We start from the raw sequence: 57,671 nt of genomic DNA, 5'->3' as shown, positions 1-57,671 counted from the left end.
GGGCTTGAAATGATCGGGATCAACGGGCAGAGCGCTATCCAGCGATTCTTCGAATTGAAATTTCGAATGGACGCTGCATAGATGGTCAATAAGGTGAGAATTGCGAAAATCAGGCCTGTATACGAATTGACAGAAATGACGTTGAACCGGGTGAGCTTCGCAAGCAGGGTGACAAGCGTCAACCACGCCACGCCCGTGGTTCCCTGTACCGGGCCGGAGTTCCTGTTCCATTCATAAAGGAAGCCATCCACGCCGTTTTGGGCGTAACGGTGCATGATGTAGCTGTCTTCAAAATCCGCCGGAAACGGCATGAAAAAACAGGCCATCCAGATGAAGGTTACCAACGCCATCAAGAGCATTAAATATCTGTAATGTATGGCTTTCATTTGGCTTTTCACTTTCTGGTCGGATCTACTAAATCCAGCTCGCGTCTCGGACGGCGGCTGCCGGGGCGGGAATACGTTTTAAGTCATCTCCATGCCATGACAGGAATATGACGGGAAGCGGAAACGTCGCTGCGCTCACTTTTAGATGGAATAGCTGCCAATGCACTATGATGGTGTACAGACGAATACCGGATACGCCCGGCCTGGATAAGGCAGCATTCCATTTTCTGTTCCTCGCCACGTAGTGACATGAATCCGGAGCGCGCCTGTTTCTTCGCGTGATACACACTTAACAATCTAGCAGCATAAAATCTCCAGCAATGTGCGCTGGGTAACGCGTTTTAAAGCACAGCCATTCAGAAGGGTGGCATCATAATCAATTCGAAAGCTTTCTTGAAGAAAGATGTTTGGTTGGCGTCGATGTGGCGGGGGCAGACGTCCTGGTTATGCACTGCTTGCATCAGTGAAGTTTAAAAAGTAATTTGCCTCATGGTGCGGTGCGCAATATTATCTTGAACACCGATCCCCCTGCTTTCTGCCCACGTCATGTCAACCAGCTCCATTCCGAACGGGGAAGCGCCCCGCCAGCAAAGCCCGCTTATCGTATTCGTCAGCGTGACTCTTCTGACGGGCATCGGCGCGGGTCTCGGCGGGATGTTGCTGGCCTTGCTACTCCACTGGATTCAACACGTGGCCTTCGGCTACAGCCTGACCCACGTCGTCAGCAGCGAGAGTTTTCTGGAGGGTGTGACAACCGCTGCGCCCGGGCGCCGGGTACTGGTGCTGGTGGCGTGCGGCCTCGTCGCAGGGCTCGGCTGGTGGACGCTGTACCGGTTCGGGCGGCCGCTAGTCAGTATCAAGAAAGCGGTGAAGTCGGACGATCCACGCATGCCTGTCGTCAGCACGGTAGTGCACGCGCTGCTGCAGATCGTGACGGTCGCGTTGGGCTCACCGCTCGGACGCGAGGTGGCCCCGCGCGAGATCGGCTCGGTTTGGGCCGGCTGGCTGTCGCATCGGGCGGGCTTGTCGGTTGCCGAGAGGCGGATCATGGTCGCATGCGGCGCGGGCGCAGGTCTTGCCGCGGTCTACAACGTGCCGCTCGGCGGCGCGGTATTCGTGCTCGAAGTGCTGTTGGGCACCTTTGGCTGGGCGGCGCTCGTGCCGGCCGTCGCCACCTCGGCGATTGCCGCCGTGGTGGCGTGGATTGGTCTCGGCAATGAACATCAGTATCAGGTGCAGCAACTCGCGCTCGGCACGCCGCTTGTCGTATGGTCGGCAGTGTGCGGGCCGGTTTTCGGGTTGGCGGCGTGGGGCTTCGTCTGGCTGACAACCCGGGCCCGCGCTCACGCACCGAAGGACTGGCAATTGCCGGTACTTGCGCTGGTCAACTTTGCGATCATCGGCGCGCTGGCGGTGTACTTTCCACAGTTGCTGGGCAACGGTAAAGGGCCCGCGGGTCTGTCATTCAATAGCGAGTTGACGATTGGACTCGCGGCGATACTGCTAATCCTCAAGGTCGCCATCACAGCGGGCACCCTGCGCGCGGGTGCCGAAGGCGGCCTGCTCACACCGGGCCTCGCGAATGGGGCGCTGCTTGCCATTGTGCTCGGCGGTGTGTGGAACCTGATATGGCCGGGTACGTCCACAGGGGCGTTCGCGATTGTGGGCGCTGCCGCCTTCCTCGCGGCGTCGATGCAGATGCCGCTGACCGCGATCGTACTCATCCTCGAGTTCACGCGGGTCAGTCATGACTTCCTGATTCCCATTCTGCTCGCTGTGGCGGGATCGGTCTCGACCTTCAAACTGCTGGCGAGCGGCAAGCTCGCTTTCTCGAACAAACCTGCGCAGCCTGCGGTGCTAGTGAAGGCGCGTGCGGCGGCGATGATGGAAAGCGCGGGCGATTGAGCGGGATCGATGTGGGTCGCAGCGAGTGCGGTCAGTGCCACAACGGCGCCAGTTTGGCGCGCCACGCCAGCACGGTCAGCTCGAGCCAGTTGCGCTGTCTGACGGTGACGGTCCATTGACCGGGCGGCAGAGCGAAATCGATAAACAGACTGTCTGTCCGTGGAGGGATCGTGGTCGTCCCGTTCGTCGCATAGCTTTCCAGCATTGATGTCGAGAACTGGTTGATCCGTAGGGTCCCGCCAGCCGCGCACGTCACGGGTAGTTGCAGAAGGTGCAGCGTGGATGGATGAGCCATGGCCGGGTAGCGGCAGCCGTCAGCTTCGATGAATGGACGCGGCGCCGGCAGGATCGTCGAGATGGGAGTTTTGAACACATCGGTGCGGGCCAGAACCGGGTGAAGTGCCGCCGGCAGGTATTCGCCCCCGGCATCTGGACCGATCACCTGGTGGGGAGGAACTTCGCGATTCAACTCCGCATGCGACATTGCGAGCTCTGCGGGCCAATAAGGCGACTTTATGTGAAGTCCGATGCTGGCGAGACGTGCAGCATTCGCCAGCGCAAACAGCAGGATTGCAAACTGCACATAACGTTTGGTACGGGGCTGGAGTTGTCCCAGCAGTCCGGCAACGGCGGCCAGGCAAAGCGGGGTAGCGACCGACAGCAGGCGAAAGGGGAACTGGATGAATTCGAGCGGCCCACCGAGTAGCCAGAATGGCCGCGTGATTTTCATCGTCATGAATACGATGGCAAGACTGATGCAACCCAGCACAAACGCGGCGCGCATGCGCGGATCGGTGACCCGGCGCGCACGGAATGCGTACAACGCCACGCCGGCCATCAACGCAAAGTAAGGCCAGCCGAAACTCGAAAGCGGTGAGGGTGACAGCAAGTCCGAGAGACCAAGCAGATGGTTCTCAACCCCCCCCCCAATGAAGGCCTGGGCGGGAGAGAATTCGGCGCTCCAGAAATTAAATGGGACGTAGAAGAAACCGATGAACACAACCAGCGCGAGCATGGTCGCGATCAGCGCGAGGTACGCCTTGCGTGTCGAGATACACAGATAGACGACCACCGGAAGCAGCACGCCGAACGCCATCGCGGCCACCAGCACGTGCGCAAGTTCGAGTAGGAGCAGGGTCGCCAGCAGCGCCGCGGCTTTCGTCATGCCGAAGCGGCCTTCGCGCGCATCGAGCACCAGCGCGACAACGAACGGGATCAGCGCGGCGGCGCTGTAATCCGCAACAGTGCCGAAGTAGATCTTGAGCATATAGTACGGCGCGAGGACCGACGCCGTGGCCATTGCCGAACTCGAGATCCGGTCCCCTCCTAGCCGTCGCGCGCACAGGTAGATACCGGCGAACAGCGTCGCCGAAAACGTGAGGATCGTCAGCCGGTAGCCGATAACGATGTCTCCGCTGGCGATGCTCAGTGCCGCGCCTATCACGTTTAACAGCTTGTGATAAAAGAACGGCAACGGCGACCCGTAGCCATTCGCATCGAGCGGCGTCCATGTCGATAGCACGTTGAACGACCTGAGTTCGGCGGTCCATACGTAAAGGTGGGAGAACGACAGATAGGTGTCCCATTCGCGCCGGATCGGGGCAAACAGGATGGCGAATACATACGCCGCCAGCGCGATGCCCATCATGCCGACGTACAGCCTGACACCCGGCAAGCGGACGCGTATGGCATCCCCGTACGGCAGGTGCCGTTTGAGGTCCAGCGAACTGGCTTCGGGCGATTGGGACATGGTCAGCGGGTGGCGTTGGTTCGTGTCAATTCGGACGGGCGCTGTGGGACGACCACGGGCGCAGCGCGGAGATGGCGACGCTGGCATAGTGGGGCGCGAGCCGCTGACAGTCTGTTCCCTGCCGCACAAATTCGGAAGGCTGTACTTCAGACCGCCAGCGCTTTTAGCTATCCGAATGGATTTACGTTCTGCTTACCGCGCTACACGGTTCGCCAGAACACAGAACAGCTCCAGAAAACCGGGAATCATTGATGCGCGGAAGATCTGCTTCGGCGATCTGACGTATGTGCTCGCATACATCCCACCGAAATGGAGCTACGATGGACCAGGACAAGCGCTATGGGCAACTCGATGCGCTGCGCGGGGTAGCCGCGTTGACGGTCGTACTCTCGCACTTCGCGCTGCTGGCTCCTTCGGAACTCTTGAGCCGCTTGCCGTGGCGTCTGTTCGGCGGCGGCCGTGAGGCGGTGATCCTGTTCTTCACCTTGAGCGGATTCGTTCTTACCCTGCAGATCTATGGAAGGCGCAGACTGACCTTCAGTGAGTTCGTGATCCGACGCATTTGCCGAATTTATCTGCCTTATCTGGGCGCGGTGGCCTTCGCCTTTGTGTGTTACACCCTCTGCTATCGCGGCACGGTCCCCTGGGCGGGCAAGTGGTTCAACGACGTCTGGCCGTCGACGCTCGCCAACGTCAGTCTGGCGCAACACGTGCTGTTCGTCCTGCCGTTCGAAACCTATCGTCTGGACCCCATCATCTGGTCCCTCGTGTATGAGATGCGTATTTCCTTACTATTCATGCCGGTCGTATTCATCGTGTTCAGCGTACCGGCCTGGCAGGCCATTGGCGGCGCAGCAGCGTTGTCGGTTGCCGTCTGCATTTACGCCGCACAGACAAATCATCCCCTTTTGCAGGCAAGCGGGAACGCCGAATGGCTTCCCACGTTGCACTATCTTCTGATGTTCGTGACGGGCGCGGTGCTGGCCCGGCATCGCGACAGCATCGCCCAGTGGCTGCGCAAAACGCGCGGCGTCGGCGTGATCCTGCTTGCCGGCTCGCTCGTGCTGTATGAAGTGGCGGGGCGGCTCGCCGTTCTCCCGTGGGCCGAGGCCCGGGTGTATCTGTTTGACTGGCTGGTGATGCTTGCCGTCTGCGGCATCATCGCTTGCGCCATTGCGCTGCCGTGGTTTTCCCGGCTCCTCCAGATTCCGCCACTGTCGTTTCTGGGCAAGATCTCATACAGCTTGTACCTGTATCACGCCATTGTGCTGTTCGCGCTCATTCATCTGGTCGGCAATCGCCTGGGTGTGGTGCCGTCCCTGGCGCTCGTCGCAGCGCTGATCGTTCCGGTTAGTCATTTGGGTTACGTTCTCGTCGAACGCCCGGGGATGCGCCTTGGCAGTCGCTTGTCCCGCAGGTTCATTGCAAGAGCCATGCCGCGTAATGTCGCCGCGTCGGATTGACTCTCCGGGGACAGGCGCACTGAGCCAGGCTAAGTGCGCCTTCGTCTGTACTGCTTTCCTACGTCCGCAAGGCTACTCATGAGCGTCGTATCCAATGCCGCCCCCAAGGGCATCAACTGGATTTCCAGTGAACGGCTGGACCGTGTCCTCTTGATGTGCACCGTTGCCATCGCCGGGATGCTGTTCTGGATTGCGCCTCGGCCCGGCATGGTCGATCTGCCCCAGCACGCGGCTCAGGTCGCGATCTGGCGTGATCTTGCAACAGGTACTTCGCGCTGGAGCGATCTCGTCAGGATCAACTATTTCACACCGTACCTTTTGGGTTACGGACTGGCATTGATATTTTCGTTCATCATGCCGATCGTGGCGGCCCTGAAGCTCGTGATGATGCTCGCGTTCTATGGCTACGTGGCAGCGGGCGTCAAGTTGCGCGAAGAATTCAAGGCCGACCGGCGTCTAGACTGGCTTTTAGTGCCTGGCTTTTTTGGTTTCGCGTACCAATGGGGCTTCTATAGTTATCTGGTTGCGACGCCGCTGGCCCTTCTGTTTCTGATTCTGGCGCGCCGCTTTGCGCAAACGCGCAGTGTGTCCGGCGGACTTCTTCTTTGTCTCGCAGGCATCGGTTTGTTTTTCTCCCACGGACTCGTATTCCTGTTTGCATGCGCGACCGGTGCCGCATTTATTCCGTTTATCTGCAGAACCCCCCTACGGGTACTAGCGGCGCTCGCTCCGTACGCCGTGCTTGGGCTGTTGGCGCTCGGATACAACTTTGCGCTTCACCATAACGATCTGCTGGTGCCAAGCGGGGTCGAACTTTCATGGAGCTGGGCCATCTTTGAAGGTTGGCACCGAAGCTTCACGTTCCTGCTCTATACAGTCGCGACGACAAAGCAGGACTGGTACCTTCTGCTGGGAGTGGTTTTTCTACTGGCAGCACCCTGGCTAATGGGAGCCAAACTGAACAGGAAGGATCCCACAGCCTTCGTCATGATTGCTGCCGTCCTGGGCATCTGGTTCGTAGTCCCTTCAGACGCTCTCGGTGTGTCGGCCCTCTACCAACGTTTCGCAATATTTCTCCTGCCTGCGTACGTGTTGGTGTTTCGCGAGGTTGCGCCGGGTGACGTGCCTGTTTCGTCGAAAGGGCGTCAATGGCTCGACAGTTCATGGTTTGTGCGGACCGCAGTTGTGTTGTTCTGCTGGTGCTTTTTGTGCGTTATCGGCATACGGCAACATCGGTTCGCGCTAGCGAGCGCTCCCTTTGAGGAAGTGCTCGCGGCCGCTGAACCGGGCCAGCGCGCACTCAATGTCGTCTTCGCGCCCGAGAGCGCCGACATCCACAACGCGTTTACCTACCTTCACTATCCGCTCTGGTATCAGGTGGACAAGGGCGGTTTCGTAGATTTCAATTTTGCAACCGCTCTGCCGCAAATTGTGCGGTTCAGGCCCGACCGCGTGCCGGCCGCGGTGAATCAGGTACTAATAGAGGGTCCACGGAAGTTCGACTGGCATGCGGTGCAGGGACGTATCTATCGATATTTCTTTGTCCACCATACTGCGCCGCTTCCCGTCGGCATGTTCAATAACGACGAGTGTGAGGTCGTGCTTGTGAAAGACGCGGGGGATTGGTCTCTTTTCGAACGCCGTACTTGCCGGTGAAGCAGCTTGCAGAAAGCGGGCGTGAGAAACTAAGGCCTTACAAGCGATGCTTGTAAGGCCTTTTGGTTTATGAGAGTTTGCCATCACACGATGGACAGTTTGCGGGGATAGAGTGGCTTATCGCTAACATTTAAACCAGCGCAAAACGTTCGCGATCCTGATTAATAAGAAGTGGGATGCAGAGTGTTTGGCGAGCCATGCTACATACTGCAAGTGAGCGAGAAAGTGTGACGATATCGGCGCGAAAAGTTCGTTGCACACTAAACTGTCTGGATAGAGCGAGACGAGCAATGACGAAGACCATCAACATAAAGATTGTGCGGAAGCGAAGCGCAAACATCTCGAGTCCCTGAATGCGAAAGGACTCAAGCAGTTTATAAAAACGGTTCCGATACCGACGGTGCTTGCAAAACACGACCGACACTTTGTCATCGACCATCATCATCTTGCGCGTGCGTTGTCGGATAGTGCCATCCGGGACGCATTCGCCGAAGTCGTCGCAGACCTGTCGGGACTTTCGGACGGCAAGTTTTGGGATGCGGTTATTGAACGAAGATGGGCTCACCCCTACGACGAACACGGCATTCTCCAGGCAAATGATTTAAAGGCGTGGCAAAGGTAGCTCTCAGAGGTGCTGTTGCCCCACAGCATTTCTACTCAGACGCTCGACCCATAGCAGGAACGGCGTTTGCTCGTGTGCGATACCAGTCGCTCGCCTTGCGTGCAAAGGCGAGAGAAATTCAACCTAGGAGGAACGAACAATGGACCCGGTCTCGCATGGAATCATATTTTGGCTCATCATCGGTGGCATCGCTGGCGCCTTGGCCGGTCGGGTTGTCGATGGCGGTGGCTTCGGCATTATTATTGACATCATAGTGGGCATCGTCGGGGCGTTTATCGGAGGTTGGCTTGGTGGAGTGCTCGGCCTGCACCTGGGTGCCGGCATCATTGGGTCACTCATTACCGCCTTTATTGGAGCAGTCATTCTGCTCTTCATCGTGCGGCTCTTTAGTGGTGGCCGCGCTCGTCAGCTCTGACAATCTCGACTAGCTTTCCAACCTGACGTTGGGTACGTCTCGGTGGTTACAAGACGTACCCAACAGTCCTCGCTCGGTTCAATTCGGGCCCGCATCAAATACAACGCCAAAGGGCTTTGTGGCTCGCGGCAGACGTCGTCCGAAACGCTCACCATAACCTCGGCTTGCCAGGAGGCAAGCGTGGCGACAAGCAGGGCCTTGTGCTTCACCTGAATGCCTATCGTCGACTGAGCACGTGACGGGTCGCTATTGTTGCGACGACTGCTGCGCGGATCCATGCTTCTCCTGAGCGTTGGCAGCAGCCTCCTTTTTGTCCTTCTTCGCCGCCTCATGATGCCCAACGGCACATCCTCCTGCCGCACCTGCCGTTGCGTGACCATTGCCCACAAAGTGTCCGGCAGTCCCACCGACCGCGGCGCCCTTCAGGCAGCCCTCGCCGTACGCCAAGCTTGTAATGCCGAATAGCACAGCGGCAACTGCGCCCATGGTTCGTTTCGTATTCATTCTGCTACTCCCTAATGTTGATTAACTCGTCTGGCAATGATGAGGTCGACATTCTGCGGTCACACAGACAGCATTAAAAACGTCTCTCTGGTTTCGGCCGACCCAAGCGCTGCGTGTGATATCCCGCGCATCGTTCGTGCCTGGGCATACGACAACGCTGTCGAGATTGTCAGATCGCAGTTTTGTGCCGCACTTGTTTGCTTACGCAGATGAAGCGCGCGAGATCACGTTTCAATGACCTCGTAAGATTCGCCGCGCTGCGGAAAAATAAAGCGGTAAACCGCACATTTACCTCCATCGAATCCGCGTTCAATAGCCGCTCCGTGGGTCTCATGTGTCGTCGTGCATGCGACGGCGAGTGGACATGGGGACACATTTCTGGGGGAGATTCACATGCTCCTTAACCATCGTGGTGCCACCGCGACACAACTCAATCGTGCCCGCTTTTTTCACGCTTCTTTTCCTGCTTCATCACGCATCCCCGCTTTTCCGCCTTTCCGTCTGAACGCGCGAAGTACACTGCTCTGTACGCTGCTGTTTGCAGAAGTCGTGTGGCTTCCGTGCTCGAATGCTGCTCCGCCGCTGCCGCAAAGCGGGCAGTTCGTCGCAGGCTCGGGAAACATCGCACGCAACGGCGCGAATCTGAACATCACGCAGTCGAGCACGAACGGCGTCATCGATTGGTGCAGTTTTTCGATCGGCGCGCGAAATACCGTCTCTTTCAGCAACGGTACTGGCGCAACACTCAATCGCGTGACAGGCAACGAAATGTCCTTGCTCGACGGCAAGCTGACTGCGACAGGCAGCGTGTATCTGATCAACCCACAAGGCGTGCTCGTCGGGCCGAATGGGCTCGTGACTACGGGCGGCCGTTTCGTGGCGTCGACGCTCGATGTCGACGACAACTCGTTCATGGCAGGCGGCCCATTGACGTTGAATGGCACATCTAACGGTGTTGTTGTCAACCTTGGCCGAATCAGTTCGAGCGGCGGCGACGTGTTCCTCGTTGCAAGCAAGGCAGTGGCCAATCTCGGCACCATTAGCGCCCCGAACGGCACGGCAGAACTCGCCGCCGGCACTCAGGTGTTGCTACAGGATTCATCCACGGGGCAGCAGGTGTTTGTGCAGACCGGCAACGGCAGCAACGCACTCAATGCAGGCACGATCCGCGCAGCGCAGATAGATCTGCAAGCCACGGACGGCAACGTCTACGCGCTCGCCGGAAATCACAGCGTGTTGCGCGCAACCGGCACCACCACGCGCGACGGTCACGTATGGCTCGTAGCGGATGGCGGCACCGTCAACGCGCAGAATGCCGACATCAGTGCGACGAATGCAGATGGCAGCGGCGGAACGTTGGACACCAGCGGCAACACGCTGAACATCAATGGCGCAAACGTCCATGCCGCTCAATGGAATCTCACGGCACCGGTCTTCACGATCGGAGGTGCGACTGCGATTACGCTCGCGGGCAATCTGTCGCGTGGCACCTCGGTCACGGTGAACGCCACGGGCGCGAACGGGGCCACCGGTGATATCAACGTGCAGGACGGCATGACGTGGAACGGTGCATCGACGCTCGCACTCAATGCGTACCACTCCATCTCGCTGGCGCCCGGCATGACGATTGCCAACAAAGGCGCTGGCAATCTGACGCTGCGCGCCGATTCAACCGCCATCGACAACGGTGGCAGCGTGACAAACCTGGGGACGATTGACTGGTCCGGGAGCACCGGCATCGTGTCCGCACTGTACGACATGAACGGTACGTACACGGCTGGCGCAATAGACAGCAACAGCGCCTGGAGCGCCGCGCCGTTTAGCGGTCTTGTCACGCAGGTCACTGCCTATCAACTTGTCAACTCCATTGCCGATCTGGAGGCGGTAAACAACAACCTTGCGGGTGACTACGCGCTAGGGACCAATGTGATTGCGCCGGCAATGACCAGCGTACCCGCGCTCGGCAGCGTGAGCGGCACGCCCTTCACCGGTCAATTCGACGGCATGGGGTACTCGCTCACCATTCCGGCTCTGTTTGGCCAACCCGATGTGAGTACCGTCGGTACAGGCCTGTTCTCTGTGATCGGCACAACAGGCGTGGTGCGCAACCTCAATCTGAGCGCCCTTGCCATTTCCGATGGACCCGACGGTTTGCTTGCGGGAGAGAACGACGGGCTTGTCACGCACGTCAACATAAGCGGCAGGGTGTCGGGCCAAAATGACGCCAACGTCACGCCCGGTCCAGCGGCAGGAGGCATTGTTGCGATCAATCGCGGCACAATCGAGCAATCGTCAGAGAGCGCGTTCGTATCCGGCGTAGGCATCGCTACGGGTGGCGCAGTCGGTGAGAACTTCGGCACCATAATCCAGGTCGCTGCAACCGGGACCATTTTTTCCGGGATTACCGGCCCGACCGGCGGGCTCGTCGGGCTCAATGCGGGTACCGTCAACGAATCGTATTCAACGGGGACGGTTGGCTCGGAGGCGGTCCGCGGGGGCCTCGTCGGCGAAAACACTGGCACTATCCAGCAGTCCTACACGGCGTCGCCGCAAGTGGTGGTCGTAGGCATAGTCGGCGGCCTTGCTGGCTCGAACCAGGGCACCATTGCAAACGATGTGTATTGGAACATTTCCGTAGAGCCGGGCCTTGAGCCGGGCGTTGGTTTTCCGGCCGGTGGTGTCGGATCGGGCACCCCTGTGCCAGCGTCTAGCACTTTGACGACCGCGCAGATGAGCACGGCGGCGAGCTTCGGGCCAACCTGGAACTTTGGAGCCGGCGGCGTGTGGGCGTTGCCCGCGGGCGCTGCGTCGCCGGTGCTGCAGTGGCAGCTAGCACAGCCTTGAGCTTTAGCGCAGCGCGCTAGTGCGTTAGCGGGGAAAGGGAATGCGAGCGGTCACTAGCTAGCTTCATTCCCGTTTTCCCGCCGCCATCACCTCAAGCCAATGTTCAAAATCATTCGCTGCGGCTCCGGCAGCTTTGCGGCGTCGTAGCTTTGTGAGTGCAACCGGCCAGTATCAGCCACAGCTCCTCTCCGGGTACATCGTTGACACCCGGAGAGGAGCTGTGGCTAAGTGCTAATGTCGCAACACTCCGGGAGATGTTTCTTATTGATACCCGTTAGCGCGGGCTGAATCGTGGTGATTGCGACAAAGCGGGGATCCAGCGGCCAGACTGTGCCGGTCACTTCACGGGAACTGTGCCGGGCGGGTGTAGGCCCGAAATAGAAGGGGGAGCGCTGAGGGACAGTCGTTGCGCTCCCCGAGGCGATTACATCTTGCTGGACGTCGTCACGCTCGTCTGCGGACCCACCACGACGGTCGGAGCCGCATCGCCGACGTACTTAAGCGTCTGAATTTCCGACTGCGCGGTTTCCGGGTAGTCGAGCGTCGGCGTGATGTGTCCAACCAGCACGCCCATGCTGACTGCCGTGCGCACGTACTTCGTCTCGCCGGCCTTCAGGTTGAACGTGATCGTCTTTGTCACCTCTGTCGCGGTAGCGACGGTATAGCTGCCCGCCGGTTCGTCGACGTAGAAGAAGCCGCCAGCCTTCGAATGGCCGACCACCTTGTCATTGAGCTTGATCTCGGGTTGGAGCATTGCGCCTGCAAACGAATCCGAGCGGAAGAAGTAGATTCGGCCATCGTCAGGCGCGAGCGTCGGGATCGACGACGCCACGTCTTTGTATTGCGGCCCGGACGCGCAACCGGCCGCGAGCAGCGCAGCGCCGCCGGCGAGCAGCAGGGTTCGATAGAAGCTTTTCATGCGAGGTCTCTCACGGGGATGAATGTCGACGGACAGCCGAAAGGCATAGCCTCCCGTCGCCTATTCCAGCCGGCGAATAGCCGGACGGACTTTCTGAAGATCTTTTGAATTGGCATGGACGCCATTGCTTGCCTTTCCTTAGGCAATAACGTCAGCGTTTATGAAATCTTTAGAAAGTATTTAAGGCGACATTCGGGTTGTGCTGAAAAGATGCAAAAAAAGGCTTTACTTGAATTTCGCCGCATTGGTTGGAGGAGCGGGGCACGCCGCTCCGGGCCGGCGATTTCCGTCGCGGTGAATCTCTCGCCAATCCAGTTTGACTTGCCGGACCTGGTAGCTCGTGTCGACGCGCTGGTCGACGCTGCCGGGGTCGATCCGTCTCGCCTGATGTTCGAGATCACCGAAACGGCAGCGATGCAGAACATCGAGAAGACGAGCCGCACAATTGAACGATTGCAGTCGCGCGGCTATAGCGTCGCCATTGACGATTTCGGTACCGGATATTCGAGTCTCGGCTATCTGCAGCGCTTCAGATTCGATCAGATCAAGATTGACGGCTCGTTCATGCGTGATCTTGACACCGGTGGCCAGCGCGGCAGTGCATTACTATCCGCCGTCGTGACACTCGCGCGCGCCTTGCAAATCGAGGTTGTGGCGGAATGTGTGGAGACGGAGTCGCAGTTACGAACGCTCAGCGAACTTGCCTGCGATCAGATGCAGGGCTTCCTGATGAGCCGGCCGTTGCCCGCTGCCGAGTTCCTTGCGTTCCTGCGTTGCGCCGCGGACCGGATCGTCGTCACAGGCAGCGCCTGCGCCACGCTAGCGGGGTGAGGACGTGCGCCGGCCCCAGTCCTGGTTCGATGCCTGCCCCGATATCCTCAGCTCCGCCAAATCGTCTAAACCAGACAATGGTGCCCCGGACGGGATAAGCACCCGCACGCCTCTCGGCGCTACAAGCTCAAGATAGCGGGTCTACCAATTCCGCTACCTGGGCAAAGGGGGCTACCGGGTAGCCCGACTTCCAGCACGACGTTTCTTGACTTGCACGCCATTGGCGGACTCGCCAGGCAAGCCCTCACGTAAGGCTTTCTTCAACGCCGCCAGAAAGTGCTGCACCGACGTCGGCAAACGACGCTCCTTCATAGCAGTGACCTGGAGATGCCGCTCATTCAATAATGGTTCGTCAATTCGCTTTGCGAGCCACGAGCAATCCCCCTGCATGCCTCGAAGAGAGATAGCACTGCCAAGCGTAATTGTGTCTGTCAGCGCGGCAAAATGATGCATCGCACTGGAGTTGTTGCTCGTGAGTAACGGTTCAAGGAGTTTCTCCCGAGCTGAGCAGCACCAATCTAGCAATTGGCGAACCGTTGTTCCGCGCTCAAGGATCGCAACGGGATAAGCAAGCAGATCATCGAGCGAGAGGACGTCCTTCTGCGCCAGGGGATGCGACGAGCGCAGCAGCGCGCACACGGGCGCGTTTGTGCTGTATTCAACGTTTAAGGCTGTCGACGTAGAAGTAGAGAAAGCGACGCCCAGGTCGACTTCGCCTAACGTGACCCAGTTCTCGACCTGAGCGGGCGTGCCAGACTTCAAAACAAACCGTGTTCGAGGATGTTCGGCATAGTAGGCGGCCAACACGCCTGGGAGAAAGTAACGTGTGAACCCCTCGGTGCAACCAACGCGGACGATTCCCTTCCCGAGAGCGTGTGCTTCCGATATTTCGTTGATAACTGCGTCACCGTCCATGAGTGCGCGCCGTGCATGCTGAGCCAGGAGTTCACCTGACTCGGTCAGGACCATGCCGCGCGCCGTTCGCTCGAAAAGGGCGGTTCCTACTTCCTGTTCCAGCTTGGTAATCTGCCGACTGATGGCGGAGATCGCAACGTGCAGGTTCTCAGACGCTGCTGCGAGCGAACCGGCGCGTGCGACTTCAACGAAATACCTCAACCCAATCCCATGTAGCAATTTCACCTCTTGGAGCATTGCCATTTCGGCAATGCTATCCGCAAATTTTGAAATTGTGGCGAATTTTTGGCGTTTCTAAAATCTGGCTAACCCTCACCAGACAGGAGATGTTGTGAAGGAAGCTGCGAACACCCGTGCCGCTGCAATTTCGACGGCTGTCCGAACGCTGGATTCCGGCGCCTTTCTCGCAGACCTTCGGAGAAGAGTCGCGTTTCGCACCGAAAGCCAGAATCCGGCTCAGTCCCATTCACTGCATGCCTACCTTTCGGATGAAATTGCTCCGCTCCTGGCGGCGATGGGTTTCGCAAGCCGTATCGTCCTAAACCCTGCTTCCGGAACCGCGCCGTTTCTCATCGCCGAACGTATTGAGGGGCGGGAACTGCCGACAGTGTTGACCTATGGACATGGCGACGTGGTGCGCGGTTACGACGAACAATGGCGTAGCGGACTAAAGCCTTGGGAAATCGTCGTCGAGGGTGACCGATGGTACGGGCGAGGCACGGCTGACAACAAGGGTCAGCATTCAGTCAATTTCGCCGCCCTCGCCGCGGTACTCGACGCGCGCAATGGAAAACTCGGCTACAACGTCAAGGTCATCTTTGAAACAGGCGAAGAAATCAGCTCGCCGGGCCTCAACGAAGTATGCGCAGCCGAAAGTGAAGCGCTTTCCTCAGATGTCTTCCTCGCGTCCGACGGGCCACGAGTATCAGCAGAGCGGCCGACCCTCTTTCTGGGGTCACGGGGGGCGGTGCCGTTCGACCTGATCGTCGACCTGCGGGAAGGGGGCCACCATTCGGGCAACTGGGGTGGAGTACTGCGCAATCCAGCGGTCGTTCTATCGCATGCAATCGCGAGTCTGGTCGACCGCAACGGCCGCATCGTGGTCGACGGCTTGCGCCCGCCCGCAATCACGGATGCGGTGCGCGAAGCGCTCGCCGATATCGAACTTGGACGAGATGAAAGTTCTCCTGAAATTGACCCCACCTGGGGCGAACCAGGATTGACGCCGACCGAGCGGGTCATTGGATGGAATGCGCTCGAAGTTCTCGCCTTCAAATCCGGCAACGCCGACGCACCCGTGAACGCAATTCCACCGGTCGCGAAAGCGGTCTGCCAGTTGAGGTTTGTCGTCGGCACGGACTGGGAACATCTACGCGAGCATCTCGAGACGCATTTTGCTGAACTGGGGTTCAAAGAGGTTCAGGTGAAGGTATCGCCCGGGACGCCGGCCACTCGACTCGAGCTCGACAATCCGTGGGTTAGCTGGGCACTTGATTCGATGTGCAAAACGACGGACAAAAAGCCGGCGCTCTTACCGAATCTGGGTGGCACCGTCCCGAACGACGTATTCGCCAGAACGCTCGGTTTGCCAACGCTGTGGATACCGCACTCATTCCCCGCCTGCAATCAGCATGCACCCAACGAGCACCTTTTGGGTTCCGTTGCCCGTGAGGCGCTCGCAGTCATGGCCGGAATCTGGTGGGACCTCGGCGAGAGCGCACCCGGATCGCCGTAACTGCCTGACCCTTCTTTTCAGATTACGTGGGTCTGCGGAGGAGCACGGGCATACCCGGGCTCCCTGGGCGATTGCGCCTAAATCCTTCATGTCGGTAAGTAATGTTGAAATTAAGAAGGGGTAGCTCAGACACGTCTTTCTGCGCCACCACGTAAGAAAAACCTTCGGACTTCTGGTTTTTACACGCGCTTTTCGGTCAGGTGCTGAAACGGGCTCGCCACGTTGGACAGGTTGGCACGCCCCCGGAGACGCCATCCGCCGTCATCGGCCGGGATATCAACTTCCTCGCCGTGGTCTTGGCCGTTCGAAGGTCCGCGAATTGCTTTGTCGGCAAGTTGGGGCTGGTAGCGATTAGCCCACTCAAGTTTTAGTTTTTCGGCGGCAACCCGAATTTAATGGGAGTAATCATGCATTTCCTCATTAACGGCAACGAAGTCGAACTGGACTTTGACCCCAGGACATCGCTCCTCGATATGCTCCGCGAACAACGCCACCTTTTCGGTACCAAAAAGGGCTGTAACCAGGGCGCATGTGGCGCTTGCACCGTGTTGGTCGACGGAACACGCATCAATAGTTGCCTCGCTCTCGCCGTGCAGTATCAGGATCGCGAGATCACTACCATCGAAGGGTTGGGCGCGCCAGGCAATCTTCACCCGCTACAGGAGGCCTTTGTCGAACACGACGGTTTCCAGTGCGGCTACTGTACCCCCGGCCAGATCTGTTCGGCCGTCGGCATGGTCGAGGAGTTAAAGTGCGGCGTGCCAAGCTACGTCAGCGAAGACATAGCGGCGGAGGCTTTTGCACTCACAGACGCAGAACTGCGTGAACGAATGAGTGGCAACCTGTGCCGCTGCGGCGCCTATAACGGCATTGTCGAGGCGATCCAGGATACGTTCGGTAAGGTCGGGACCGAGCCCAGCAACCGCGAGGCAGCCTGATGAACCCCTTTACCTATGAACGCGCTTCGGACCGGCAAACGGCGTTGACACTCGGTGCCCGACCGGGAGCCAAATACCTGGGCGGGGGCACCAACCTCGTCGACCTTATGCGGGAAACCATTGAGCATCCGGCGGTACTGGTCGACGTCACAGGCCTGGCGTGCGCAATAGAGGAGACAGGCGAAGGCGGCCTGCGGATCGGCGCCGGCGTCAAGAACACAGCGTTGGCGGCGCACCGGCGCGTGCGCGAGCGCTATCCGCTGCTGTCCGAGGCGATTCTCGCAGGTGCTTCGGCTCAGATCCGCAACATGGCGACCGTGGGTGGCAACCTCCTGCAGCGCACCCGCTGTGGCTACTTCTATGACGATGCCGCGCACTGCAACAAGCGCGCACCCGGAACCGGCTGCGATGCAATCGAGGGCTTCAACCGCATGCACGCCATCCTTGGCGCGTCCTCTGCGTGCGTCGCGACTCACCCCTCCGACATGGCCGTGGCGCTAGCCGCCCTCGATGCGGTGGTAACAGTGGACGGACCTAAAGGCACCCGCGACATCCCGCTGACCGATTTTCACGTCCTGCCCGGCGAAACGCCACACATCGAAACGGTACTGGAGACAGGCGAACTGGTCACCGCGGTGACGCTGCCACCCGCCCTGGCAGGCCGTTCCGTCTATCGCAAGGTGCGCGACCGCGCCTCCTATGCCTTCGCACTGTTTTCGGTGGCCGCGGCTCTGGAAGTGCAGGACGGCGCCGTGAAGGAAGTGCGGATCGCCCTCGGTGGCGTCGCTCACAAACCGTGGCGCGCCAACGCGGCCGAGGCGGCCCTTAAGGGCGGCCCGGCGACCGAGGCTGCGTTCCGGGCAGCGGCGCTGGCGGAACTCGCTTCCGCTCAAGGTCTTCGCGACAACGCTTTCAAGATCGAATTGGGTCAGCGTGTGATCACTGACACGCTGGTCAAGCTGACTGCTCTTCAGGAGATACGCTGATGGCTATCCTCAAGGACGCCGTGCAGGCGGTGATGAAAAAGGCAATTGCCCTTGCCCCCGACAGCTTTATACCTGGCGGGGAACCAGATCCATTGATTCGCCAAAGGCACGGCCTGATCGGTGCGTCGATAAGTCGGATCGACGGGCCGTTGAAGGTCTCCGGTCGCGCGGCTTTCGCCGCAGAGTTTCCAAAAGAGGGAATGACCTACGCGGCGCTCAAGTATTCATCGATCTCACGCGGGCGTATCGTCGACATGGACACCACGTCGGCCGAGGCCGCGCCTGGTGTCGTACTGGTGATGACTTACCGGAATGCGCCTCGCCTCAAGCCTATGCCCGCGTTCATGACTCAGCCCAAGGCCGCAGGCGGCGATGACCTGCCGATCATGCAGGACGACCAGGTTCACTGGAACGGCCAGCCGGTCGCGCTGGTGCTGGCCGAGACGCAGGAGCAGGCGGACCACGCCCAATCCCTGATCCAGGTCACCTATGAAGCGGGAAGCGACGGTGTGACATCCCTGAACGCGGCCAAAGCAAAAGGCTCGGAGCCTGGCGTCTTCCAGGGCGAGCCGCTGAAGCTTGAGATCAACGATGCCGAGGCCATGCTGGCCGCCGCGCCCCACAAGATTGACGTTCGCTACACAACCCCTCGCCACAACCACAATCCTATTGAACTGCACGCAGCGACGCTCGCCTGGGAGGGGGATACGCTGCGGATCCACGACACCGTTCAGGCGGTAGCCCACGACGCGTGGACCATCGCACAGGTGTTCGGTATTGACGAGAAAAAGGTGCACGTCACTTCGCCGTACGTCGGCGGTGGGTTTGGCTCAAAAACGCTATGGCAACATCAGGTGCTTGGAGCCGCGGCGGCGAAGCTGGTACAACGCCCTGTGCGGATCACGCTGTCACGCGAAGGCGTCTTCCGCATCGTCGGCGGCCGTACCCTGACTGAACAGCGCGTTGCGCTGGGTGCGCAAGCCGATGGGACCCTGGACGCCCTGATCCACACGGGCACAGTCGCAATGACGCCTCACAACAATATGCCGGAGCCATTCATTCTGCCGGCGAAAAGCGCGTATGCCTCTCGAAGCTTCCTGCTCGACGTTGAGACCGTCAAAATGAATATGACGGCCAATACCTTCATGCGAGCTCCCGGTGAGGCGGTCGGAACCTTTGGGCTGGAATGCGCCATTGATGAACTCGCTCAAGCCATGGGCATGGACCCCATCGAATTGCGGATCAGGAATGAGCCAGAGAAGGATCCAACAACCGGGCTGCCTTTCTCTCAGCGCGGCATTGTTGAGGCCTGGAAGGCTGGTTGCGAACGATTCGGCTGGGCAGCGCGTGGCGCGCCGGGCGCACGCCGAGACGGCGATTGGCTCGTCGGCGTGGGCTGTGCGACGGGCACTTATCCTTATTATCGGATGCCGGGCGGCGCGGCACGGATCACCTTGACCAACCAGGGGCGCGCCACAGTCAGTATCGCCGCGCACGAAATGGGAATGGGCACATCGACCGCCCAGACCCAGATCGCTGCCGAGCGCCTCGGGCTGACCATGGATGATGTCGATTTCGATTACGCCGACTCCAGGTTGCCGGGCGTAGTGCTCGCGGGTGGTTCGCAGCAGACGGCAGCCATCGGCGCCTCGGTGATTGCGGCCCATCAGAAGCTCGTCAAGGAACTGCTCAGCCTCGCCGGCAGCAACTCGCCGCTCTCCGGCCTGTCGCCGGACGAGGTCGGTGGCCGCGACGGCGGTCTCTGCGGTCTCGAGGATGAGCGCCGATTCGAGAGCTACGTCTCGATACTCGAGCGCGCCGGTCAGAAGGAAGTGACTGTCGAGGCCGATGCTTCGATGCCGTTTGAGTTGCAACACTGGTCAATGCACAGCCACAGCGCGCTCTTCTGCGAGGTGCGGGTCAATGCCGTCACCGGTGAGACTCGCGTAAGCCGCTTTCTTGGTTCATTCGACTGCGGTCGGATCATCAACGCCAAGACCGCCGCTAGCCAGTTTCGCGGCGGCATCATCATGGGCCTTGGTCTTGCACTGATGGAGGAAACCCAGTTCGACGAGAGAACCGGCCGCGTCATGAACCCATCGCTTGCTGACTATCACGTGCCGGTGCATCTCGACGTGCCGGAGATCGACATAATCTGGAACGAAGAAGCTGATCCGCACACACCGATGGGGGCCCGCGGGGTTGGAGAGATCGGAATCACGGGGGTCGGCGCGGCTGTCGCAAACGCGGTGTTCAACGCAACGGGAAAGCGGATTCGCGATCTCCCCATCACGTTGGACAAAATGATTCGTTCGTTTGAAGATTGACGCGACGTGGACTAAGCAACGGAAGTCTCACGAGCGCCACCTTTACCGGCGGTCCCGCAAGACAGCCGAGTGATCGGTTGGGCCGAAAGGGCTGTCGAACGCAGGATACTAAGCGTTCAGATATGACTGCCCTTTGTGACCAGGTGAATTGGACGCGCAATACCTGTCTCAACGTCGACGCCGCTGGAAAGCCATTTGATGGCATCTGAGGTTCGGTGGATCGAAGGCGGCTAGTACGAAACACAAACCAGCATCAGCGCACGTCCTGGAAAAGACGCGACGATGAATTTTTTCTGTCGCCCAAGACAATTTTGTGGATATTAGCCGGATACACCCAGTCGCGAGCCTGGCGCTCGACGAGATCCATAAATGCCGGGGGACCACTGCAGTAGATCTCAGTGTTCGCATGTGCTGGGCTCATCGCGTGCGAAATTTTCTGCTCCAATCGGTCAACATCCGAGCCAAAATGGTGATAGACCCCACCTTCGCCTTTAAGCGCGTCAAGTTCTTCCCGGAAGACTGCACGTGCAGGTGATCGAGCGAAGTTGTGCAGTTCGAATATTTGACCTGCCGAGGCAAGCCGATTCGCGATTCCCGCGATCGATGCAGCGCCAACGCCTCCAGAAAAAAGTATCGATCGTGTTCGACCGCCTAAAATAACTGTAGGACTCTGTGGCGTTGCGATAAAAGCCTTGTCTCCTTGGCTCAACGAGATGCCAGCTGTTTCTGTGTCCGAGGCGCCATCATCCTGTCTCACAGCGATTACATATGCACGCGGCCAAGACGTAAAACAGCACAGAGGATATATTCGCTCCTTGTTGATGACGCTATCGAGAACAAGTGTGACGCAAGCTCCATGGTCAAACGACGGAAGCTCCGACCGGGACTTGGTTTGAAGTTCAACGGCATGGTAACTCTCGGCAAGTTGCCATTTCCGTGTAATGATGACTGAGAGGAGTTTGTCGTGCATGTGTTCTCCAATAGGACCTTTGTCTTCCGAAATCGGGCGTTCCTCGATGCATGGATTGCGCGATATGGCCGGCCCAGGAAAAGTGGGAAGGACCGCTGAATGTCAGATTCAGGTTAGGGCGGAAGAGATCCACCAGCAAGGCGTTCAACGCGAATACCGCGTATATAACCAAGCTGATAGAGGGTGGCCGTAGGCTCGGTGCCGCAAGTGGTCTAAACCGCGGGCTTAAAGTCTCCGCCGGACTGTCGTCAACCAAGCCCGCTACAATGACTGCCAGCTAAAGGACGAATACGACCAACCATGCATCTTCCCTCAATTCCTCGAGCGCGGAAACGAACAGTCCGGCCAGTCTGGATTGCTGTGTGCATCACGCTCCTTCTGTCGCCGCCAGCCCTCCTTGCCCAGGACGAAAAGCCGGGTATTGCCTTTTCCACGCTCGAGCCCGACGCACCCCTGCCGGCGGGCTGGAAGAACCTGCCGGTCGTGCACGGCAAGCCCATGACACAATACACGCTTGTTCACGACGGCCACACCACCGTCCTGCAGGCGGACGCGAACCACTCTGCTTCTGCGCTGATGCACGAGGGTAATATCGACCTCGCCCGCACGCCCGTCGTGGCATGGCGCTGGAAAGCAGAGGGGCCGATTGAGGGCGCCGACAACCGCGTTGGATCGAAGGAAGACGCGCCAGCGCGACTGGTGTTCGCCTTTGACGGCGACAAAAGCAAGCTGTCGCTTTTCGAGCGGGCCAAGATGGACCTGGCAAAGCGCCTGGGTGGCGAAGAGTTGCCCTATGCCACGCTGATGTATATCTGGTCGACCAACGCTGCGCCAGGTACCGTCATTGCCAATCCTCACACGGGCCGCGTACAGATGATTGTGGTCTCAGGTCTGCCCGGAGATGCCGGTCAGTGGCAAAGCCTGCGCCGCAACATCGTGCAAGACTATGAGCGCGTCTTTCACGAACCGCCAGGGCGAATCACCGGTTACGGGTTGCTGACCGATACCGACAATACGAGCACCGTGACACGCGCCTGGTACGGAGATATCCAGTTCCTGCCCGGGCCTTGATAACGCAATGCCGCCAACGTTTCGGCAAGCTCGTGGAACGCACCAGACCCACCGGAGCGAGGCCCGGCATGGCAGCCACTTCGGCGATTCCCGGCGCGGCTCACGCCTCAGTCGAGCAGCAGCTTGACGGCCTCTGCTGCCTCGTGCCGCAACGCAAGGAGGTCGAGCCCCGGAATGACGCCGTCCTCAACCACTACGCGCCCATTCACGACGTTGTAGCGTACCCGCGCAGGTTCACCCGCCGCCACGGGCGCCACGGCCAGATCGTGAAAGCCGTTAAAGCGCAGATCGCCAACGTCATACAACACCAGATCGGCCGCCTTGCCCGCTTCGAGCGTGCCGACTGCATCCAGCCCTAGTACACGCGCGCCGCCAGCGGTGCCCCAATGAATCGTTTCTTCGATGGTCGTCGCGGACGCGCCTTGCGCGGCGCGATGGACGAGCCATGCGAAATGTGCTTCGTTGGTCATGCTGCCAGACTCGTTGGATGCCACCCCATCCACGGCAAGTGAGATTGGCACGCCCGCAGCGGCCAGTTGTGGTGCGGGCGCTATGCCGCTGCCGAGTCGTGCGTTGCTCACAGGACAATGCGAAACGCCGCTGCCGCTTTGCGCCAGCAGCGTTATTTCGCTGGCTTGCAAATGCACCATATGCGCAAACCAGACATCTGGGCCAAGCCATTCGTGATCGGCGACGAACTCGACCGGCAACTGGTTGAAGCGCTCTCGGCAAAAGTCGACATAACGGGTCGTCTCCGATAGATGAGTATGCAAACGCAGCCCCATTCCGCGCGCGGCGCGAGCGACCTCGGGCAAAAGCTCGGGTGGCAGCGAAAAGGTTGGCGTGGTGGGAGCGACCACCACGCGTCGCATCGAATCCGCGCTGGCGTCGTGATAACGTGCTTTGAGCCGTTCTATATCGGCGAGCATCTGATCGAGCGTTTCCGGCTTCAGCGCCACCTTGGAAAAACCCGGATGATCGCCTGCTGCTTGCAATGCTCCGCCGCGACACAGCACGAAGCGCATGCCGAACGCCGCAGCTTCTTCGAATAGCAGATCGCCGGTTTCGGTCGTGCCGTCTGCGTGATACAGGTAGTGGTGGTCCGCACAGGTTGTAACACCAGACAGCAGCAGCTCGGCGAGACCCAGCCGCGCGGCGATGCGCGTGAGCGCTGGCGTAAAGCGCGCAAGACGCGGATAGGGCACGGCGGCGAGCCATTCCTGCAGATCCGCGTTGATGCCGGATGGCACAGCCTTCAGCAGATTCTGAAACAGATGATGGTGGGTATTGACCCATCCTGGATAGACGACGCACGAACGCGCATCGATGACGCGCTCATCCGCGCGCGGCATCAAGCCGGGCGCGATGGTTTCGATGCGGCCGTTGCGAATGCGCAGGTCGACCTTGCCGAGCCGCGCATTCGCGCCAGGCAGCCCGCTCATCACCGCGACCGGGTTCTTGATCAGCAGCGCCTCAGTTTGCATGCTCACGATTTCATATCCTCTCTGGTTCCAACCGGGCAGTCACGGACGGCTCGAAACCGTGCGTGACCGTAGGTGTTGTCAACGGACGTGTTACACCGCTTTCGTCTTCTCGCTCACCATGGGGTGCTCGGTGACGGTCTCAACTTCGGGTGCGCCGTTTAGCGCGGCGTTCAGCAGTACCGAGACGAGGCATGCCAGCACCACACCGCTATGCAGGAACGGCTGGGTCCAGTCGGGCATGCGTTTGAATACCTCGGGTGCCATCACCGGAATCAACGCGGTTGCCATCGTGAAGCCGACGATCAGCACGTTGTAGCGGTTCTTTTCAAAATCCACTTTGGCGAGCGTCTGGACACCGGCGGCCACCACCACCCCGAACATTGCAATGCCCGCGCCGCCCAGGGCTGCTGCGGGCGTCGACGCGACCACTGCGCCGATCTTCGGCACTAGCGCCACCGCGCACATCAGCACGCCGCTGGTCGCCACGACCCAGCGACTGCGCACGCCGGTCAAAATAACCAGACCCACGTTTTCCATGAAGGCGATAAACGGAAACGCAGCGAACATGCCCGCTATGGCGCTGGCGAGACCGTTGGCGCGCAATCCGCGTATGACGTCTTCCTCGGTGACGTCCTTATCGACGATGCCGCCGATCGCAACGAACAGGCCCATCGATTCAACCATCTGCACCACCATCACGACGATCATCGTGAGTACCGGCACGAGCGAGAACACCGGCGTACCAAAGTGAAACGGATAGGGCACGGTGAACCAGGGCGCATCTGCGACGCTGTGGAAGTTGCCCATGCCGAGCGCACAGGCCAGTACGCCGCCCGCAATCAGACCGATCAGCACGGAGAGATTGCGCACGAAGGCATTGGCGAAGCGATTGATCGCGAGAATAACGAGCGCGACGAACAGCGTGACGCAGAGATACGGTAGCGCGCCGAACCCTTCTTGTGCGGCACTCCCGCCGCCCGTCCACTGATAAGCCACGGGAAAGAGTTGCAGGCCGATCACTGTCACGATGCAGCCGGTCACTACAGGTGGAAAGAATCGTCGTAAGCGACCCACCAAAGGGGCCGCGACCATCGTAAAGAGACCTGCTCCGATCACTGCGCCGCACACACCGGCGAACCCGACAGATGGACTCGTACCGATAGCGATCACAGGTCCGACACTACTGAACGCGACGCCCTGCAAGATCGGCAGGCGCACGCCGAATTTCCAGGCGCCGACCGTTTGCAGGATCGTGGAGATGCCGGAGCAAAACAGAGCCGTGCTGATGAGTACGGTCGTGTCGGCGGACGACATCTTCAGCGCCGATGCGACGATCAACGGCACGGCAATCGCGCCGATGTAAGCCACCAGCATGTGTTGCAAACCGAGCGTGATCATCTGACGCTTCGGCAAAATCCTGTCGACGGGGTGTGTGGCGGTATTCATCGAGTGTCTCCAGATTATCGTTTCGATCGGAGCGCGCCGCGGGACGTTGCCCGCAGCGTCACATCGCGCGCCGAGCATTGCACCCGTCAGGCCGCAACCGGCACGGCAAGACAGGCGTGGAAGCGGTCGGTCAACGCGGCGCGATCGAGATCGCGGCCGATGAAAACGATGCGGCAGGTGCGCGGTTCGCTGTCCCATGCCTGCGCCGCACGCAACTCAATGACGGCATGCACGCCCTGCAGCACGTAGCGGTATGGCTGGCCTCGCACGGCAAGGATTCCCTTCATGCGGAACAGATTCGCGGCATCGCTGGTGCGCAGTTCGGCCAACCATTTTTGCAACGCATGAATATCTATGTCGGCGTCGACCTCGATTCCGACTGAGGACACGCTCGCGTCGTGCACGTGGTCGTCATGGTCCGCGTGCGCGTGATCATCGTGATCGTCGTGTTCGTCATGGCTGGCATGCGGTTCGTGTGTGTCGTGATGAGCGTGGCCATCGTCGTTGTGCTCATGATGATCAGCGCCGTGCAGCCCGTCCGTCTCCACCAGGATTTGTGAAAACTCCGAGGCGCCCACACCGAGGATCCGGTCCAGATCGATCTGCGCGTAGCTTGACCTGACGATCTCCGCGGTTGCGTTGAGCCCACGGATTCGCTGCGTCAAGGACACGATGTCGGCCTCGGTCACCAGATCCACCTTGTTGATCACAATCCGGTCCGCGCAGACAAGCTGATCGACGGCCTGGTTGTCCGTCCCGTCGAGCACCAGGTCATCGAGGTGCGCCGCGATATGCTTTGCGTCGACCATCGTCACGACCGCATCGAGCGAGACTTGCTGTGCGATTGGATCGTCGATGAAGAAGGTCTGCGCGACCGGATACGGGTCGGCGAGACCACTGGTTTCCACAATGATGTGATCGAGCCGCTCGGGACGGTCGAGCAGCGTCCGGACGATGCGCACGAGGTCCTCGCGCACCGCACCGACACAACAGATACAACCATTTGTCATCTCGTAGATCTCTTCGGTCGACTCCAGCACGAGGCCGCCATCGATGCCGATTTCACCGAACTCGTTCTCGATCACGGCAATCTTGCGGCCGTGCTTCTCGCGCAGGATGTAGTTCAGGAGAGTGGTCTTGCCGGCGCCGAGAAAACCCGTCAATACCGTGACGGGAATCTTCGGGACATCGTGGTGGGTGGTGTGAATATGCGTCATGTCTGTCTCCTGTGTCGACCAGACTTAGCGCTTTAGCGCTTACTCCGGTCCCATGTGTGGTTGCCGCTCATGTTCGAACTACGTGCCTGCATTCATACGACGGCCTGTTCGTGCTTGCCCCAACGCCGAACCACCCCTGCCTCCAATCCGAACAGGTCGAGCACCCGGCCAAGGGTGTGGTCGATCATGTGATCGAGCGAAAGGGGGCGGGCATAGAAGGCTGGCACCGGCGGCGCGACAATACCGCCCATCTCGGTGACAGCGCTCATGTTGCGCAAATGCGCCAGCGTATAAGGGGCTTCACGCGCCAGTAACACGAGTGGGCGGCGCTCTTTCAATGTCACATCCGCCGCGCGCGAAATGAGGCTCGACGACATGCCGGTCGCGATTTCGGCCAGCGTTTTCATCGAGCACGGTGCGACGATCATGCCGAGCGTGCGAAACGATCCGCTCGAAACGGCCGCGGCCATGTCGTCGCAACGATAGGTGAAATCCGCGAGCGAGGTGACGTCGGTTAGCTTGTAATCCGTCTCGTGGACCATCGTCAGCATGGCGCTGCGCGAGATCGTCAGATGCGTTTCGATGTCGAGTTCAGCCAGCAATTGCAACAGGCGTACGCCATAGATGAAGCCGGATGCGCCGCTGATGCCCACCACCATCCGGCGCGTGCCGTGATAAGAGCGGGCGTTCATCGCTGGGCTCCGCTTGCGTTGGTGTTTGTATTCGTGTTTGCAATGTGCGCCAGAATTTCCTTAGCCTGATGCATCGCACGCTCACTGATCCTTGCGCGGAGACCTTCGAATTGTGCCCCGCGTGTGGCATCGATACCCATGCGCGAGGTCGTGCCGGTTGCGGATGAAGACGGGTCGAGCGGACTGCCCGGCAGCCCATCGATCATCAACACGTCCTGGTGTGGCTGGAAATGCGTGGCGATGGCCCACAGCACTTGCGCGTCATCGGTGATGTCGATATCGCCATCCACCGCCACCACGTTCTTCAGGTAAGGATCCCAGCCAAGTAGCGCCAGCATGATCTGGCGTGCTTCGCCGTCGCGCGTCTGATTCAGCGCAACATAGCAATGAAAGTGTGTGCCGGAGTTCGGATAATGCAGCGCAACCACCGCAGGAAAGCGCGCTTTCAGTTTCTCGCTCATTTCCGCTTCGCGCGGCAGACGGGCGAGTGTCAGGTGCTCGGCGTAAGGACCGCCGACCACGTCGACGAGCCACGCATCGTTGCGCCGCATCATGGTGTCGACGCGCAGCACGTTGTTGGTGGAGCGGTCCGACGAGTAACCGGTGAATTCGCCGAAGGGGCCTTCTTCAGCATGTGCGTCGGGATCGATGCTGCCTTCCAGCACGAACTCGGCCGCAGCGGGTACGCCGATGCCGTAGCGCGGCGTACGCACCACGTCGAGCGGCGCGCCGAACAAACCACCTGCAATGGCCCGCTCGTCGGTGCCAAACGGTACACGAGCCGACGCGGCCAGCATAAACAAAGGATGCGCACCCACGACCATCGCCACCTTCAAGGTGTCGCCGCGCGCTTGCGCTGTTTGCAGCATACGCCACAGGTGTCCGCGTGAATGCAGGCTCGTCGCGAGGGCATTGCGCGCGTGTCGCATCGAGCGGTGATAGCTGAGGTTGGCGATGCCCGTCACCGGGTCTTCGGCGACAATCACTGCGTTGGTGATGTAAGGACCGCGGTCGCTATCGAAGTGACGGATCATGGGCAGTTGCGTCAGATCGACTGCATCGCCTTCGATCACCTGATCGAGGACCGGGCCGCTTGCGACAATGCGCGGTGCCAGCGGCGCATTGGCACACTGCTGGTACGCCTCGAACAGACTGGATGCCGGGACGCCAAACAAGCGGGCAATCCGTGTCCGTGAGGCAAAGAAGTTTGTCACAAGCGGCGTATCGATACCGTTCACGCGCTCGCACATCAGCATCTCATGACGACCGCGGGCCGCGAGTTCAGCCACCACGGCGGTCACGTCCTGATCGGCGGACAGTGATCCCTTCAGCGTCAGGACGTCATCGGGAAACTGCTCGCGATACGCGTGCGCGAAACGATGAAAGTCCTGCGTTTCGCGGAAAAGGCTATTGGCCATAAGAGGCTCCATCTAAAGCCGCACTGCGTAGGCGCAGGCCAAGGGAAGAGGCGCAGCATGGGCCGCGCCTGCCGGACGACGTCAAGCGGGCTGGGTCGCTTCGCTCACGTACGTTGCCTTCAAACGCTTCTCCGCTTCCGCGAGATCTTTGGGCGGCCTGGTCGGCTCGATGCCTACCAGACGGGCAATGTTGTTGCCCATGTAGTCTTCGAGGCCGTCTTCGTCGAGATCCATCCCTTGCGGTGCGGGGCCGCACAGCATCTCGAGTTCGCGCAACCACATGCCAGGCTCGTTCGGCGGCGAGTCGGTGCCGAACACAATCTTGTTGCGCGGCAGTTCACGGGCAAACTCGACAATGCGCGACTGAAAGCACCATCCTGATTCGCAATACACGTTAGGCGTGTCCATTGCCATCCAGAACGCTTCGAACGAGTAGTTGCCGCCCGTCTGGATGCCGAAGTGACCGATAATGAAATTCACCATCGGGAACTCGCGAATGATCGGGTAGAACTGCGTCGGTATCGTGTACGGCCCGTCGCCAGTGTGAATCAGCACGACTACACCCAGTTCCGCGCATTTCTTCATCGCCGGACGCAACCAGTCGAGCGCGCGGTCAGGACGGTAACCGTGCATGTTTGCGTGCAGCTTGAGCATCTTGAAGCCGTACTCCTTCACATGGAATTCGAGTTCGGCCGCGCCGTTTTCCGGGCCCCAACGCGGGTTGTAGGTGAAGTTGCCGATGAAACGATCGGGGTACTTCTGCGTCAGTTCGGCGATATACGACATATAGTCGCGAATGCCTTCGCGGCCGCGGCGATTGCCGTCGCGATACCCCGTGTTACCAGGCGGCGGCTGGATAAAGCCCATGTCGATACGGCGCGGCTTGCCGTTGATGATGTACGGACCGTCCATCATCTTCAGAAGGCGTTCGCCGGTGAACGGTTCGCCGGTATGGCGCCACGCTTCGTCGACGAGGTTGGTCGGATGCAGGTGAGTGTCGATGATCATTAGCGGGCTCCCGCGTAGGCTGCCTGGGCCTGCTGTGTCGCGAGGCCGGCATGTTGTTTCAGATAGGCTTGGGCTTCTTCAACGCTCCGCGGCGGCGCGCTTGTTTCTAGACCGATCATTCGCGCCAGGTTGTTGCCGAGGTAATCCTCCAGCGTGTCTTCGTCCAGGTTCAGACCCTGCGGCGGCTCGTGGCAAAGCACTTCGAGCAGACGCAGCCACATGCCGGGTTCGTTCGGCGGTGTGTCGGAGCCGTAGAGAATCTTGTGCGTCGGCAAGACCTTCGCAAACTCGACGATGCGTGATTGCAGGCACCAGCTCGATTCGCAGAACACGTTCGGGGTATCGAGCGCCATCTGATACGGCTCGAAACAATAGACACCACCCGTCTGTACTCCGAAGTGCGCCATGATGAAATTCACGGACGGAAATTCGCGGATCAGCGGATACCATTCGGAAGGAATGCTGTACGGGCCGTCGCCGGTATGCAGCTTGACCAGTAGACCGAGGTCCGCGCATTTGCGCAGCGCAGGGCGCAGCCAGTCGAGTGCGCGGTCTGGACGGTATGCATGCATGTTGGCCTGCAGTTGCACCATCTGGAAACCGTGCTCTTTCGCATAGAACTCAATCGCTTCGGCGCCGTTCTCAGGACCGCAACGTGGGTTGTAGACGAAGCAGCCAAGCAGGCGGTCGGGATATTTCTGCGTCATTTCCACCGTGTAGGCCATGTAGTCGTCAATCGACTCGCGCCCCGAACGTTCGCCATCGGTCCACGTATAGATCGTATTGCCTTGCGGCGGTTGAATGAATGCCTTGTCGATGCGGCGCGGCTTGCCGTTGATGATGTATGGGCCGTCCATCACTTTGATCAGACGCTCGCCGGAAAATGGCTCGCCGTCGTGGCGCCAGGCGAGGTCGACCAGATTGGTCGGATAACAGCTGGTGTCGATGATCATGTACTCGATCTCCTTGAGAGGAACTGGCGTATCCAGTTACCGGATCGCGGGCAGGCGCATCGATGGAACGGAGCCCTGACGGGCTTGCCCATGCGGCCCTTTGCAAGGCGCAGTGTTGGTGCGCCTTCCCCTCGCCGGCATCGAGTGTCACACTGATGTGCACTGCTGCTTGAGATGCAGTCTCACAAGATAAAAACGCTCTGTACAATATTTTTTAACCACGATCTTGATACGTTCCCGATATGGACATCCGGCTGTTGCGTTATTTCGCGGTGCTTGCCGACGAACTGCATTTCGGCCGCGCAGCCGCACGGCTGCACATTTCCCAGCCGCCTCTCAGCCAGCAGATTCGCATTCTGGAAGAGGAGATGGGCACGGCACTGTTTGTCCGCTCGCAACACCGGGTCGACCTCACGGAAGCAGGGAAAACACTTAAGGAGCAGGTGCCGCTCATCTTCGCCCAGTTCGAACGTGCGATCGATCTCACTCGTTGCGCGGGGCGCGGCGAAGTGGGGAGTCTGGAGATCGGCATCATCAGCTCCGTGATGGTCGAGCCGATTCCGCGGGCGCTGCGCGTATTTGCAGAGAAGCATCCGCAGGTGCGATGGCGCCTGCATGAGATGACTCCCGCCGCGCAGATTCTGGCGCTGAAAGAGCACCGGCTCGACGTGTGTTTCTTTCGGGTCTCGCATGAGGATCCGGAGATTCGCAGCGAAGTGGTGATGCGAGAACAGGCCGTGGTGGCGCTGCCTGCCGATCACCCGCTCGCGGGGCGCAAGGAGATTGCGTTACGCGAACTGGAGGCGGAGCGTTTTGTTTCGTTTGGCTTGCAGCAGTCGCAACTCGCGCGTTTTCTGCAGGACTGCTGTGTAGAGGCAGGGTTTACACCTCGGATCGAACAGGAGGTCGTCGAGGTACATACGCTGCTGTGTCTGGTGCGGGAAAACATGGGCGTGGCACTGCTGCCGTCCTCGGCGCGGCAGTTGTCCACCGGGGGCGTGGTGTTTGTGCGTCTCGCTGAACCTGCACCGCAAGTGGCGTTGCATGCGCGGTATCGCGCGGATGACCGCTCGCCGGTGTTAGGGATTTTCCTTGAGACGGTGCGCGAAGCGGCGGCCGCGCTGCCCGCGGTCCACCCGGCTCCTTAGGTTCTTTACGCTCATCAGGTTCAGTGGGCTCATTCAGTGCCCGTCGTTTGCTGGACCAGTTGCCGGACCGCTTCGATAAGCGGTGCGACGCGATCGGTCCTGTCACGCGGCCATACCGCGTATAGGTTGTAATGCGTGGGGATGGCAATGGAAGTCAATGCGATCAGCTTGCCGTCGCGTTGTGCATCTGCAGCAAGCAGGCCGCGGGCGAGGCCGGCTCCCACGCCTGCCGTGGCCGCGGCGATTAAACTCGCGGCATTGTCGAATACGGCGACCGCATGCGGCTCAACTTCCGGCATATCGGCGGCAGCCAGCCAGGGAATCCACGAGCGCTTCGTATAGCCCAGCAGCGGCAAAGCAAGAATCTGCTCCGGTGTGAGCGGCGCGCTCATGCCGCGCTGACGCAGCAACTCCGGCGAGCCCATCACGGTTAAGCGATCGCCGCAGATCAGCGCGTTTTCGAAACCGTCCCATTCGCCGTAGCCATAACGCAGCGCAATATCGACTCGTTCGAAGGCGCCGCGCTCATGGCGTGGTGTGGACAGCAACGTGACCGGAACCCCCGCGAGCGCGTCAAGCAAAGCCGGCAAGCGCGCCACCAGCCAGTTTTGCGCGAGTTCGGGGTCCACGTCTACGGTGACAGGCTGCGCGACTTTGCGTTCTTTGACGGAAGAAAGCGCGCGGTCGATCTGTTCGAAGCTATCCGCCAGTTGATTCGCCAACAGCACGCCGGCGTCGGTTAGCACGACGCGGCCGCTTTCGCGCGCGAACAACGGCTGGCCAACGAATTCTTCGAGCGTGCGAATCTGCTGACTGATCGCACTGTGCGTAAGCGAGAGCTGTCGTGCCGCGCTCGAAAAGCTGCCGACCTTTGCTGCATGCAGGAAGGCTTGCATCGACTGGATCGACGGGTAGCGTTTGAACATGTCTGTTAGCCGGACTTACGGGTGAGTGAAGAAATCGTCGCTGGCGTGTCGTCGCCTGACTTTCAATAATGGACGCAGCCGCACGGCCGTCCCTAGGGCACAAGGTGCAACGTTAAGTCCTACGGAGTGTGATGCACAACGATACCTTAGGAGACAGCACATGATCGAAATCGTGGTCAACGACACGCGACACTCGCTCGACAATGTACCGGAAGACATGCCCCTGCTGTGGGTGCTGCGCGACCGGCTGCACCTGACCGGTACAAAGTTCGGTTGCGGGGGCGGCTTCTGCGGCGCCTGTACAGTGCATCTCGAAGGCGAAGCGGTCCGGTCGTGCCTGTTGCCGATCGCGGCAGTGGCGGCCCGGCATATCACCACCATCGAAGGGCTGTCGCCGGATGGCACGCATCCGTTGCAGCTTGCCTGGGTAGCCGAGGACGTCCCGCAGTGCGGCTACTGTCAGTCGGGGCAGTTGATGTCGGCGGCGGCGTTTCTCAACGGCAAGCCGAGCGTCAATGACGACACCATCGCCGCCGCGATGTCGGGCAACATATGCCGCTGCGGTACGTATTCGCGGATTCGTCGCGCGATCAAACGCGCCGCGTCGAGTGAAACCAAAGATACGACAATGAGTGGGGAGGCTTGAATGCGCAACGCCTCTCTGAAGCTGGACCGTAATCCCGATGCCGCGCGTCGCCGCTTTCTGAAGCAGGGTTCCGCGCTGCTGGCCGCCGGCATTGCCGTGGGCTTTCATTTGCCCGATGCGCAAGCGAACATTGCATCGACGAGTGGCGATCCCGCGCCGCAACCCGGTGAGTTCGAACCGAACGCATGGGTCCGCGTGCTGCCCGACGATACGATCAAGCTGGTGGTCCACAAGCACGATTCAGGCACCGGCACGCGCACGGCCCTTGCGGCGCTCGTTGCGGAAGAACTCGATGTCGATCCGTTTCGCGTCGACGTGATCACGCCGGAGAATCCGTTTTACGCGGCGTACATTCATCCATTGTGGAAAGTTTTTTCGACCGGCGGCAGTACGAGCGTGGCGCTCGAATACGATCGTCTGCGACACGCAGGGGCCACCGCTCGTGCAATGCTGATATCGGCCGCGGCGAAGCAATGGAACGTGTCGCCCGCCGATTGCTCGACTGATAACGGCTACGTCGTCAATCAGATCACGGGCAGGCGCGCGAATTACGGTTCCTTCGCACAGCTTGCAGCCAGTCTGCCTGCGCCGGCGAACGTGGTGCTGAAAGACCAGGCACAATTTAAATACATCGGCAAGATACAGAAGAAGCGCGGCGCAGCCGAGAAAGCGCGCGGTGCGTTTCCATACAGCATCGATGTCGCGTTGCCTGACATGCTGGTCGCTGTGGTCACGCGCGCACCGGTGATTGATGCGCGTGTGCGCAGCTTCGATCCGAAGGCTACGCTCGCCGTGCCCGGTGTGCGTCAAGTGCTGGAGATTCCCGGAAGACCGGACCTGCTGGGCGGCAATCAGGCTGGCGTCGCCGTGCTTGCCGACGACTACTGGTCCGCTCATCAGGGCCGGGCCGCATTGCACGTTGAATGGGAAGATAGCCCGTTCGAAACCTTCGACAGCGGCACGCTTGCCGAGCGTCAGGCTGCATGGCTCGACGACCCCACCGCGCATGTCGTGCCGACGATTTGCAATGGCGATGCGCAAGACGCGTGGCCGCCTATGGCGCATCTGGTTGAAGCGTCATACTCGATGCCCTATATGGCGCAGAATCCGCTTGAGCCGATCAACGTCACCGCATGGGTGAAGGATGGCGGCATTGCATACTGGGGCGGCATACAGGTGCCGTCGACCGCGCAGGAGGCCGCTGACGTCATCGGTGGCATTCCGGTCGAGCGCGTCACGATTCACGAGTTGGTATCGGGTGGCAGCTTTGGTTCGCGCGAATCGAAGTACTGGTTGTTCGAAGTCACGTGGCTGGCGTTGAAGACCGGCAGACCGGTCAAGCTGATGAATAGCCGTGAAGATGAAATGTGCGCGATGTTTTATCACTCTGCGAGCTATCACCGCGTGAAGGGCGCACTGGATGACCACGGGAATCTGATCACACTGCAACTGCGCGCCGTGATGCCCGCTTCGCCGGAACAGTGGGAGCCCGGCTATTTCGATCGACCCGACCGGATGGACTACAGCACCACCGAGGCGATCAACCGGGATGAGTTTTCGTACCGAGCGCCGCATCTGGATATCGGCTGGGTTCGGCATGAGACTGGCGTGCCGACCGGCTGGTATCGCGCGGTTAGCTATATTCCGAACGTGTTTGCAGTCGAATCGTTTATGGATGAAGCCGCGTATGCGGGCAAGCGTGACCCGCTCGAGTTCCGGCTTGCGCACATGCACGACCGCCCGCGTCACGCTGCCGTGTTGCGTGAAGCAGCCGCCCGTGCGGGTTGGGGCAAGACGTTGCCGGCTGGCGTCGCGCTCGGCCTTTCGACCAATCAGGCCTACGACAGTTACGTTGCCGTCGTGGCGCAGGTGGCGCGCAAGGGCAATGCGCTTGTCGTGGAGAAACTGACCTGCGTGGCCGACTGCGGGCTCGCGGTATCCCCTGGCGGCGTTGAAGAACAATTGTATGGCGGGTTGATGTGGGGGCTCGGGCATGCGAGCGCGGATCGTATCGACATCCGCCACGGTCAGGTCGTGCAGAAGAACTTCGACACGTATCGAGTGATGCGGATGAGCGATATGCCAGAGATCGAAATACAGATCGTGCAGGGCGATTTGAGCAAACCGGGTGGCGTGGGAGAACTGTCGAGTCCCTCAGTTGCGCCCGCGGTGGCGAATGCGATCTTTAGACTGACCGGCAAGCGCTTGAGGTCGACGCCGTTTGATCTGCAGAGCGTGTGATGCGGGCTTGGGCATGCGTCCGGCCAGAGGGCGGACGGCCACGCTATGCGGCCCCTGGCTACCCTTATTCTTTGAGCGGCGACCAGATCTCCACGCAGCATACCGATGCTGGCTTCGCAGCTGTATTGCGCGGACGAGGGCCGCGCGAAACGGGCGAGGGCGGGGTGGTATGCAACGCGCCAGCCTGAAGGTACAGTCGTTTAGCGGGCCGCGCGATGTCACTGCCAGGCATCCCGACCGGTCCGTGATGGCACCGCCGCAATCTACACGCGCTTGCACTGAGCGAATTCGCCGCATGCAGCTTAGGAGAGCCTCAACGTTCGTATGGGCTCTGCGTCCACGAAGAGTCATCCACAGCACGGTCGGTGCGATTTTGCACGGAGACCGCTGGCCGGAGGGTATGTCACCCGAACATCGCGCTGGTTAAAACTGCCAGCTGCGAGATGGATCATTTGAGCGATATCGATTTGCTACAGTGCTGAAATGATCAACCAGATGTTCGGATGCCCTTAAGGTTCTTCCCCAAATGGTCGATACACGGTTGCATGGTCGATACACGGTTGCAATTTGTAGTTTCCGGAGCCCCTGATCATCTGAACGCAATCCTGGGCAGCAGTTGACGCTGGGTTAGCAGTGCAGGTGACAGGTAAGACCGGACCGATGCCCCCACTTTATATTTGTCATATGCCAAATCAATCAGGCGCCGCACGGACACCAGGGTCAGGCCATGCGGTTTGTCCATAAAATCAGGTCGTTGGAGCGGGACATCACCTTTCATGATGCTTCCGAGAAGCGGCTGTTTTGGCGAAGCTCAGCTCTCGGCCTGCGCCATCTCGCCGTTCGGGTGCAGATTTTCGGAATTTTTGGCTGGATGTTGTCGAGGGTTTTCGCGAACCCCGGCACCACGTTTGACAGAACGTATACGGTCATTGCGTTGACTGGGATGCTGATCGGTACGGCAACGACGTATTTCGCGCGGCAAGTATGGGTCAATTCGATCGGCTGCTTCGTGTGTGCTGCGGCTGTAGCATTTGGCTTCCACAGCAATGCTAGCGGAACACTGAATCCTGACATCTGGATCATGCCAATGGGTATTTTGATTACGGTAGGCATGGCTCCGGTGTTCGCCGATTACTATAGTTACCTTGCGAGCGCGGTTGCGGTCTGGTTCATCATTTCTTATGGCAGAGTTGGTTTCATTACCAACTCCAGGGACTCGGGCTGGATAGTTCTTTTTGTTTTGTCGGGGATCGCTCTCGGGTTATTGCTCAGTTGCCTTTTCGTCCGGGAAAGGAAACGTACATTTCTGGTTCAAAGAGAGTTGATCAAGCTTGCGTTTAAAGACTCGCTGACAGGGATCGATAATCGTCGAAGCTTGATGGAGGCCATGCGGGATTACCATGCGCGCTCGGCGAATAATGATTTCTATTTGCTACTGATTGACATCGACGATTTTAAACGCATCAACGACACCTCGGGTCACGACGTTGGAGACGAGGTGCTGGTGGCCGTTGCCACTCTTATCGACCAGCACGCGCAGATGCATGCCCATGGACGCCTTTTGGAGGCGAAGAATTCGGCGTCGTGTTTTCAGGTGGAGAAGGCGCAGCGTGCGCTTTTGCGACGCATCTCTGCGATAGCGTTGCGAAGCTACGGATTTCGACTCACGTCGTAACCGTCAGCATTGGAATATCCAGATTTAACAAGACGCTAAGTCTCACTGAAATCTTCAAGGTCGCCGATCAAGGACTTTACGAAGCTAAGCGTCACGGAAAGAATCGCTACGTTCTGGTTTCCTGACGGGGTCTAACACGACGGTGGTTCACGCAGTGCGATCTTTGCGCGTGAGTGAACGGCTGAACCGATGGATAAGGCGGGCACTCGAGTCGACATGTCTAACGTCCGAATAGGTCGTTTGCGGAAGTTAGCGTGATGGTCGTGGAAGACTCCGGCCCGATGAGAGATTCCATCTTCTGCAACCGGCCACCTACGGACGTTGGCTCGCGCTTTCATGCAGACGTTCGAACGTCTGCTCCGTCCAGGCAATGGACTTTCGTACGCCCACGGTGTCCGTCGCCTCGGCGACCGGTGCGGCGGCCAGTTTCGGCCTCCTATGCCAGTTTCGATGGCCCGCAGGCAATATAAAAACGAGCCGGGCGCAGCGCACAATCAATATACCGCTGGCATGCCCTCTGGACGATGTTTGAAGCGTCGATGCACCCAGTAATACTGGGCAGGGAATTTCAGTATCTGGGTCTCGAGAAACGCATTCATGGTACGCGCATCATTTGTGTCGCTTCCCGATGGGAAATCGCTGAGCGGCGCAAAAACGCTCAACTTATACCCTTTGAAATCCGGCAGTACCTCTGTGACAAACGGCACAACGCGCGCCCGCCCGATTGTCGCAAGTCGCGAAACAGAAGTCAGCGTGCACGCAGGGACGCCAAAAAAGGGCACAAAGACAGAGTTTTCGATACCATGGTCCATATCCGCAGCAAGCATGACCGACTTGCCCTCGTGAAGGAGTCTCACGATCTTCCTGGCGCTTGTCGAACGCTCGATCATCTCTGCGCCGAATCGGCCGCGCTGCCGTCGGGCCAAATCGCAAAGGCGCGTGTTTGACATGTGCGTGTACAAGGAAGCGGCAGGCATCTTCAGTGAGTAAAGCAGGCATCCGATCTCGATACCCACGAAATGAAACCCCATAAAGATCGTGGGCGGGGCATTCCTGTCTTCGAGATCAATCGCGCTTTCGACCTGGACGAGCTTTCTGATCCTTTCTGCGCTACCAAACCATTGAACGCCTCGTTCGAGATAGCTGCGAACCACATGCCGGAAGTGTTCCCTCGCAAGCTCATCGTACTCACGTTCCGACTTTTCCGGGAAGCAGAGGTGCAGGTTGACAAGGACTATATGTTTGCGGCGGCTGGGAAGCGCATATAGGGCCGAGCCGATCGCGCTGCCAAGCCTTGCGACCAATTGGTACGGAAGTATCGAGAGAGTGCGCACCAAAGCTACGACGAGCAGATGACCAAATTGTTCCACGAGAGGTTCCTGTGTGGCCGTCGGCCCGTATCAGGCGAGTGTCCGGCGACAATCGCTTCTGCCGCCGCGCGGCAATCTTAGTTGAAGCCAGACAGGCGGACCAACAATCCGAAGTCGACCTTGCGTGAGCGGATGACCGAATTGCCTTGGAAGCCGTCGTCATGCTAGCACGGTCGCGTATGACTGCAGAGGGTCGCCTTCCGCCGAACGCCGACAGGCCGAAAACGCCGGGCCGCAACGCGCATTCGCAGCGGTCTTGTGCGTTGCCCTTGACTCGGCCCTCACGACGCAGTCATTTCGAAGACGTGATAGCTCCACGCCGGCAGGTCCAGGTAAAGACCGCGCGAAACGAGCTCGTTTCCGTCGCGATCGAAGCAGGGCGGCCCCATCATGTCCGCGAGCCGCACCGTGCGGCCGGCGAGGTCGGCAAACGCGATTCTCACGTAGCATTGGCTCCGGTTGCCGGCGTAGTTAACGACAACGAGTCGCCGTTCACCGTCATCACACTGCCAGGACCACGCAATGAAGGATTCCGAGGTCCAGTTGCCTTCCCACGCCGCCTCTCGTTCAAGCAGGGTCCACGTGCCGTCTCGAAAGACCGGCTGGCGCAACACCGCTATCAGGTTCTCATAAAAGCCGTGCATCCTTTCGTCGACTGGCTCTTGTGGCGCCCGGACGAGGTGCGGTGAAATGCGTTTCCTGCGACCCTCGAACTGCCCCTGCTGAAAGAAGCGCACGCCAGGTGAGAGATAGGTAATGATGGCCGCGGCCTCGTGCCTATCGGCATCGAACGTCGCCGCGGTCCGGGGTTCGTCGTGGTTTTCAAGGAAGCGGGCCAGCTTGTCCTGGTAGTCGAGCCCGGCGCGCAGATGCTCGCGCACCGGCGGTGCGTGCGCATCGCGCAAGCGGTCGTAGAGCTGCTTGTCGTAGACATAGTCGAAGCCCTGCTGCTGCATCGTCCATTCCAGGTCCCAATACACTTCTGCCATGAACCGGAAATGTGGATGCTCGCGCCGCACGGCCTCGGTTGCCTTCGGCCAGAAGGGCTCCGCCCGGATGCCCCAGGTGCGTTCGAACACGTCGGGCAACGCCAGCATGGCCATGTCGCAGCGCACGCCGGCGCATTGCCCGGCAATGCGCTCCAGTTCGCCGATCATCGCCTGCTGCAAGGCCGGGTTGCCGTAGTCGAGCTGCAGCGTATCGGGCCAGCCGTCGAAGCCGGGGTCCCGGCCGTAGGCGAACACCTGCGGTCCGTTCCTCGTCTGCACCCGGCAGTAGTTGCGCGGCGAGCGAGCGAGGTCCGCCTCGCTGCCGTGGACAAAGTAATCCGGATGCTCGTCGACCCAGTCGTGATCCGGCGCCATGTGATTCGGCACGAAGTCGAGCATCAACTTCAGTCCGCGTTCCTGTAGCCGCCGCCTCAACCGGACGAGCGCCGCCGGACCTCCCAGATCTCGATGGACCGTGTAGCTCTGGATGGCGTACCCGGAGCCGGCGATGTCGTCGTTCGTAAGATCCGGCAGCGTATCGGCGAACTCGCGGCCCCATTCGGCATGCGCACGCGAGATCGCCTGCGCGGCCGGGCCGGTCTGCCAGACGCTCAGCAGCCAGACCCAGTCGAAGCCTCTCCCGGCGATTTGAGCCAGCTCGGCGTCGGGAATGTCGTCGAGCGTTGCGCGCCGGCCGAGCGTGCTGGACAACTCGGTCAGCCAGACGCGCGTGTTGATCTGGTAGAGCATCGGGTAGCGGACGTCGGCCATTTTCCTTTCCTCACTTCTCGCCTGCTTCTTCGCCTCCCACCTGTTCCCTGACGACCCGTGCTATCACGCGCCCTCGGTCGGTTTCCAGGACTGTGTTCGCGTCTACACGCCCGAACAGGTCAAGGAGCGGGGCGACGAGGCCCGTCCAGCCCGTCTGGTGACTGGCCCCGAGACCCGCGCCATTGTCACCATGGAAGTACTCGTAAAAGAGGATCAGGTCGCGCCAGTGAGGATCGTTCTGGAACTTGTCCGTTCCGCCATAGACCGGCCGCTTGCCGTCGGCATCGCGCAGGAATGTACCGGTCAGTCGGCGGACGAGCTCCTGTGAGACTTCGAAGAGCGTCATCCGTTGCCCGGACCCGGTCGGGCATTCCACCTTGAAATCGTCGCCGAAAAAGCTGTACAGATTCACCAGCGCGCGGACGATCAGCAAGTTGATCGGCATCCACACCGGACCGCGCCAGTTGGAATTGCCGCCGAACATGCCGGTATTCGATTCGGCCGGCAGGTACTGCACCTTGTACTCCTGTGAGCCGACCTGAATCACATACGGATGGTCCAGGTGATAGCGGGAGAGCGAACGGATGCCGTGCGGCCCCAGGAACTCGTTCTCGTCGAGCATGTAGCCGAGCACCCGTTCGAGCTTGCGCTTGTTCAGGATCGACAGAAGCCTGCGCTCCTTGTAGCCGATAAAGCCCGCGTCAGTCGGGGCAACGTGCGCGATCAACTCGGGGTAGCGCTTTCGAAACTGCGCGATTAATTCCGCAAGTTTCGGATAGCGCGTAACGGACTGCGCTTCGAACACGGTCGTCGCACACAGCGGCAACAGCCCCACCAGCGACCTGATCTTCAGACGCGTCGTCCGGCCGTCAGGGAGGCGCAGCAGATCATAGAAAAAGCCGTCCTGCTCGTCCCACATCTCGTCCTCATGTTCGCCGCGCCGGTCCATCGCATAGGCGATCCACATGAAATGCTGGACGAACTTGAAAGCGACTTCCTCGTACATCGAGTCGTGCTCGGTCAGATTGATCGCCATCTCGAGCATGGTCTGGCAGTAGAACGCCATCCACGCCGTCCCGTCCGCCTGCTCGAGCGATCCGCCGGTCGGGAGCTGCGCGCTGCGATCGAACACGCCTATGTTGTCGAGACCCAGAAAGCCGCCGGCGAAAACGTTGCGACCTGAAGGGTCCTTGCGATTCACCCACCAGTTGAAATTGAGCATCAAGCCCTGAAACGCGCGTTCCAGGAAACGCGGGTCGGCCCGTCCCAGTTCTTTTTCGTACTTGTACAGCCAGAGCGTGGCGGCGGCATGCACCGGCGGATTGACGTCGCTGAAGTTCCACTCGTAGGCTGGAATCTGGCCGCTCGGATGGACGTACAGGCTGCGCAGCATCAGCAGCAGTTGCTCCTTGGCGAAATCGAAGTCGACGAGCGCCAGCGTGATCGTGTGGAAGGCCAGGTCCCAGGCCGCATACCACGGATACTCCCACTTGTCCGGCATGGAGATCACGTCAGCGTTCAGCATGTGGAACCACTCGGTATTGCGCACATCGCCCCGAGCGGCGTCGAGCAGCGGATGACTTCCGTGCTCGCGCAGCCAGTGTTCGAGGTCGAAGTAGTAGTACTGCTTGCCCCAGAGCATTCCAGCCAACGCCTGGCGGTGCACCCGGCGCTGATCTTCTGTCAGCGAATTGGGCGCAATGCGCTCGTAGAACTCGTTAGCATCGGCGAGGCGGCAATTGAACGTCTCATCGAAGCCGCCGAATGCGTCGTCCAGTCTCGATGCCGCCAGGCGCAAGCGGACGATCGCGCTGCCTCCGGCGGGTATGTCGCACATGTAATGGGCCGCGGCCTTGGTCCCCGTCCTGGCGGGATTTACGGCGTCGCGCTGCCCCGAGATGACGTAGGCGTGGAACGCATCCTTCACATAGGGTGACGCGTTCGGCTGATTCCATAGATGCTGCGCATTGCTCTCATTTTCGGTGAAGAGTGTTTCCGGCGCGCCTTCGCAATGGAGCCAGTACTCGCCGAGATCGTGATGCGTGGCGCGAATGGCGCCGGGACCTTCCTCGTGCAGCGAGGGCTTACGATCGTCCTCGCCCCACGACCATGTATTGCGGAACCATAGCGTCGGCAGGACCCGCAGTCGCGCTGCTTCCGGTCCGCGGTTGTGAATGGAAATGCGCACGAGGATGTCTTCAGGAGCCGCCTTCGCGTATTCCACGAACACATCGAAATAGCGGTCATCGCTGAAGACGCCTGTGTCGAGCAATTCGTACTCCATTTCCCCTCGCGATCTTTGCCGATTAGTCTCGACCAGATCGCGGTACGGGTACTCACGCTGCGGATACTTGTAGAGGTACTTCATGTACGAGTGCGTCGGCGTGCTGTCGAGGTAGAAGTAATACTCCTTCACGTCCTCGCCATGATTGCCCTCACTGTTGGTGAGGCCGAAGAGACGCTCCTTCAATATTGCGTCGTGTTCGTTCCAGAGTGCCAGCGCGAAGCACAGCCGCTGTTGGTCGTCGCACACCCCGCCCAGGCCGTCCTCACCCCACTTGTAGGCGCGTGAGCGCGAATGGTCATGAGTGAAGTAGTTCCAGGCGTCGCCGTTATCGCTGTAGTCTTCTCGCACCGTTCCCCACTGCCGCTCGCTGAGGTAGGGCCCCCACTTCTTCCACGGCACTTGCGCCTCACGAGAGTCGTTGAGGCGTTTTTGCTCCGCTACGTCGATGATTACAGGGCACATGCTTCTCCTCCGTTACGGCTGAATGAACTCGACTCGACCGGGCGCACGAGGGCGCAACTCGAGCATCGACGGTACATCGGCATGGGTGGCGTTCTGCGCGTTCGTCTCTTTAAGGCTTCGCAGCGTGTTGGCGGTATGTCTGGATCGACTTCGAAGTACGATGATGCCGTCAGGCCATTTTGCATTTGTTGTTGACAATCCCGTGCTTCGACACATACGGCGAATCGCGAGATTTCGCGGAATTCCCTTCCCAATGTAGGCGCCAGCACGAAACCATATTCAATGATTCGTCCGATTGCGACGAAACTGCGAGCCGCCGGCTTGATGTAATCAGGCAAGAACACCAAGGAGCGCCACTTATAATGTCAAACTACCGTGAACCCTTGCTTGACCCGATTGACAGAGTGTGCGAGGTCGTCTTTGGTGTGCTGATGGCACTCTCGTTCACGGGCGCTCTCAGCATTGCGACTGCTGGCCACCAGGAAGTCCGGACGATGGTGCTCACCGCGCTCGGCTGCAACCTCGCCTGGGGGCTCGTGGATTCCGTCATGTACCTTATACGCACGGCAACCGAGCGACGCAGGAAAAATACACTGCTTGCGCGGCTTCGGACGACACATGATGCGTCTGAAACGCACCGTTTGATTACAGATGCGCTCCCGCCACTTTTCGCAGCCATCGTCCAGCCCGCGGCGCTTGACGCATTGCACCAGGGGCTGCTGACTGTACGCGAGCCGACGGTCCGACTTGGCGGGAGAGACTATGCCGCTGCATTCGGCGTCTTCGCTCTCGTCGTCCTGGCGACTTTCCCGGTCGTAATTCCATTCATCTTCATTTCGAAAATAGTACTGGCATTGCGCGTCTCCAACGTACTGGCAATTGTCACGCTGTTCGTCGGCGGTTTTGCACTCGGCCGCCACACTGGCGGAAGGCCGTGGGTGACCGGTCTTGCAATGTCCGCAATTGGCGTCGTGCTGCTTGCGATCATCATTGCTCTTGGGGGCTGATTCCGGTCCTTGCGAACGGACCTACCCCCTTGCTCAAGCCTGCTCAGGTGCACCTCCGGCTACAGATCTCAAGACGACCAACAGGCGCCGCTAGCATATGTTAGTCGCGATGGAAGCCTCACGCCCGTTTCACCGCGCTCGTGCGGCTAGGCGCGCAATGATCCGATCAGCCATCGCGCGGTCTATGACTTCGAATGAGCGACTCGCACGCAAATAGCCATACATTTCGCCAGTCGCGATGTCGAACCACCAGCCGCTCAATACCAGCGCGCCGGCAGTGACCTGCTGGCGGACGATCGGGTAAGTCATTAGATGCTCAAGCTGCACGAGTACATTGAGTTGCGACAGCTGGTTGTGTGGTTTCAGCCTGTCGTCGAGCGGGCCTTCCTGTTCGAGGCGAAACGCCGCGTTGTTGGCGTGACACAGCCATTTATCGAGGTTCGGCGTTTTTACCTTCGGGTCGCGCTCGTACACGGCTTTCATCGCGCCGCATTCAGAATGCCCGCACACGACGATATTCGCGACTTTCAGCACCAGCACAGCGTACTCGATTGCGCTTGCCTCCGACAGGTCGCCTATAGACGCCCCTTCCGCGGTCGCCGGCGGTACCAGGTTGCCAACGTTGCGCATCGTGAACAGATCGCCTGGATGGGTAGAGGCGAGCAGGTCAGGTACAACCCGGCTGTCCGAGCACGTGATGAAGAGCGCATCAGGCGCTTGCGAGAGCGCCAGTTTGCTGAACTGCTTCGCGTATTGCGGCAGCATTTTCTCGCGGAATTCGACGATGCCCATTATGAGTTTGCGCATGGCTTGCCTCCGAAATGGCTAGTTGTTCGCCGTCGAGTCCACCGAACTTCCAAGCCATTGCGAGTCGGGGATGCGGGCCAGCGCCGCTGGAACCTCCAAAGCGTCCTGCTCTTGCCGTGATGCACGACCCCACCGGCGCAAGGTCCGCAGCGTCGCTTCTGTCAACCCCTGCGGCGTCGGAGGGCCAGTACTGCCTGATCACGCGAGTCGAGGCCGGATGCCACCGAACTCGGCTCCCTCGATAAACCGAATACGCCGTTCATAGGCCGAGTTCCGCTGGCGCTGACCAGGCTGCGGACACGTGAACCCTCCCGATACACTATGATCCTTGGACCACAGGCCGGACAATGAGACCTTGGTCCAATATTGGCAGGGACGTCGAGTTTTTAGGATGGCGCGTCGACTTACGGCCTATTCTCGACGGCTCGTGGAGACCGCATCAGATCCGAAAGACAGACTGAGACTGTTCTGGAATGAGCATTGCCGAGGACCAATTTGTCATTCGGCTCACGGGGGTCGAAGGGCGGTTGAGGGTCGAACTCAGTCGATCGTCTCCTCGGATGCGGACGTCACCCGGACTCGCTACGGTGGCCGCGACTCAAGCAGCGGCGAGGAGGCTTACCGCGATATTTGATCGTCATGACCGGCCTAACCACCAGCCAGGCTGTCTGTAATTTGGGGCGGTCGATTTCCGCGTTTATGGTCCGCAATTCTCTTGCGAGTGCTTCGGGCGCTTAAATGCAGAGCGGATCCTCGTAATAATCCGCCACATCAGTATCTTCCTCGAGATTGGAGCCGCGCCAGGACCAGCTATCTGCTGGTGCGCTCGTCCCCGATGACCAGCAGCGCCAATCTGTCAGAACGCATCGGTCATTTGACCGATGTTGGCAATGCAAGCCGAATGCCATTATCTCCACCGCTGCAGACTTTTTCTCGCGATGACGCTCGTGCAGTTCTGCCGACAACTCATCGAAGCAAGAGCTTGGCGCGTCGCATCAGGCGTCACGCCAGGCAAAAATTTAAAGGATTTTCGATGGCTACGCATCTTTCGGATACGGCTCGTCTTCAGGATGAGCGGTGGCTCAGATACTATTACTTCACCCGTGCCGCGTTCTCTGTCGTCTGGGTCGCGCTTGCGTTCATCATCGGACAGCACGTCACGGCGATCGGCGCCGCACTGCTGATCGTCTATCCGGTATGGGATGCGCTGGCTAATTACGTCGACATGTCGCGTAGCGGTGGGATGCAGAAGAATTTCACTCAGGGTTTCAATGTCTTCGCGAGCGCGGCAATAGCGATTGCTGTGATTGTCGTGTTGCACGTCCACGCAAGGGCGGTGCTCGATGTATTCGGAGTCTGGGCTGTTATGTCCGGCCTGCTGCAACTCGCCACGGCCGTCCGCCGCAGGAAGCGCTTTGGTGCGCAATGGGCAATGATTCTGAGCGGAGGCCAGTCAGCGCTGGCGGGTGTGCTTTTCATCGCGCAGGCCCATGCAGCGGTGCCTGCCCCGATCGTCAAGGTGGCCGGCTACGCGGGTGTCGGGGCGATCTATTTCCTTGTCTCTGCGTTGTGGCTGTCTGCCGGCCAATTGCGGCGCAAGTTTGCATCGACGCCTTAAAGAACTGGATAGACTCGCCGGGCGGCTCGATGGAGTGAATGACCGGTATGCTCTGGAACGTCGTCAAACGGTGTTCTATCGTAGGCCTTTTGCACATCGCCACGCTTGGCGTGCGCCGGTTGCGCTTCCAGTACATCAATATCCATACCGAGTCGTTCTCGTCCGACCGTACGAAGCATGCCCCTGAAACCGTGGGCCGCGTGTTTTCCTTGCAATCCCATTTCCCGTAATGCTTTGCTCAATGCATCGCGATGTAAATGGGGCGTCTTTTGGCGGGCAGGGGAAGGAAAGACGTAGCGCCCCTTGCCGGTAAGTGATTGCAACTCGTTCAGGACGGCGATCGCCTGCGTTGGCAGTGGCACGATGTGATCGTGTCGTATTTTCATCCGGCCGGCTGCGACATGCCATTCAGCTGTCTTGAGGTTCACCTCGTCCCACGGCGCTGCGGCAACCACGCCAAGGCGAAGGCCGCGCTCGCGCGGTTTGGCGACACGAAACATCACTTCGGGCTTCGGTTCGGCGTGTTTGGGCATGGGTTGGCACCTCGATTCCGTGTATACGCAAAAATCGTCGATGCCACCGGTACATGACAGCAGTCCGCAGAAACAAAAAACCCCGTAAGACGTTGATCTTACGGGGTTTCTCGAATTTCTTCGGCGTACGCCGGAACAACTGATGGTGCCCAGGAGAGGACTCGAACCTCCACGGTGTTGCCACCGCTAGGACCTGAACCTAGTGCGTCTACCAATTCCGCCACCTGGGCACGTTTTCAAGCTAGACCCTTATTTTAACGGGATGATGCAGCGTGTCAATGGGTCTTGAGCAATCGCTTCATTCAACCGTTCGGCCCTCAAATATCGAACTCTGTTGAACTCCGTTCGATACTGATTGGCCTTCCTGCCAGCACCCGCAAATCATCCGATAATCGCCAAATGAACCGCAGGCCTTCACCCAAAAAGTAAAGCCGCTCGGAAGCGGCTTTACTTTTGAATCTGGTGCCCAAGAGAGGACTCGAACCTCCACAGTGTTGCCACCGCTAGGACCTGAACCTAGTGCGTCTACCAATTTCGCCACCTGGGCAGGTGTCTGTACAACAGAGACCGCTATTATAGCGACAGATTCGAGTCTGTCAAGCATTTCGGGAAAGCCGCGAAAGCCGCGCCGATTGCGCCCCTTTGCAACTATTGACACGCGCTGTGGCACGCAATACGGGTGTTAGAATGCCTCGCAGTAGTTCGTTGGCACGGTGCACAAGCCCGTCGGACTCAGCCTTGAACGAGCCAGACCCGAGCAGTCAATCGCAGGTGCAACAGAGCCGCTTCACAACGCCGACCGACGTCCATGCAACGAGAAAAAATCATCGATAAGCCCTTGAGCAAATACCCGTATCCGATCCCAAGCCGCGAAGAGATTCTCGGCGTGCTCCGCACGAGTGAAGCGCCGCTTGCAGCGAACGACATCGCCGAAGCATTGTCGATCAAGCGCCAGGAGCGCGAAGGATTTTTCAAGCGTCTCGCGGCCATGGAGCGTGACGGTCAGATCCGGCTTGATCAGCGCAATCTCTACCAGCTCACGCACCCCTCCAATTTTGTGGGTGGACGTGTGCAGGGCCATCGCGACGGCTACGGTTTTCTCGTGCGCGACGACGGTCAGGACGACCTGTTCCTGCCCACCGGCGAAATGCAAAAGGTCATGCATAACGACCGCGTGCTCGCGCGCATCGTGGGTTACGACCGGCGCGGCCGCCCCGAAGGGCATATCGTCGAAGTCACCGACCGCGCCAACAAGCGCGTGATCGGGCGCCTGCTCAACGAGAACGGCGCGCTGATCGTCGCACCGGAAGACAAGCGCATTGGCCACGACCTTCTGATCACGCAGAACACCAAGAAGGCCAAGGTGGGTCAGGTAGTGGTGGTCGAGTTGACGGATTTTCCGAGCCGTCACTCGCAGCCGCTCGGCCGCGTGGTCGAGGTGCTGGGTGATATCGACGATCCCGGCATGGAGATCGAAATCGCGGTACGCAAGTACGGCGTGCCGCATGAGTTCAGCCAGGCCGCGCTCGATGACGCCGCGCGTCTGCCGGACGAAGTGCGTCCCAATGACATCCGTCATCGCATCGACCTGCGCGACGTGCCGCTCGTCACCATTGACGGCGAAGACGCGCGCGACTTCGACGATGCGGTCTACTGTGAGCCGGTGGCGGTGGGCAAAGGCGAGGGCTTCCGCCTGATCGTCGCGATTGCGGATGTGTCGCACTACGTCCATCCGAACAGTGGCCTCGATGTGGATGCGATCGAGCGCAGCACGTCGGTGTACTTCCCGCGCCGCGTGATCCCGATGTTGCCGGAGAAGCTGTCCAACGGTCTGTGCTCGCTCAACCCGCACGTCGATCGCTGCGTGCTGGTGTGCGACATGGTGATCACCGCACGTGGTGAGATCAAGGCCTATCAGTTCTATCCGGGCGTGATGCATTCATCTGCACGCCTTACCTATACTGAAGTCGCCGCGGTTCTGAAGAACACCAAGGGTCCGGAAGCGGCGCGGCGCGCTGCATTGCTGCCACAACTGCAAAATCTCTATGGCGTGTACAAGTCACTGTTTGCCGCGCGGCAAAAGCGCGGGGCAATCGACTTCGATACCACTGAGACTTACATCGTCTGCAATGCGCAGGGCAAGATCGAGCAGATCATTCCGCGCACCCGCAACGACGCGCACAAGCTGATCGAAGAGTGCATGCTGGCGGCTAACGTCTGCGCGGCCGACTTCATGAAGCGCAACAAGCATCCTGGCCTGTACCGCGTGCACGCGGGCCCGACAGCCGAGAAGCTGGAGAATCTGCGCACCTTCCTGCGCGGCATGGGCCTCACGCTGGGCGGCGGCGACACGCCGCACGCAAGCGACTACGCGGCGCTCATGGCGCACATTCGCGACCGGCCCGACGCCCAGATGCTGCAGACCATGCTGCTGCGCTCAATGCAGCAGGCGGTCTATAGCCCGGACAATATCGGCCACTTCGGTCTCGCGTATGAGGCGTATGCGCACTTCACCAGCCCGATTCGCCGCTATCCCGATCTGCTGACGCACCGCGCGATCTACGCAGTCCTGCAAGGCCGCAAATACACGCCAGAAGCTCCGCATGGGGTTGACCTGAACACGGCGCTGTCGCCGCGCGCCCGCGCGATGCAGCAGGCCGATGACGAGAAGCGCAGCCGCAACCGTTCGAACACGGCGATCTGGGAAGAGCTCGGCCTGCACTGCTCGGCGAACGAGCGCCGCGCGGACGAAGCCTCGCGTGACGTCGAAGCCTGGCTCAAGTGCTACTTCATGCGCGACAAGCTCGGCGAAGAGTATGGCGGCATGGTGAGCGGGGTGACCTCGTTCGGCATTTTCGTGCAGCTCGATGCGTTGTTTATCGAAGGCCTCGTGCATGTGACCGAACTTGGCTCCGACTACTTCCAGTACGACGAGATCAAGAACGAACTGCGCGGCGAACGCACGGGCATTCGCTACCGTCTCTCGGACCGGGTGCGTGTGCAGGTGAGCCGGGTGGATCTGGATGCGCGCAAGATCGATTTCCGGCTGGTGCGCGATACGCCGATCAAGTCTCCGGGCTCCCGCGCCGCGCTTGCCGACAAGGCGGTTACGGAAACCGGCGGCGCCCGGGTGCGGGCACTTGCACCGGCAGAAGGGACGTCGGGTGCGCGTCGCAAGAAAGCGGCTCCGGCGCCCACGCTGGCGGTCAAGGAAGCCCGCGCGGCACGTGGCGCGGCGCGCAAGCATGGCGGCGCTTCGGCGAAATCCGCTGCTTCGCCCAAGGCGCAGACACGCAAGAAGCGCTAGCGCTCGCCGAAGTCGCGCGAAAGAGGTTCGCCGCGCGTAATCTGGCACCTGAGCCGGCACAGGTTCAGGTGCCGGATTGCGCGCGGTCTGCATTTCGCTTGTATTCATTCCAGTAGCGCATCCCGCACCCGGGGCGCTCAATCAAAGGTTGTTTCAGTCATGTCACGTCTCAAGGTTCTATACGGTTTCCACGCAGTGACCGCCCGTCTGCGGCACGACGCGTCGACGGTCGAAGAGATTTACTACGACGCCACGCGCAAAGACCGTCGTATGACGGAGTTTCTGCATGCGGCGAAGGAAGCGGGCGCGCGTCTGATCGCGGCCGACGAAACGCGTCTGTGGGGGCTCGCGCATACGGAGCGTCACCAGGGCGTGGTAGCGCGTGCTGGTGACCTGCCGCTCGCGCAGAATCTGGCGGAACTGCTTGACGGGATCAACAGTGCGCCGCTGATCCTCGTGCTCGATGGCGTGACGGACCCGCACAACCTGGGCGCGTGTTTGCGGGTAGCTGACGCGGCCGGCGCACATGCGGTAATTGCGCCGCGTGATCGCGCGGTGGGTTTGAATGCGACCGCGGCGAAAGTCGCAAGCGGGGCCGCGGATACGGTGCCTTACATTACGGTAACGAACCTGGCGCGCGCGCTGCGTGAACTGAAGGACGCTGGCGTGTGGGTCGTGGGTACGGCGGGCGAAGCCTCCGCGAGCCTTTACGAGACCAAGCTCGATGGTCCGGTGGCGCTCGTGATGGGTGCCGAAGGCGAGGGCATGCGCCGCCTGACGCGCGATACCTGCGATGTGGTGATGCAGATTCCGATGGCAGGCAGCGTCGAGAGCCTGAACGTGTCGGTGGCGAGCGGAGTTTGCCTGTTTGAAGCAGTGCGGCAGCGTTCGGTCAAGGCCTAAAGCCTCTTGTCAGGCGGGGCTTGCGCCAGTCGACACGCCCCTTACTTGCCGGTTTGCGCCAGGCGGCGCATGCTAGTCCGGTAAACTGATATTTTTTCCGCTTCCCTGCAATCGCCATGACTCAAGACGAACTCAAACAACTGGTCGGCCAGGCTGCCGCCGACTACGTGAACGCGAACGTGCCCGAAGGCACCGTGATCGGCGTCGGCACCGGTTCGACCGCGAACTGTTTCATCGACGCGCTCGTCGCGACGAAACAGCGTTACCGTGGCGCCGTGTCCAGCTCGCTTGCCACAACCGCCCGCCTGCAGTCGCACGGCTTCAAGGTGCTGGATTTGAGCGAAATCGAATCGTTGCCGGTCTATGTGGACGGCGCCGACGAGATCGACCACAGCGGCGCGATGATCAAGGGCGGCGGCGGGGCGCTCACGCGCGAGAAGATCGTGGCCTCGGTGTCGGACGTGTTCGTGTGCATCGCTGATGGGACCAAGCGCGTCGATGTGCTCGGCCAGTTTCCGCTGCCCATCGAAGTCGTGCCGATGGCGCGCACTGCAATCGGTCGGCGCGTGACCGGGCTGGGCGGCATCCCGATGGTACGCGTCACCAAGGACGGCGCGCCGTTCATTACTGACAACGGCAATGAGATCATCGATGTCAAAGGCCTGAAGATCAGCGATCCGCGCGCGCTTGAAGCGCAGATCAATGCGTGGCCGGGTGTTGTCACGGTTGGCCTGTTCGCACAGCGCCATGCGAATCTGTGTCTGCTCGGCACCGATACGGGCGTTGAGACGGTTCAATACAAGAACGCTTAGGCGTTGATTCGCCAGCGGCATCGCGCGCCGCCCGAGTGCCGCGCGATGCCGTAGCTTTACCTCCAGACAGCGCGGTGCTGTCCGCCATCTTCTTCGACATTTCCCCTGCAGGCGCTACGGCGCCTGGCTTCTTCATCCGGCCGCAGCGCCATCCCCGAACAACGAAATTAACGCGTTAAGCGCGCCCTAAGCGGCCGCCTAAATTGTTCGTGCACTGTCATGCGTGGAGTGTGGTCATACGCACGCACGCCATTTGATGCTCCCCTTACACTGCCTGCATGGCGGTGGGCCGCCCTCTACAGGTGTCGACATCATGAAAGTGGCGATTGTGCACGATTGGCTCGTCGCACCAGGCGGGGCTGAGAAAGTTCTGGAGCAGATTATCCAGTGCTTTCCGGATGCCGATCTGTTCAGTCTCGTCGATTTCCTCGAGGACCGTTCGCCAGTGTGCGGCAAGGACGTGACGACCTCGTTTATTCAGCATCTGCCGCTCGCGCGTCGTCGCTATCGCGCGTATTTGCCGCTGATGCCGCTGGCGATTGAACAGTTCGATCTGGCGAGCTATGACCTCGTGATTACGAGTTCCTATGCGGTCGCCAAGGGCGTGCTGGTCGGTCCGGATCAAACGCATGTCAGCTACGTGCACTCGCCGATGCGATACGCGTGGGACCTGCAGCATCAATATTTGCGTGAAGCGCGCCTCACGCGCGGGCCGCGTTCGTGGGCCGCGAGAGCGCTACTGCATTACTTGCGGGGTTGGGATGCGAGGTCTGCCAATGGAGTGGATCGGCTGATCGCCAATTCGCATTTTGTTGCCCGTCGCGTGATGAAGACCTATCGGCGCGAAGCTGCGGTGATTCCGCCGCCGGTCGATGTCCACAAGTTCGATGTAGTTACGCAGAAGGACGACTTCTATCTGACGGCGTCGCGTCTGGTGCCGTATAAGCGCATCGATCTGATTGTCGAGGCGTTTACGGCAACACCGCACCGGACGCTGGTGGTGATCGGCGACGGTCCGGAAATGGCGGCCATTCGCAGCAAGGCCGGCCCCAATGTGACGATTCTTGGGTATCAGGCATTCGCCACGCTTAAGGATTACATGCAGCGCGCCAAGGCATTCGTTTTCGCTGCGGAAGAAGACTTCGGCATTGTCGCGATCGAAGCTCAGGCGTGCGGCACACCCGTGATTGCATACGGCAAGGGCGGTGCGCTGGAAACCGTCGTGCCGCTCGGCGAAGCGCGGCCCACTGGCGTGTATTTCGCACGCCAAACGGTTACGGCATTGCTCGACGCAGTTGAAAATTTCGAGCGGCAAAAAGCGGCGATTACACCCGCAGCGTGCCGCGCGAATGCAGAGCGTTTCTCTGCAGCGACATTCAGGCACTCGTTCATGATCGAGGTGACGCGGACCATCGCGGCGGCGGGGCCGCGGCCGCGTATCGAACGCGTCAAAGCCGATGCCGATCTCGCATGGCCCGGCGATGCAGTCCCTCGCTAAGGCCTCAATGCATTAAGGCAGGTTGCTGGGTTGTGCATGCTGTGTCGTGTTTGTAGTGAGCGTGGGGGGCGATGCGAGGTAGCGGGCAGCATCGGCTGAGGAGTCGATCTCGGCGGCTTGCTGTGCGTTGCGCGCATCACATTACACCATTGATAATACTTTCGACCAGGGAAAATAGAAGCACATGAACGCTGATCGTCTCTCGGGGCATTTCCCCGACATCGTTGAAGCCTGGACAACATTGCAACAAAAGGTCTTTCTCAAGCCCATCCGTGATGAGAAGGATTACCAGGCAATGCAACTCCTCGCGAAGGACCTGTCAGACTATCTCGGTGGCGAAGAAGAGAATCCGCTCGCCGATTTGTTAGAGGTGGTTTCCACCCTGATTCAGGTATGGGAAGCGCGGAACGTCAGCATTCCTAAAGCGGAGCCGCGTGAGGTGCTGCGCCATCTGCTGGAGACGCATGGTCTCAAGCAAAAGGATCTCGCGGGTATCGCTTCGCCGACAGTCGTTAGCGACATTCTCGCCGGACGCCGGGCAATCAGCAAGAATGTGGCCAAGGGTCTGGCCGCGCGATTCCATGCGGATGTGAGCGTCTTTCTTTAAGTCTTGGACGCTTCGGGCCGCTGAAAGCGGTCGCCCGTTTCCCATTGCCTGGTGTTACCGAGCCGCGCCGAAGCATCGGTGGCGGCTGTTCGTTTTTGCATGGCGCTCGCGCCAGTTCGGCGGTTCGGTGCCGAAGGGCGCTCAAGGGTATTCAGTGGTGCCCAGCGCAGACTCAGATCGCGAGCAGCATGCAGATACCGCACAGAGCGATGACACCGACACTCACGCGATCCTTGAAGGGAACACGATCGGATCGTCGTGCATCTTGCTGAGTGCGAACGAGTAGGCGAGTGTGGCCGCAAAATAGGCCGCCAGCACGGCGCCGAATTTCCATGGCAGCGATACCGCGAGTCCCACTGCACCGGCGAGCAGCAATACGGTAAGGACTACGCCGAACGACAACGGCAATCTGCCTGATGCGAACGGCCGGTTACGCTTGCGGGTATGCCGGCGGTCGGCATCCAGATCGAGCATGTCATTCAACAGATAGAGCACCAGCGGTATCAGGCGGCGCTTTTGCTCAAAGAGAACAATTGCCGCGTTGACCTTGCGGGTAGCCGCGGCGATGCGCTTGTCGCCGACCACAGTCGCGCGGCGTGCCTGGCGCCATACCGGTACGTCGGCCATGGCGTCGCCACAGTAGTCAAAGCCCCCGTCGCCGAATTGATCGACGAGCGCCTTGGCTTTGCTGCTGCCGAGCAGATTGCGCTCCTCTGTGCTGGCGAGCACACCGGTAAAGAGTCCAAAATGTGCCGCGATCTGCGTGGCAAGCCGGTGATTGGTCGCCGTGCACAAATAGAGCTGCCGTCCGCTCGAATGTTCATCGCGCAGATAGTTGAGCAGCTCGGTGTTGTAAGGGGGGCACCCCGACGTCGATAGTCACGCGCCGGGCAATCTGTTCTTTCAGGTAGGCGCGTCCACGCAGCAGCCTGCCAATGCACAAAAAGACCGCGCAGGGGTTCTGCTTGAAGAGCACAAAGAACGCTTCGAAAAGCAGATCGGTTCGGGTTAGCGTGCCGTCAAGATCAACGCACAACGGGATCGATGGGCCTGCCGGGGTTGCCATGATCAGTCTCCGCGCCGGGGAAGAGGGTACTGTGCCGGCAGCAAGATTGCGGACGTATGGGGATGGGTCAGACAGATCGAGTACCTGAGCCCGGTTGAATGTTAGGTCTCGCGAGACGAATAATCTGTGCGGCAACGTACGACGCTCTCATGCGGGCCGAAAAGCTTGTCGGCGGCACGTCGTGATGTAACCAACGGGCAGTTCCATTTCGAGTGCCGCGCCTGCAAGCGGTGAACCTTCCGAACTATTAAGTGTGTTGCCCGCCGTAGTCTCAACTTTTTGCAACGGCGATCACTTGCGTCAATTGCTGCAGATATCGATCGAGCGTGAAATGCTCACGCACGTCCTCGCTTGCCTGATCAGTCAGGCGTTGCGCAAGTTCGGGCTCCGCCCGCAAGGTCTCGATGGCTTCTACATAGCCCGCTACGTCGCCGGGTTTCACGAGCCAGCCGTTCTCGCGATGCCGGACGATTTCGAGGACGCCACCCGCCGCGGCCGCTACGATCGGCCGGCCGGCGGCCATGCCTTCGATCACCACTCGCCCGAACGGCTCCGCTTCGGTCGAGGTATGCAAGATCAGATTCATTGCCTTCATCCATGCCGGCATGTCGTCACGAAGGCCGGCGAAATGCACGCGGTCCGCGACGCCGAGTTGCTTAGCCTGATCCCGTAGTTGCAGCGCGTAGGCATCCTCTCCAAAGAGTGCTGCGCCCACCAGAACGAGGTGAACATCCGGCAAGTGAGTCATGGCCTCAATGGCGATGTGCTGGCCCTTCCACGGCGCGAGACGTCCGAACAGGCCTGCCAGACATGCCGTCTCCGGCAGGCCGAGGCGACGCCGCAGCGCGACCAGGTCAGTCGCATCGACCGCAGCAAATGTGGATGCATCAACGCCGTTGTGCACCACCGGTACCGCCTGGGCGGGCAGGCCTGTCAACGCAATCAGCGCATCGGCGCTGGCTCGCGAGTTCGCCACCAGGCGATCCGCGGCATATTTCGCAAGCCACCGCACGATGCGAAGTTGCATGCGGCCGAAATGCTCGCCCGTCATGACATCGTGCACATGCCAGATGACGGGGCGACGATGAAGCGGCTTGCCGAGCGCGCCGAGCACGAAGGCCTTCTGCGTGTTCAGATACAACACGTCGAACTGTCTTGCCTGCGCGGCGATTGCGCGGATCTGGCCGAGGATTCCCGGTATAGCCCGCAACCAGCCAAGCCGTAGCGCCTGTTTGCTGATCGCTGCGACGCGGGTGTTACTGGAGACTCGAACACGAACGCCAAGTGCTTCGAGACGGGCACGAAAAGGCCCCTCCGCCAGTAACAGCACTTCGCTGCGTGCAGCACACAATCCAGCGAGAGGCAGCAAGCACAACTCGGCGCCTCCAGGCTGCCCGCTCTGGTCGACAAACAGCACGGTAGGCGTTCTGCTTGTGGTAATGGCAGCGGCATCGGACGCATCCGCCGGGAATCCCTGGAGCGCGGTCGTCTCAACGGATGGAAAGGCTTGGGTCAGTTCGGGTGAATTCATCAGCTTGGATCTCGGCGAGCGAAGAGAGCAACGCCGTCAGCGGAAGCTGTGCGGCTAACGCTCATTATTCGCGTCCGTTTGCCAAGTCTGTGTGGGGCCGCGTACGTAATCCATGCAAGCCTCGCGGCTGCTGCAATGGGGCGGCTTTACTGCGCGATACGCGAGTTCGAGATGCCTCGAACTCGCGTATCCATGCCCTGCATTGTGTGATGTTCTAGTTCCGGTTGATGTCCTTCGCCGAGTCTCCGGCGGAGTAGGTGTACGCATACGCATAGTCGTACGTGCCGTAACGTCCGCCGCTCTTTAACGGCACGGCGTTCATCACACCGCCGATCACCCGCGCCCGAGCCCGGCGCAGCTTCTTAAGGGACTCACTGATGTTGCGCTCGGTGTGTGCGCCTGCGTGCATGACCAGCACCGTGGAGCCGGCGAAGTTCGCGATGATCGCGGCATCCGCTGCCGCGAGTAGCGGCGGCGTGTCCACGATCACAATATCGAACTGTTGCTCGAAACAGGTGAGCACTTCGTTAAAGCGCGTCGAAGCCAGAATCTCAGAGGGGTTCGGCGGATAAGCACCGGCGGCGATGAAGTGCAGACCTTCGACGCCTGTCGCGCGCGCTGCGACATCGAGATCGACCTGACCGGTAAGCAGTTCGGTGAGTCCACCCTTGGGCGAGCGTCCAAGATACTGGGCCAGACGTCCGCGTCGCAAGTCGGCGTCGATCAGCAGCACACGCTTGCCGGTCTCCGCGAGCAGCGCAGCGAGATTCGCGCACAGGAAGCTCTTGCCGTCGGCAGGCGCAGGGCTCGTGAAGGCAATGATGCGATTGGGCGCGTTGATGAGGCCGAACTGCAGCGTCGCGCGCAGGCCGCGCAGGCCCTCGACGGAGACATCGAACGGATGGGTTTTGACGAGCAGGGGCCGGACGTGCGGATGAGTCGAGGGCATGATCGTCTGTGTGCCCAGCGGCACCGCAGCTGGCATCGCAGTTGGCGCCGGTGCGGGCGCGGC

General features: G+C 60.0%; 47 protein-coding genes and 2 tRNA genes (1 of these 49 running past the window's edge). 24 read left to right on the top strand and 25 right to left on the bottom strand.

The window, feature by feature from the left end; translation table 11 throughout:
• A protein-coding gene (locus WCA85_RS30685) for a hypothetical protein (protein WP_424068705.1) crosses the window boundary here: on the bottom strand, nt 1-386 show its 5' end (the start). 1,174 nt of this gene lie to the left of the window's left edge; the window shows 386 of its 1,560 coding nt (coding positions 1-386); its start codon is at nt 384-386; the stop codon falls past the left edge of the window.
• Between the two features lie 546 nt (nt 387-932).
• On the opposite strand from WCA85_RS30685, the gene WCA85_RS30680 reads away from it, so the two are divergent.
• On the top strand, nt 933-2,291 hold the full coding sequence (locus WCA85_RS30680; RefSeq protein WP_424068703.1) for a chloride channel protein: 1,359 nt from the start codon (nt 933-935) through the stop codon (nt 2,289-2,291).
• Nucleotides 2,292-2,322: 31 nt separating this feature from the next.
• On the opposite strand, the gene WCA85_RS30675 is transcribed toward WCA85_RS30680, so the two are convergent.
• Nucleotides 2,323-4,041, bottom strand: a complete 1,719-nt coding sequence (locus WCA85_RS30675) for a 6-pyruvoyl-tetrahydropterin synthase-related protein (protein ID WP_424068701.1) — start codon at nt 4,039-4,041, stop codon at nt 2,323-2,325.
• 320 nt (nt 4,042-4,361) lie between these two features.
• On the opposite strand from WCA85_RS30675, the gene WCA85_RS30670 reads away from it, so the two are divergent.
• The 4 genes from WCA85_RS30670 (at nt 4,362) to WCA85_RS30655 (ending at nt 8,197) form a co-directional block, all read left to right on the top strand.
• Entirely contained in the window at nt 4,362-5,504 is a 1,143-nt protein-coding gene (locus WCA85_RS30670) for an acyltransferase family protein (protein ID WP_424068699.1), read from the top strand.
• A 78-nt stretch (nt 5,505-5,582) separates the two neighbouring features.
• Nucleotides 5,583-7,160, top strand: a complete 1,578-nt coding sequence (locus WCA85_RS30665; RefSeq protein WP_424068698.1) for a hypothetical protein — start codon at nt 5,583-5,585, stop codon at nt 7,158-7,160.
• A 349-nt stretch (nt 7,161-7,509) separates the two neighbouring features.
• Complete coding sequence (locus WCA85_RS30660) at nt 7,510-7,782, top strand: ParB/Srx family N-terminal domain-containing protein (RefSeq protein ID WP_424068717.1); 273 nt, start codon at nt 7,510-7,512, stop codon at nt 7,780-7,782.
• A gap of 139 nt (nt 7,783-7,921) precedes the next feature.
• On the top strand, nt 7,922-8,197 hold the full coding sequence (locus WCA85_RS30655; RefSeq protein ID WP_424068696.1) for a GlsB/YeaQ/YmgE family stress response membrane protein: 276 nt from the start codon (nt 7,922-7,924) through the stop codon (nt 8,195-8,197).
• A gap of 246 nt (nt 8,198-8,443) precedes the next feature.
• Here WCA85_RS30655 and WCA85_RS30650 read toward each other — a convergent pair whose 3' ends face one another.
• The gene (locus WCA85_RS30650) at nt 8,444-8,701 is read right to left on the bottom strand and encodes a hypothetical protein (protein ID WP_424068694.1); all 258 of its coding nucleotides are present in this window, start codon (nt 8,699-8,701) and stop codon (nt 8,444-8,446) included.
• Between the two features lie 393 nt (nt 8,702-9,094).
• Between WCA85_RS30650 and WCA85_RS30645 the strand changes: the two genes are divergently transcribed.
• Nucleotides 9,095-11,545, top strand: coding sequence for a beta strand repeat-containing protein (locus WCA85_RS30645; protein WP_424068692.1), 2,451 nt, complete (start codon nt 9,095-9,097; stop codon nt 11,543-11,545).
• A gap of 424 nt (nt 11,546-11,969) precedes the next feature.
• Here WCA85_RS30645 and WCA85_RS30640 read toward each other — a convergent pair whose 3' ends face one another.
• The gene (locus WCA85_RS30640) at nt 11,970-12,464 is read right to left on the bottom strand and encodes a DUF2846 domain-containing protein (protein WP_424068690.1); all 495 of its coding nucleotides are present in this window, start codon (nt 12,462-12,464) and stop codon (nt 11,970-11,972) included.
• Nucleotides 12,465-12,578: 114 nt separating this feature from the next.
• Between WCA85_RS30640 and WCA85_RS30635 the strand changes: the two genes are divergently transcribed.
• Nucleotides 12,579-13,295, top strand: coding sequence for an EAL domain-containing protein (locus tag WCA85_RS30635; RefSeq protein WP_424068688.1), 717 nt, complete (start codon nt 12,579-12,581; stop codon nt 13,293-13,295).
• Between the two features lie 171 nt (nt 13,296-13,466).
• Here WCA85_RS30635 and WCA85_RS30630 read toward each other — a convergent pair whose 3' ends face one another.
• A complete protein-coding gene (locus WCA85_RS30630) occupies nt 13,467-14,447 on the bottom strand; it encodes a LysR family transcriptional regulator (RefSeq protein ID WP_424068715.1) in 981 nt (326 codons plus the stop codon).
• Nucleotides 14,448-14,541: 94 nt separating this feature from the next.
• Here WCA85_RS30630 and WCA85_RS30625 point away from each other — a divergent pair, with 94 nt between their 5' ends.
• The 4 genes from WCA85_RS30625 (at nt 14,542) to WCA85_RS30610 (ending at nt 20,196) form a co-directional block, all read left to right on the top strand.
• Complete coding sequence (locus tag WCA85_RS30625) at nt 14,542-15,945, top strand: M20 family metallopeptidase (protein WP_424068686.1); 1,404 nt, start codon at nt 14,542-14,544, stop codon at nt 15,943-15,945.
• A gap of 407 nt (nt 15,946-16,352) precedes the next feature.
• Complete coding sequence (locus tag WCA85_RS30620; protein ID WP_424068684.1) at nt 16,353-16,883, top strand: 2Fe-2S iron-sulfur cluster-binding protein; 531 nt, start codon at nt 16,353-16,355, stop codon at nt 16,881-16,883.
• Nucleotides 16,883-17,869: an FAD binding domain-containing protein gene (locus WCA85_RS30615; protein WP_424068682.1), complete on the top strand. Its 987-nt coding sequence runs from the start codon at nt 16,883-16,885 to the stop codon at nt 17,867-17,869. Before WCA85_RS30620 ends, WCA85_RS30615 begins: the two co-directional genes overlap by 1 nt.
• On the top strand, nt 17,869-20,196 hold the full coding sequence (locus WCA85_RS30610; protein ID WP_424068680.1) for a xanthine dehydrogenase family protein molybdopterin-binding subunit: 2,328 nt from the start codon (nt 17,869-17,871) through the stop codon (nt 20,194-20,196). The genes WCA85_RS30615 and WCA85_RS30610 overlap by 1 nt, the downstream gene beginning before the upstream one ends.
• A gap of 253 nt (nt 20,197-20,449) precedes the next feature.
• Here the strand turns inward: WCA85_RS30610 and WCA85_RS30605 are convergent, their stop codons facing one another.
• Nucleotides 20,450-21,166 (bottom strand): oxidoreductase, encoded by a 717-nt coding sequence (locus WCA85_RS30605; RefSeq protein WP_424068678.1) that lies wholly within the window; start codon nt 21,164-21,166, stop codon nt 20,450-20,452.
• 300 nt (nt 21,167-21,466) lie between these two features.
• Here WCA85_RS30605 and WCA85_RS30600 point away from each other — a divergent pair, with 300 nt between their 5' ends.
• Nucleotides 21,467-22,237 carry a DUF3047 domain-containing protein gene (locus WCA85_RS30600; protein ID WP_424068676.1) on the top strand — a complete coding sequence of 257 codons (771 nt, stop codon included), beginning with the start codon at nt 21,467-21,469 and terminating at the stop codon, nt 22,235-22,237.
• A 107-nt stretch (nt 22,238-22,344) separates the two neighbouring features.
• Here the strand turns inward: WCA85_RS30600 and WCA85_RS30595 are convergent, their stop codons facing one another.
• The 7 genes from WCA85_RS30595 to WCA85_RS30565 all read right to left on the bottom strand — a co-directional run bounded on the left by WCA85_RS30595 (nt 22,345) and on the right by WCA85_RS30565 (nt 30,455).
• Complete coding sequence (locus WCA85_RS30595; protein WP_424068713.1) at nt 22,345-23,721, bottom strand: amidohydrolase family protein; 1,377 nt, start codon at nt 23,719-23,721, stop codon at nt 22,345-22,347.
• A 90-nt stretch (nt 23,722-23,811) separates the two neighbouring features.
• Complete coding sequence (locus WCA85_RS30590; RefSeq protein WP_424068674.1) at nt 23,812-25,167, bottom strand: nucleobase:cation symporter-2 family protein; 1,356 nt, start codon at nt 25,165-25,167, stop codon at nt 23,812-23,814.
• An 86-nt stretch (nt 25,168-25,253) separates the two neighbouring features.
• Nucleotides 25,254-26,384, bottom strand: coding sequence for a CobW family GTP-binding protein (locus WCA85_RS30585; RefSeq protein WP_424068672.1), 1,131 nt, complete (start codon nt 26,382-26,384; stop codon nt 25,254-25,256).
• A 92-nt stretch (nt 26,385-26,476) separates the two neighbouring features.
• Nucleotides 26,477-27,076 carry a UbiX family flavin prenyltransferase gene (locus WCA85_RS30580; protein WP_424068670.1) on the bottom strand — a complete coding sequence of 200 codons (600 nt, stop codon included), beginning with the start codon at nt 27,074-27,076 and terminating at the stop codon, nt 26,477-26,479.
• Nucleotides 27,073-28,494 carry a UbiD family decarboxylase gene (locus WCA85_RS30575; RefSeq protein WP_424068668.1) on the bottom strand — a complete coding sequence of 474 codons (1,422 nt, stop codon included), beginning with the start codon at nt 28,492-28,494 and terminating at the stop codon, nt 27,073-27,075. The genes WCA85_RS30580 and WCA85_RS30575 overlap by 4 nt, the downstream gene beginning before the upstream one ends.
• Nucleotides 28,495-28,575: 81 nt before the next feature.
• Nucleotides 28,576-29,502 (bottom strand): amidohydrolase family protein, encoded by a 927-nt coding sequence (locus tag WCA85_RS30570; protein WP_424068666.1) that lies wholly within the window; start codon nt 29,500-29,502, stop codon nt 28,576-28,578.
• A complete protein-coding gene (locus tag WCA85_RS30565) occupies nt 29,502-30,455 on the bottom strand; it encodes an amidohydrolase family protein (RefSeq protein WP_424068664.1) in 954 nt (317 codons plus the stop codon). The genes WCA85_RS30570 and WCA85_RS30565 overlap by 1 nt, the downstream gene beginning before the upstream one ends.
• A gap of 242 nt (nt 30,456-30,697) precedes the next feature.
• Between WCA85_RS30565 and WCA85_RS30560 the strand changes: the two genes are divergently transcribed.
• On the top strand, nt 30,698-31,603 hold the full coding sequence (locus WCA85_RS30560) for a LysR substrate-binding domain-containing protein (RefSeq protein ID WP_424068662.1): 906 nt from the start codon (nt 30,698-30,700) through the stop codon (nt 31,601-31,603).
• A gap of 29 nt (nt 31,604-31,632) precedes the next feature.
• Here the strand turns inward: WCA85_RS30560 and WCA85_RS30555 are convergent, their stop codons facing one another.
• Complete coding sequence (locus tag WCA85_RS30555) at nt 31,633-32,529, bottom strand: LysR substrate-binding domain-containing protein (RefSeq protein ID WP_424068660.1); 897 nt, start codon at nt 32,527-32,529, stop codon at nt 31,633-31,635.
• 160 nt (nt 32,530-32,689) lie between these two features.
• Between WCA85_RS30555 and WCA85_RS30550 the strand changes: the two genes are divergently transcribed.
• The 4 genes from WCA85_RS30550 to WCA85_RS30535 all read left to right on the top strand — a co-directional run bounded on the left by WCA85_RS30550 (nt 32,690) and on the right by WCA85_RS30535 (nt 37,216).
• A complete protein-coding gene (locus tag WCA85_RS30550) occupies nt 32,690-33,175 on the top strand; it encodes a (2Fe-2S)-binding protein (protein WP_424068658.1) in 486 nt (161 codons plus the stop codon).
• Entirely contained in the window at nt 33,176-35,416 is a 2,241-nt protein-coding gene (locus WCA85_RS30545) for a molybdopterin cofactor-binding domain-containing protein (RefSeq protein WP_424068656.1), read from the top strand.
• A 727-nt stretch (nt 35,417-36,143) separates the two neighbouring features.
• A complete protein-coding gene (locus tag WCA85_RS30540) occupies nt 36,144-37,091 on the top strand; it encodes a GGDEF domain-containing protein (protein ID WP_424068654.1) in 948 nt (315 codons plus the stop codon).
• The gene (locus WCA85_RS30535) at nt 37,001-37,216 is read left to right on the top strand and encodes a GGDEF domain-containing protein (RefSeq protein ID WP_424068652.1); all 216 of its coding nucleotides are present in this window, start codon (nt 37,001-37,003) and stop codon (nt 37,214-37,216) included. Before WCA85_RS30540 ends, WCA85_RS30535 begins: the two co-directional genes overlap by 91 nt.
• A 369-nt stretch (nt 37,217-37,585) precedes the next feature.
• On the opposite strand, the gene WCA85_RS30530 is transcribed toward WCA85_RS30535, so the two are convergent.
• The 3 genes from WCA85_RS30530 to WCA85_RS30520 all read right to left on the bottom strand — a co-directional run bounded on the left by WCA85_RS30530 (nt 37,586) and on the right by WCA85_RS30520 (nt 42,970).
• Entirely contained in the window at nt 37,586-38,461 is an 876-nt protein-coding gene (locus tag WCA85_RS30530) for a lipid A biosynthesis lauroyl acyltransferase (RefSeq protein ID WP_424068650.1), read from the bottom strand.
• A 281-nt stretch (nt 38,462-38,742) separates the two neighbouring features.
• Nucleotides 38,743-40,221, bottom strand: coding sequence for an alpha-amylase family glycosyl hydrolase (locus WCA85_RS30525; RefSeq protein WP_424068648.1), 1,479 nt, complete (start codon nt 40,219-40,221; stop codon nt 38,743-38,745).
• A gap of 10 nt (nt 40,222-40,231) precedes the next feature.
• On the bottom strand, nt 40,232-42,970 hold the full coding sequence (locus WCA85_RS30520; protein ID WP_424068645.1) for an MGH1-like glycoside hydrolase domain-containing protein: 2,739 nt from the start codon (nt 42,968-42,970) through the stop codon (nt 40,232-40,234).
• A gap of 494 nt (nt 42,971-43,464) precedes the next feature.
• On the opposite strand from WCA85_RS30520, the gene WCA85_RS30515 reads away from it, so the two are divergent.
• Nucleotides 43,465-43,977, top strand: a complete 513-nt coding sequence (locus WCA85_RS30515) for a VIT1/CCC1 transporter family protein (protein WP_424068643.1) — start codon at nt 43,465-43,467, stop codon at nt 43,975-43,977.
• A 129-nt stretch (nt 43,978-44,106) separates the two neighbouring features.
• Here the strand turns inward: WCA85_RS30515 and WCA85_RS30510 are convergent, their stop codons facing one another.
• Nucleotides 44,107-44,784: a carbonic anhydrase gene (locus WCA85_RS30510; protein WP_424068641.1), complete on the bottom strand. Its 678-nt coding sequence runs from the start codon at nt 44,782-44,784 to the stop codon at nt 44,107-44,109.
• A 1,033-nt stretch (nt 44,785-45,817) separates the two neighbouring features.
• Between WCA85_RS30510 and WCA85_RS30505 the strand changes: the two genes are divergently transcribed.
• Nucleotides 45,818-46,402 (top strand): DUF308 domain-containing protein, encoded by a 585-nt coding sequence (locus WCA85_RS30505; protein ID WP_424068639.1) that lies wholly within the window; start codon nt 45,818-45,820, stop codon nt 46,400-46,402.
• Here WCA85_RS30505 and WCA85_RS30500 read toward each other — a convergent pair.
• The 3 genes from WCA85_RS30500 to WCA85_RS30490 form a co-directional block, all read right to left on the bottom strand.
• A complete protein-coding gene (locus tag WCA85_RS30500; RefSeq protein ID WP_424068637.1) occupies nt 46,399-46,935 on the bottom strand; it encodes a site-specific integrase in 537 nt (178 codons plus the stop codon). The genes WCA85_RS30505 and WCA85_RS30500 overlap by 4 nt on opposite strands.
• A gap of 143 nt (nt 46,936-47,078) precedes the next feature.
• A tRNA-Leu gene (locus tag WCA85_RS30495) sits at nt 47,079-47,165 on the bottom strand.
• A gap of 230 nt (nt 47,166-47,395) precedes the next feature.
• Nucleotides 47,396-47,482 (bottom strand) — tRNA-Leu (locus tag WCA85_RS30490).
• 261 nt (nt 47,483-47,743) lie between these two features.
• On the opposite strand from WCA85_RS30490, the gene rnr reads away from it, so the two are divergent.
• From rnr to WCA85_RS30465, 5 genes are all read left to right on the top strand, one after another.
• On the top strand, nt 47,744-50,242 hold the full coding sequence (rnr, locus tag WCA85_RS30485; protein ID WP_424068635.1) for a ribonuclease R: 2,499 nt from the start codon (nt 47,744-47,746) through the stop codon (nt 50,240-50,242).
• A 159-nt stretch (nt 50,243-50,401) separates the two neighbouring features.
• Nucleotides 50,402-51,145 (top strand): 23S rRNA (guanosine(2251)-2'-O)-methyltransferase RlmB, encoded by a 744-nt coding sequence (rlmB, locus tag WCA85_RS30480; RefSeq protein ID WP_424068633.1) that lies wholly within the window; start codon nt 50,402-50,404, stop codon nt 51,143-51,145.
• Nucleotides 51,146-51,261: 116 nt separating this feature from the next.
• On the top strand, nt 51,262-51,957 hold the full coding sequence (gene rpiA, locus WCA85_RS30475) for a ribose-5-phosphate isomerase RpiA (RefSeq protein WP_424068631.1): 696 nt from the start codon (nt 51,262-51,264) through the stop codon (nt 51,955-51,957).
• A gap of 313 nt (nt 51,958-52,270) precedes the next feature.
• Nucleotides 52,271-53,455, top strand: a complete 1,185-nt coding sequence (locus WCA85_RS30470) for a glycosyltransferase family 4 protein (protein WP_424068629.1) — start codon at nt 52,271-52,273, stop codon at nt 53,453-53,455.
• A 184-nt stretch (nt 53,456-53,639) separates the two neighbouring features.
• Nucleotides 53,640-54,062, top strand: coding sequence for a helix-turn-helix domain-containing protein (locus WCA85_RS30465; RefSeq protein ID WP_424068627.1), 423 nt, complete (start codon nt 53,640-53,642; stop codon nt 54,060-54,062).
• A 222-nt stretch (nt 54,063-54,284) separates the two neighbouring features.
• Here the strand turns inward: WCA85_RS30465 and WCA85_RS30460 are convergent, their stop codons facing one another.
• From WCA85_RS30460 to WCA85_RS30445, 4 genes are all read right to left on the bottom strand, one after another.
• The gene (locus WCA85_RS30460) at nt 54,285-54,857 is read right to left on the bottom strand and encodes a UbiA family prenyltransferase (RefSeq protein ID WP_424068625.1); all 573 of its coding nucleotides are present in this window, start codon (nt 54,855-54,857) and stop codon (nt 54,285-54,287) included.
• A gap of 25 nt (nt 54,858-54,882) precedes the next feature.
• Nucleotides 54,883-55,128 (bottom strand): hypothetical protein, encoded by a 246-nt coding sequence (locus tag WCA85_RS30455; RefSeq protein WP_424068623.1) that lies wholly within the window; start codon nt 55,126-55,128, stop codon nt 54,883-54,885.
• 271 nt (nt 55,129-55,399) lie between these two features.
• Entirely contained in the window at nt 55,400-56,659 is a 1,260-nt protein-coding gene (locus WCA85_RS30450; protein WP_424068621.1) for a glycosyltransferase family 4 protein, read from the bottom strand.
• A 214-nt stretch (nt 56,660-56,873) separates the two neighbouring features.
• The coding region (locus WCA85_RS30445; RefSeq protein ID WP_424068619.1) for a CpsD/CapB family tyrosine-protein kinase at nt 56,874-57,671 on the bottom strand (798 nt) is incomplete at its 5' end.

Origin of the sequence: Paraburkholderia sp. (assembly GCF_049581445.1) — a bacterium.
Lineage (GTDB): Bacteria > Pseudomonadota > Gammaproteobacteria > Burkholderiales > Burkholderiaceae > Paraburkholderia.
The sequence above is the reverse complement of the archived record's forward strand: the minus strand, read 5'-3'. Positions and strand labels throughout refer to the sequence as shown.

Coding starts and splice junctions, on each gene's coding strand:
- rlmB (WP_424068633.1), top strand. CDS start 50,402: ATGTCACGTCTCAAGGTTCTATACGGTTTCCACGCAGTGACCGCCCGT.
- WCA85_RS30620 (WP_424068684.1), top strand. CDS start 16,353: ATGCATTTCCTCATTAACGGCAACGAAGTCGAACTGGACTTTGACCCC.
- WCA85_RS30450 (WP_424068621.1), bottom strand. CDS start 56,659: ATGAATTCACCCGAACTGACCCAAGCCTTTCCATCCGTTGAGACGACC.
- WCA85_RS30510 (WP_424068641.1), bottom strand. CDS start 44,784: ATGCGCAAACTCATAATGGGCATCGTCGAATTCCGCGAGAAAATGCTG.
- WCA85_RS30505 (WP_424068639.1), top strand. CDS start 45,818: ATGGCTACGCATCTTTCGGATACGGCTCGTCTTCAGGATGAGCGGTGG.
- WCA85_RS30540 (WP_424068654.1), top strand. CDS start 36,144: ATGCGGTTTGTCCATAAAATCAGGTCGTTGGAGCGGGACATCACCTTT.
- WCA85_RS30600 (WP_424068676.1), top strand. CDS start 21,467: ATGCATCTTCCCTCAATTCCTCGAGCGCGGAAACGAACAGTCCGGCCA.
- WCA85_RS30515 (WP_424068643.1), top strand. CDS start 43,465: ATGGTGCTCACCGCGCTCGGCTGCAACCTCGCCTGGGGGCTCGTGGAT.
- WCA85_RS30545 (WP_424068656.1), top strand. CDS start 33,176: ATGCGCAACGCCTCTCTGAAGCTGGACCGTAATCCCGATGCCGCGCGT.
- WCA85_RS30590 (WP_424068674.1), bottom strand. CDS start 25,167: ATGAATACCGCCACACACCCCGTCGACAGGATTTTGCCGAAGCGTCAG.
- WCA85_RS30550 (WP_424068658.1), top strand. CDS start 32,690: ATGATCGAAATCGTGGTCAACGACACGCGACACTCGCTCGACAATGTA.
- rpiA (WP_424068631.1), top strand. CDS start 51,262: ATGACTCAAGACGAACTCAAACAACTGGTCGGCCAGGCTGCCGCCGAC.
- WCA85_RS30525 (WP_424068648.1), bottom strand. CDS start 40,221: ATGGCCGACGTCCGCTACCCGATGCTCTACCAGATCAACACGCGCGTC.
- WCA85_RS30610 (WP_424068680.1), top strand. CDS start 17,869: ATGGCTATCCTCAAGGACGCCGTGCAGGCGGTGATGAAAAAGGCAATT.
- WCA85_RS30565 (WP_424068664.1), bottom strand. CDS start 30,455: ATGATCATCGACACCAGCTGTTATCCGACCAATCTGGTCGACCTCGCC.
- WCA85_RS30560 (WP_424068662.1), top strand. CDS start 30,698: ATGGACATCCGGCTGTTGCGTTATTTCGCGGTGCTTGCCGACGAACTG.
- WCA85_RS30680 (WP_424068703.1), top strand. CDS start 933: ATGTCAACCAGCTCCATTCCGAACGGGGAAGCGCCCCGCCAGCAAAGC.
- WCA85_RS30465 (WP_424068627.1), top strand. CDS start 53,640: ATGAACGCTGATCGTCTCTCGGGGCATTTCCCCGACATCGTTGAAGCC.
- WCA85_RS30665 (WP_424068698.1), top strand. CDS start 5,583: ATGAGCGTCGTATCCAATGCCGCCCCCAAGGGCATCAACTGGATTTCC.
- WCA85_RS30470 (WP_424068629.1), top strand. CDS start 52,271: ATGAAAGTGGCGATTGTGCACGATTGGCTCGTCGCACCAGGCGGGGCT.
- WCA85_RS30615 (WP_424068682.1), top strand. CDS start 16,883: ATGAACCCCTTTACCTATGAACGCGCTTCGGACCGGCAAACGGCGTTG.
- WCA85_RS30645 (WP_424068692.1), top strand. CDS start 9,095: ATGCTCCTTAACCATCGTGGTGCCACCGCGACACAACTCAATCGTGCC.
- WCA85_RS30580 (WP_424068670.1), bottom strand. CDS start 27,076: ATGAACGCCCGCTCTTATCACGGCACGCGCCGGATGGTGGTGGGCATC.
- rnr (WP_424068635.1), top strand. CDS start 47,744: ATGCAACGAGAAAAAATCATCGATAAGCCCTTGAGCAAATACCCGTAT.
- WCA85_RS30555 (WP_424068660.1), bottom strand. CDS start 32,529: ATGTTCAAACGCTACCCGTCGATCCAGTCGATGCAAGCCTTCCTGCAT.
- WCA85_RS30595 (WP_424068713.1), bottom strand. CDS start 23,721: ATGCAAACTGAGGCGCTGCTGATCAAGAACCCGGTCGCGGTGATGAGC.
- WCA85_RS30650 (WP_424068694.1), bottom strand. CDS start 8,701: ATGAATACGAAACGAACCATGGGCGCAGTTGCCGCTGTGCTATTCGGC.
- WCA85_RS30585 (WP_424068672.1), bottom strand. CDS start 26,384: ATGACGCATATTCACACCACCCACCACGATGTCCCGAAGATTCCCGTC.
- WCA85_RS30605 (WP_424068678.1), bottom strand. CDS start 21,166: ATGCACGACAAACTCCTCTCAGTCATCATTACACGGAAATGGCAACTT.
- WCA85_RS30655 (WP_424068696.1), top strand. CDS start 7,922: ATGGACCCGGTCTCGCATGGAATCATATTTTGGCTCATCATCGGTGGC.
- WCA85_RS30640 (WP_424068690.1), bottom strand. CDS start 12,464: ATGAAAAGCTTCTATCGAACCCTGCTGCTCGCCGGCGGCGCTGCGCTG.
- WCA85_RS30570 (WP_424068666.1), bottom strand. CDS start 29,502: ATGATCATCGACACTCACCTGCATCCGACCAACCTCGTCGACGAAGCG.
- WCA85_RS30455 (WP_424068623.1), bottom strand. CDS start 55,128: ATGGCAACCCCGGCAGGCCCATCGATCCCGTTGTGCGTTGATCTTGAC.
- WCA85_RS30575 (WP_424068668.1), bottom strand. CDS start 28,494: ATGGCCAATAGCCTTTTCCGCGAAACGCAGGACTTTCATCGTTTCGCG.
- WCA85_RS30670 (WP_424068699.1), top strand. CDS start 4,362: ATGGACCAGGACAAGCGCTATGGGCAACTCGATGCGCTGCGCGGGGTA.
- WCA85_RS30635 (WP_424068688.1), top strand. CDS start 12,579: ATGGACGCCATTGCTTGCCTTTCCTTAGGCAATAACGTCAGCGTTTAT.
- WCA85_RS30520 (WP_424068645.1), bottom strand. CDS start 42,970: ATGTGCCCTGTAATCATCGACGTAGCGGAGCAAAAACGCCTCAACGAC.
- WCA85_RS30675 (WP_424068701.1), bottom strand. CDS start 4,041: ATGTCCCAATCGCCCGAAGCCAGTTCGCTGGACCTCAAACGGCACCTG.
- WCA85_RS30500 (WP_424068637.1), bottom strand. CDS start 46,935: ATGCCCAAACACGCCGAACCGAAGCCCGAAGTGATGTTTCGTGTCGCC.
- WCA85_RS30630 (WP_424068715.1), bottom strand. CDS start 14,447: ATGCTCCAAGAGGTGAAATTGCTACATGGGATTGGGTTGAGGTATTTC.